General features: G+C 71.4%; 55 protein-coding genes (1 of these 55 only partly in view). 22 read left to right on the top strand and 33 right to left on the bottom strand.

Features of this window, described 5'->3' with window-relative positions; genetic code table 11:
• On the bottom strand, positions 1-521 hold the 5' portion of the coding sequence (locus CXR44_RS30320) for a MerR family transcriptional regulator (RefSeq protein WP_101789570.1). The gene continues 235 nt to the left of window position 1, outside the view; only the first 521 of its 756 coding nucleotides appear in the window; its start codon is at positions 519-521; the stop codon falls past the left edge of the window.
• Positions 522-599: 78 nt separating this feature from the next.
• Between CXR44_RS30320 and CXR44_RS41255 the strand changes: the two genes are divergently transcribed.
• Complete coding sequence (locus CXR44_RS41255; RefSeq protein ID WP_101789569.1) at positions 600-1571, top strand: MerR family transcriptional regulator; 972 nt, start codon at positions 600-602, stop codon at positions 1569-1571.
• An 82-nt stretch (positions 1572-1653) separates the two neighbouring features.
• On the opposite strand, the gene map is transcribed toward CXR44_RS41255, so the two are convergent.
• Positions 1654-2421 carry a type I methionyl aminopeptidase gene (map, locus tag CXR44_RS30310; RefSeq protein WP_101789568.1) on the bottom strand — a complete coding sequence of 256 codons (768 nt, stop codon included), beginning with the start codon at positions 2419-2421 and terminating at the stop codon, positions 1654-1656.
• A 47-nt stretch (positions 2422-2468) separates the two neighbouring features.
• Between map and CXR44_RS30305 the strand changes: the two genes are divergently transcribed.
• Positions 2469-2738, top strand: coding sequence for a helix-turn-helix domain-containing protein (locus CXR44_RS30305; RefSeq protein WP_101789567.1), 270 nt, complete (start codon positions 2469-2471; stop codon positions 2736-2738).
• Positions 2739-2786: 48 nt separating this feature from the next.
• Here the strand turns inward: CXR44_RS30305 and CXR44_RS30300 are convergent, their stop codons facing one another.
• Positions 2787-3530: an SDR family NAD(P)-dependent oxidoreductase gene (locus tag CXR44_RS30300; protein ID WP_101789566.1), complete on the bottom strand. Its 744-nt coding sequence runs from the start codon at positions 3528-3530 to the stop codon at positions 2787-2789.
• A 671-nt stretch (positions 3531-4201) separates the two neighbouring features.
• Positions 4202-4666, bottom strand: a complete 465-nt coding sequence (locus CXR44_RS30295; protein WP_180903774.1) for a MarR family winged helix-turn-helix transcriptional regulator — start codon at positions 4664-4666, stop codon at positions 4202-4204.
• Positions 4667-4719: 53 nt separating this feature from the next.
• Here CXR44_RS30295 and CXR44_RS30290 point away from each other — a divergent pair, with 53 nt between their 5' ends.
• Positions 4720-5595: an alpha/beta fold hydrolase gene (locus tag CXR44_RS30290; RefSeq protein ID WP_101789564.1), complete on the top strand. Its 876-nt coding sequence runs from the start codon at positions 4720-4722 to the stop codon at positions 5593-5595.
• Between the two features lie 430 nt (positions 5596-6025).
• Here CXR44_RS30290 and CXR44_RS30285 read toward each other — a convergent pair whose 3' ends face one another.
• Positions 6026-7258: an MFS transporter gene (locus CXR44_RS30285; RefSeq protein WP_101789563.1), complete on the bottom strand. Its 1233-nt coding sequence runs from the start codon at positions 7256-7258 to the stop codon at positions 6026-6028.
• Between the two features lie 64 nt (positions 7259-7322).
• Here CXR44_RS30285 and CXR44_RS30280 point away from each other — a divergent pair, with 64 nt between their 5' ends.
• On the top strand, positions 7323-7886 hold the full coding sequence (locus tag CXR44_RS30280) for a CGNR zinc finger domain-containing protein (RefSeq protein ID WP_101789562.1): 564 nt from the start codon (positions 7323-7325) through the stop codon (positions 7884-7886).
• Here CXR44_RS30280 and CXR44_RS30275 read toward each other — a convergent pair whose 3' ends face one another.
• Together CXR44_RS30275 and CXR44_RS30270 are read right to left on the bottom strand one after the other, a co-directional pair.
• The gene (locus tag CXR44_RS30275; RefSeq protein WP_101789561.1) at positions 7887-8354 is read right to left on the bottom strand and encodes an SAM-dependent methyltransferase; all 468 of its coding nucleotides are present in this window, start codon (positions 8352-8354) and stop codon (positions 7887-7889) included.
• Entirely contained in the window at positions 8354-8998 is a 645-nt protein-coding gene (locus CXR44_RS30270; RefSeq protein ID WP_101789560.1) for a TetR/AcrR family transcriptional regulator, read from the bottom strand. Before CXR44_RS30270 ends, CXR44_RS30275 begins: the two co-directional genes overlap by 1 nt.
• 60 nt (positions 8999-9058) lie before the next feature.
• Between CXR44_RS30270 and CXR44_RS30265 the strand changes: the two genes are divergently transcribed.
• From CXR44_RS30265 to CXR44_RS30250, 4 genes are read left to right on the top strand one after another with little or no spacing between them, the layout of a single operon-like run.
• Entirely contained in the window at positions 9059-9349 is a 291-nt protein-coding gene (locus CXR44_RS30265; protein WP_101789559.1) for an antibiotic biosynthesis monooxygenase, read from the top strand.
• Between the two features lie 53 nt (positions 9350-9402).
• Entirely contained in the window at positions 9403-10317 is a 915-nt protein-coding gene (locus CXR44_RS30260) for an ABC transporter ATP-binding protein (protein ID WP_101789558.1), read from the top strand.
• Positions 10310-11077, top strand: coding sequence for an ABC transporter permease (locus tag CXR44_RS30255; RefSeq protein ID WP_101789557.1), 768 nt, complete (start codon positions 10310-10312; stop codon positions 11075-11077). Before CXR44_RS30260 ends, CXR44_RS30255 begins: the two co-directional genes overlap by 8 nt.
• Entirely contained in the window at positions 11074-11871 is a 798-nt protein-coding gene (locus CXR44_RS30250) for an ABC transporter permease (protein WP_101789556.1), read from the top strand. The genes CXR44_RS30255 and CXR44_RS30250 overlap by 4 nt, the downstream gene beginning before the upstream one ends.
• Here CXR44_RS30250 and CXR44_RS42260 read toward each other — a convergent pair.
• The 3 genes from CXR44_RS42260 to CXR44_RS30240 all read right to left on the bottom strand — a co-directional run bounded on the left by CXR44_RS42260 (position 11819) and on the right by CXR44_RS30240 (position 12989).
• Positions 11819-11980, bottom strand: coding sequence for a hypothetical protein (locus CXR44_RS42260; protein WP_425437457.1), 162 nt, complete (start codon positions 11978-11980; stop codon positions 11819-11821). The two genes, CXR44_RS30250 and CXR44_RS42260, sit on opposite strands and share 53 nt — an antisense overlap.
• 195 nt (positions 11981-12175) lie before the next feature.
• Complete coding sequence (locus tag CXR44_RS30245) at positions 12176-12601, bottom strand: SRPBCC family protein (protein ID WP_101789555.1); 426 nt, start codon at positions 12599-12601, stop codon at positions 12176-12178.
• A 52-nt stretch (positions 12602-12653) separates the two neighbouring features.
• Positions 12654-12989 carry a VOC family protein gene (locus CXR44_RS30240; protein WP_101789554.1) on the bottom strand — a complete coding sequence of 112 codons (336 nt, stop codon included), beginning with the start codon at positions 12987-12989 and terminating at the stop codon, positions 12654-12656.
• Positions 12990-13101: 112 nt separating this feature from the next.
• Here CXR44_RS30240 and CXR44_RS30235 point away from each other — a divergent pair, with 112 nt between their 5' ends.
• Positions 13102-13710, top strand: coding sequence for a CGNR zinc finger domain-containing protein (locus CXR44_RS30235; protein WP_245899575.1), 609 nt, complete (start codon positions 13102-13104; stop codon positions 13708-13710).
• Positions 13711-14301: 591 nt separating this feature from the next.
• Here CXR44_RS30235 and CXR44_RS30225 read toward each other — a convergent pair.
• The gene (locus CXR44_RS30225) at positions 14302-14700 is read right to left on the bottom strand and encodes an ACT domain-containing protein (RefSeq protein WP_101789685.1); all 399 of its coding nucleotides are present in this window, start codon (positions 14698-14700) and stop codon (positions 14302-14304) included.
• 130 nt (positions 14701-14830) lie between these two features.
• Positions 14831-17215, bottom strand: coding sequence for an AfsR/SARP family transcriptional regulator (locus CXR44_RS30215; RefSeq protein ID WP_245899573.1), 2385 nt, complete (start codon positions 17213-17215; stop codon positions 14831-14833).
• Between the two features lie 315 nt (positions 17216-17530).
• Between CXR44_RS30215 and CXR44_RS30210 the strand changes: the two genes are divergently transcribed.
• Entirely contained in the window at positions 17531-18409 is an 879-nt protein-coding gene (locus CXR44_RS30210; RefSeq protein WP_101789552.1) for an alpha/beta fold hydrolase, read from the top strand.
• A 40-nt stretch (positions 18410-18449) separates the two neighbouring features.
• Here the strand turns inward: CXR44_RS30210 and CXR44_RS30205 are convergent, their stop codons facing one another.
• The 3 genes from CXR44_RS30205 to CXR44_RS30195 form a co-directional block, all read right to left on the bottom strand.
• Positions 18450-19610 carry a tyrosine-type recombinase/integrase gene (locus tag CXR44_RS30205; RefSeq protein ID WP_101789551.1) on the bottom strand — a complete coding sequence of 387 codons (1161 nt, stop codon included), beginning with the start codon at positions 19608-19610 and terminating at the stop codon, positions 18450-18452.
• An 89-nt stretch (positions 19611-19699) separates the two neighbouring features.
• Positions 19700-21196, bottom strand: coding sequence for a UDP-N-acetylglucosamine 1-carboxyvinyltransferase (locus CXR44_RS30200; protein WP_245899571.1), 1497 nt, complete (start codon positions 21194-21196; stop codon positions 19700-19702).
• 49 nt (positions 21197-21245) lie between these two features.
• The gene (locus CXR44_RS30195) at positions 21246-22949 is read right to left on the bottom strand and encodes an enoyl-CoA hydratase-related protein (RefSeq protein ID WP_101789549.1); all 1704 of its coding nucleotides are present in this window, start codon (positions 22947-22949) and stop codon (positions 21246-21248) included.
• A gap of 630 nt (positions 22950-23579) precedes the next feature.
• Here CXR44_RS30195 and CXR44_RS30190 point away from each other — a divergent pair.
• Complete coding sequence (locus tag CXR44_RS30190; protein ID WP_219602039.1) at positions 23580-25016, top strand: anion permease; 1437 nt, start codon at positions 23580-23582, stop codon at positions 25014-25016.
• Between the two features lie 99 nt (positions 25017-25115).
• Here CXR44_RS30190 and CXR44_RS30185 read toward each other — a convergent pair whose 3' ends face one another.
• Positions 25116-25370: a hypothetical protein gene (locus CXR44_RS30185; protein ID WP_101789547.1), complete on the bottom strand. Its 255-nt coding sequence runs from the start codon at positions 25368-25370 to the stop codon at positions 25116-25118.
• 383 nt (positions 25371-25753) lie between these two features.
• On the opposite strand from CXR44_RS30185, the gene CXR44_RS30180 reads away from it, so the two are divergent.
• Positions 25754-26005, top strand: a complete 252-nt coding sequence (locus CXR44_RS30180; protein WP_101789546.1) for a hypothetical protein — start codon at positions 25754-25756, stop codon at positions 26003-26005.
• A gap of 60 nt (positions 26006-26065) precedes the next feature.
• Here CXR44_RS30180 and CXR44_RS30175 read toward each other — a convergent pair whose 3' ends face one another.
• The 5 genes from CXR44_RS30175 to CXR44_RS30155 form a co-directional block, all read right to left on the bottom strand.
• On the bottom strand, positions 26066-26443 hold the full coding sequence (locus tag CXR44_RS30175) for a nuclear transport factor 2 family protein (RefSeq protein WP_101789684.1): 378 nt from the start codon (positions 26441-26443) through the stop codon (positions 26066-26068).
• A 124-nt stretch (positions 26444-26567) separates the two neighbouring features.
• Positions 26568-26873: a DUF952 domain-containing protein gene (locus tag CXR44_RS30170; protein ID WP_101789545.1), complete on the bottom strand. Its 306-nt coding sequence runs from the start codon at positions 26871-26873 to the stop codon at positions 26568-26570.
• Positions 26870-27424, bottom strand: a complete 555-nt coding sequence (locus CXR44_RS30165; protein WP_101789544.1) for a GNAT family N-acetyltransferase — start codon at positions 27422-27424, stop codon at positions 26870-26872. Before CXR44_RS30165 ends, CXR44_RS30170 begins: the two co-directional genes overlap by 4 nt.
• A gap of 21 nt (positions 27425-27445) precedes the next feature.
• Positions 27446-28006, bottom strand: a complete 561-nt coding sequence (locus CXR44_RS41805) for a TetR/AcrR family transcriptional regulator (RefSeq protein WP_101789543.1) — start codon at positions 28004-28006, stop codon at positions 27446-27448.
• Positions 28003-28326 (bottom strand): DMT family transporter, encoded by a 324-nt coding sequence (locus tag CXR44_RS30155; RefSeq protein ID WP_101789542.1) that lies wholly within the window; start codon positions 28324-28326, stop codon positions 28003-28005. The genes CXR44_RS41805 and CXR44_RS30155 overlap by 4 nt, the downstream gene beginning before the upstream one ends.
• Before the next feature lie 85 nt (positions 28327-28411).
• Between CXR44_RS30155 and CXR44_RS30150 the strand changes: the two genes are divergently transcribed.
• From CXR44_RS30150 to CXR44_RS30135, 4 genes are all read left to right on the top strand, one after another.
• The gene (locus tag CXR44_RS30150; protein WP_245899569.1) at positions 28412-29386 is read left to right on the top strand and encodes a radical SAM protein; all 975 of its coding nucleotides are present in this window, start codon (positions 28412-28414) and stop codon (positions 29384-29386) included.
• A 54-nt stretch (positions 29387-29440) separates the two neighbouring features.
• The gene (locus tag CXR44_RS30145) at positions 29441-30169 is read left to right on the top strand and encodes a phytanoyl-CoA dioxygenase family protein (RefSeq protein ID WP_101789683.1); all 729 of its coding nucleotides are present in this window, start codon (positions 29441-29443) and stop codon (positions 30167-30169) included.
• Positions 30170-30276: 107 nt separating this feature from the next.
• Complete coding sequence (locus CXR44_RS30140) at positions 30277-31086, top strand: class I SAM-dependent methyltransferase (protein WP_101789540.1); 810 nt, start codon at positions 30277-30279, stop codon at positions 31084-31086.
• A 9-nt stretch (positions 31087-31095) separates the two neighbouring features.
• Positions 31096-31593, top strand: a complete 498-nt coding sequence (locus tag CXR44_RS30135; protein WP_101789539.1) for a GNAT family N-acetyltransferase — start codon at positions 31096-31098, stop codon at positions 31591-31593.
• Between the two features lie 65 nt (positions 31594-31658).
• On the opposite strand, the gene CXR44_RS30130 is transcribed toward CXR44_RS30135, so the two are convergent.
• Together CXR44_RS30130 and recD2 are read right to left on the bottom strand one after the other, a co-directional pair.
• Entirely contained in the window at positions 31659-32849 is a 1191-nt protein-coding gene (locus CXR44_RS30130) for a L,D-transpeptidase (protein ID WP_245899567.1), read from the bottom strand.
• Between the two features lie 177 nt (positions 32850-33026).
• Positions 33027-35222 (bottom strand): SF1B family DNA helicase RecD2, encoded by a 2196-nt coding sequence (gene recD2 / locus CXR44_RS30125; RefSeq protein ID WP_245899566.1) that lies wholly within the window; start codon positions 35220-35222, stop codon positions 33027-33029.
• A gap of 144 nt (positions 35223-35366) precedes the next feature.
• Here recD2 and CXR44_RS30120 point away from each other — a divergent pair, with 144 nt between their 5' ends.
• Positions 35367-36830, top strand: coding sequence for a serine hydrolase domain-containing protein (locus CXR44_RS30120; RefSeq protein WP_101789536.1), 1464 nt, complete (start codon positions 35367-35369; stop codon positions 36828-36830).
• 56 nt (positions 36831-36886) lie between these two features.
• Here the strand turns inward: CXR44_RS30120 and CXR44_RS30115 are convergent, their stop codons facing one another.
• Positions 36887-37783, bottom strand: a complete 897-nt coding sequence (locus CXR44_RS30115) for a LysR family transcriptional regulator (RefSeq protein ID WP_101789535.1) — start codon at positions 37781-37783, stop codon at positions 36887-36889.
• Between the two features lie 70 nt (positions 37784-37853).
• Here CXR44_RS30115 and CXR44_RS30110 point away from each other — a divergent pair, with 70 nt between their 5' ends.
• The gene (locus tag CXR44_RS30110) at positions 37854-38663 is read left to right on the top strand and encodes a CTP synthase C-terminal region-related (seleno)protein (protein WP_101789534.1); all 810 of its coding nucleotides are present in this window, start codon (positions 37854-37856) and stop codon (positions 38661-38663) included.
• On the opposite strand, the gene CXR44_RS30105 is transcribed toward CXR44_RS30110, so the two are convergent.
• The 6 genes from CXR44_RS30105 to kdpF are packed head-to-tail and all read right to left on the bottom strand — an operon-like array spanning position 38660 to position 46562.
• Positions 38660-39328 carry a response regulator gene (locus CXR44_RS30105; RefSeq protein ID WP_101789533.1) on the bottom strand — a complete coding sequence of 223 codons (669 nt, stop codon included), beginning with the start codon at positions 39326-39328 and terminating at the stop codon, positions 38660-38662. The genes CXR44_RS30110 and CXR44_RS30105 overlap by 4 nt on opposite strands.
• Positions 39329-39332: 4 nt before the next feature.
• Positions 39333-41861, bottom strand: a complete 2529-nt coding sequence (locus CXR44_RS30100; protein WP_101789532.1) for a sensor histidine kinase — start codon at positions 41859-41861, stop codon at positions 39333-39335.
• A gap of 1 nt (position 41862) precedes the next feature.
• Positions 41863-42681: a potassium-transporting ATPase subunit C gene (locus CXR44_RS30095; protein WP_101789531.1), complete on the bottom strand. Its 819-nt coding sequence runs from the start codon at positions 42679-42681 to the stop codon at positions 41863-41865.
• 1 nt (position 42682) lies between these two features.
• Positions 42683-44809, bottom strand: coding sequence for a potassium-transporting ATPase subunit KdpB (gene kdpB, locus CXR44_RS30090; RefSeq protein ID WP_101789530.1), 2127 nt, complete (start codon positions 44807-44809; stop codon positions 42683-42685).
• A gap of 2 nt (positions 44810-44811) precedes the next feature.
• Complete coding sequence (gene kdpA / locus CXR44_RS30085) at positions 44812-46473, bottom strand: potassium-transporting ATPase subunit KdpA (protein ID WP_101789529.1); 1662 nt, start codon at positions 46471-46473, stop codon at positions 44812-44814.
• Entirely contained in the window at positions 46473-46562 is a 90-nt protein-coding gene (gene kdpF, locus CXR44_RS30080) for a K(+)-transporting ATPase subunit F (protein ID WP_101789528.1), read from the bottom strand. The genes kdpA and kdpF overlap by 1 nt, the downstream gene beginning before the upstream one ends.
• Before the next feature lie 842 nt (positions 46563-47404).
• Here kdpF and CXR44_RS30070 point away from each other — a divergent pair.
• Positions 47405-48754 carry a TrkH family potassium uptake protein gene (locus CXR44_RS30070; protein WP_101789526.1) on the top strand — a complete coding sequence of 450 codons (1350 nt, stop codon included), beginning with the start codon at positions 47405-47407 and terminating at the stop codon, positions 48752-48754.
• 118 nt (positions 48755-48872) lie between these two features.
• Here CXR44_RS30070 and CXR44_RS30065 read toward each other — a convergent pair whose 3' ends face one another.
• Positions 48873-49898, bottom strand: coding sequence for a helix-turn-helix transcriptional regulator (locus CXR44_RS30065; RefSeq protein WP_101789525.1), 1026 nt, complete (start codon positions 49896-49898; stop codon positions 48873-48875).
• 127 nt (positions 49899-50025) lie between these two features.
• Between CXR44_RS30065 and CXR44_RS30060 the strand changes: the two genes are divergently transcribed.
• On the top strand, positions 50026-50760 hold the full coding sequence (locus CXR44_RS30060; RefSeq protein WP_101789682.1) for an SDR family oxidoreductase: 735 nt from the start codon (positions 50026-50028) through the stop codon (positions 50758-50760).
• A 169-nt stretch (positions 50761-50929) separates the two neighbouring features.
• Here the strand turns inward: CXR44_RS30060 and CXR44_RS30055 are convergent, their stop codons facing one another.
• Entirely contained in the window at positions 50930-51583 is a 654-nt protein-coding gene (locus CXR44_RS30055) for a TetR/AcrR family transcriptional regulator (RefSeq protein ID WP_101789524.1), read from the bottom strand.
• Between the two features lie 103 nt (positions 51584-51686).
• Between CXR44_RS30055 and CXR44_RS30050 the strand changes: the two genes are divergently transcribed.
• A complete protein-coding gene (locus tag CXR44_RS30050) occupies positions 51687-52712 on the top strand; it encodes a glycoside hydrolase family 113 protein (RefSeq protein ID WP_101789523.1) in 1026 nt (341 codons plus the stop codon).
• A gap of 177 nt (positions 52713-52889) precedes the next feature.
• Positions 52890-53534, top strand: coding sequence for a maleylpyruvate isomerase family mycothiol-dependent enzyme (locus tag CXR44_RS30045; RefSeq protein ID WP_180903783.1), 645 nt, complete (start codon positions 52890-52892; stop codon positions 53532-53534).
• 131 nt (positions 53535-53665) lie between these two features.
• Here CXR44_RS30045 and CXR44_RS30040 read toward each other — a convergent pair whose 3' ends face one another.
• Entirely contained in the window at positions 53666-54826 is a 1161-nt protein-coding gene (locus CXR44_RS30040; protein WP_101789522.1) for a TetR/AcrR family transcriptional regulator, read from the bottom strand.
• Between the last annotated feature and the right edge of the window lie 263 nt (positions 54827-55089).

The raw sequence follows: 55089 nt of genomic DNA, 5'->3' as shown, positions 1-55089 counted from the left end.
AGATCTTCCGTGATCGTCGCCGCTTCGGCCTTCAGATGGAGCCAGTCGGCCTTGGTGTAGGAGGCGACGCGGCGACGGCTCTCGGCGTACTGCCGGGTGTCGCCCCAGCGGCGTTCGACCTCGGCGTCGTGGTCCTCGGGGCGGAAGTCGCCGAACACCTCGAAGCGTTCTTCGGGGGTCAGCCTGATGTTCATGGCGCGGGCCTCCATGGCGCGTTCGACGGCGGCGATCATCTCGCGGATCCGTTCGGACTTGATGCGGAGCAGTTCGTGCTGGCGGCGCAGGTGGGTCAGCTCGTCGCTGTGCGGCTCGTCGAGGATGACGGCGATCTCCTCCAGCGGGAAGCCGAGCTCGCGGTAGAGCAGCACCTGCTGCAGCCGCAGCAGGTCGTCGTCGGTGTAGCGGCGGTAGCCGGCACGGGTGCGCTCGCTGGGGGTGAGCAGGCCGATCTCGTCGTAGTGGTGCAGGGTGCGGACGGTGACGCCGGCCAGGCGGGACACCTGTCCCACGGAGAAGCTCATCCCATCAGCGTGCACCCTCACGTCGCGTGAGGGTCAACGGCTGGACTTTCCCCTGGGGGGAGACCCCATGCTGGACGCGTGGAGGAAGATCTGCTGCCGATCGGGCAGTTCGCGCGTCTGAGCCGGTTGAGCGTCAAGCAGTTGCGGCACTACGACGAGCTGGGGTTGCTGGTGCCGGCCCACGTGGACGCCGATACGGGCTATCGCTACTACCGGCCTTCCCAGGCCCGGGCCGCGTTGTCGATCGGGTTGCTGCGTTCGCTCGACGTGCCGCTGGCCGTGGTCGGTGAGGTGTTGTCGGGTTCGGCGGGTGCGCTCGCGTCGGTGCGTGACGATCTGGAGGCCGAGCTGGCCAGGAGACGCCGCACGCTGGCGTCGCTGGAGTGGGTGATGTCGCAGGGGCTCCCGTCGGCGGCGGTGCGGCTGGTGACGGAGCCGGCGCGCCGGGTGCTCGTGGTGCGGGAGCGGGCGGCTGGTCCCGCCGACCTCGGCCGGGCGACCTCGGCGGGGGTGGCCCGGTTGACGGCTCTGGCGTTCGGGGGCGGCGACGGGCTCGCCGCGCGGCCCGGCGGGTCGTCCGCTGGGCCGTCCGCTGGGTCGGCCGGGGCTGTGGGCGGGCCGGCGGGCGGTGCGGGCGGCGGCGGTCATGGCGGCGGTGATGGTGGGGCCGCGGACGGGGCGGCCGGTGGGGCGAAGGCCTGGGTTGCCGCGCCTGGTCAGGGTTCGCCGGTGCAGCTCGTGGGGTTGTTTCCCGCTGACCTGGACGACCCGATGGAGTTGGCGGTCGCGCTGGTGCTCGCCCCGGGCCTGGTGGGTGCGGTGCCCGGGGGTGCGTCGGTCGAGGTGCTGCCGGGTGGCGTGTTCGCGTCGGCGACGCATGTCGGCCCGTACGACCAGATCTCCCTGACCGCGCACGCGGTGCTGGCGTGGTGTGCCGAGCGACGTCACGAGCCGCGTGGGCCGATCCGCGAGGTGTATGTGTCGAATCCGGCTGTCACTCCGCCTGATCAGCTTGTCACGCATCTCATGATCTGTCTGGAGGAGCGTTGACTCCTCGGCTGGCCTTGCATGGCCGGGTGATCTGCTCCCTTGCTGGGGCGGGTTCAGGGGTGGGTCAGGCCTCTGGGTGGGGTCAGGGGAGGGTGAGGATGCGGGGGCCGTCGTCGGTGATGGCGATGGTGTGCTCGGCGTGGGCGGCGCGGCTGCCGTCGATGCTGTGCAGGGTCCAGCCGTCTGTGGCGGTGCGGTAGCGGCCGTCGCCGCCGGCGATGAACATGGGCTCGATGGCCAGGGTGAGGCCGGGTCTGAGGATGAGGCCTCGGCCGGGGCGGCCGGTGTTGGCGACGTGGGGGTCTTCGTGCATGCGGCGGCCGATGCCGTGTCCGCCGAAGTCGTCGAGCAGGCCGTAGCCGGCGGCGGTGGCGGTGGCGGCGATGGCGTGGCCGATGTCGCCCAGGCGGTTGCCGGGGGCGGCGGCGGCGATGCCTGCTTGCAGGGCGGCTCGGGTGGTGTCGATGAGGGCGGTGTCGGCGGGGTTCGGGTGGCCGACGGTGAGGCTGACGGCGGAGTCTGCGGCCCAGCCGTCGAAGGAGACGCCGAAGTCGACGCTGAGCAGGTCGCCGTCGCGTAGCCGGTGGTGGCTGGGGATGCCGTGGACGACGGCGTCGTTGACGGAGGTGCAGATGACGGCGGGATAGGGGGTGGGGGCGAAGGGTGGCTGGTAGTGGAGGAATGCGGAGGTGGCGCCGGCTTCGTGGATGACGGTGGTGGCGATGTCGTCGAGTTCGGTGAGGCGGGTGCCGGGGGTGGCGTGCTGGGTGACGGCGTGCAGGGCTTGGGCGACGATGCGGCCCGCTTCGCGCATGGCGTCGATTTCGCCGGGTGTCTTGAGTTCGACCATGGCGATAACTATACCGGTATTTCTATCGTGGCTATAGACTGGATCGCATGGTACGACCCCCGCTGACCCTCGAAGAGCGCCTGCGCGGCGAGCAGCTCGGCCGGCTCCTGCGCGAGGCCCGGGGCGGGCGCAGCATCGTCGAGGTCGCCGCGGCCGCGGGCATGTCCGCCGAGACCCTCCGCAAGATCGAGACCGGCCGCATCGCGACGCCCGCCTTCTTCACCATCGCCGCCCTGGCCGACGTGCTCGACGTCTCCCTCGACCGTCTCGCCGTCCACTCCGCCCCGGCTGCCTCCGCCCCCGCCATACCCACCTGATCTCTCACCCAGCCGGGTCGGTGTCGGGCCGGGCGGCGCGCCTGCGTGTCACCAGGCGACGGGGCCGAGGCGATCGATGAAGATCCCGGTCGGTCCGTCGGCGTCGATCGTCGCGAGTCTCACGATCGAGTCGGTGCCCTCGGTGACCGTCAGCCGGCCGGTGTGCCGGTTCATGTCGGTGGCGGCGAAGGCGTGGTTGACGACTTCTCCCGGTGTGGCGAGGTTGAATTTGATCTTCGGGAGTGCCTGGGCGTACCGGACGGTGATCATGTTCAGCGCCGCCTTCGACGAGGTGTAGGCGAGTTCGGGCATCTTCGAGACGGGCTGGTCCGGATCGGTCACGACCGCGAAGGAACCGCCGGCGCTGGAGACCATCACCACCCGCGGATGGTCGGCTGCCTGCAGCAGGGGCAGGAACGCGTGCGTGACCCTGATCGGTCCGTACACGTTGGTGTCGTAGACGGAATGCACCTCCTCGGCCGTCACCTGCGCAGGATGGACGGCCCGTCCCGGCGTGCCGGCGTTGTTGATCAGCACATCCAGTCGATCGGTGTGCTCGCGGACGAGCCGTACGGCGTCGGTCACCGACTCGTCCGAGGTCACGTCCAGCGGGATCATGATCGCTTTCGTGCCGCCGTCGGCCAGCTTGCCGGCCGCTGCCCGTCCTCGCCCCGTGTCGCGGGAGCCGAGGAACACCGTCCAGCCCCGCTCCCCGAGCCGCCTGGCCGCCTCGAAGCCGAGCCCCTTGTTGCCTCCGGTGATCAACACCGTGGTCTGTTCCGCGTTCGTCATGTCCTCTGAGACGAGATGTGCCGATGGGTTGTGACACGGTGTGAGCGGCCTCACATGCGCGGGCTCGTGGCTGGTATCGGCGGCACCTGTGTCCTGCCGGTCGGCCGGCCACGGGCGCCGGGCAGGTCCAGGCGCTGGGCGAGATGCTTGCGGCGCTCGTGGTGCAGACCCACAGCGTGCAGGCCGTGCGGGCGGCGGTGGAGCAGGCCGGCGGGTTCGCCGCGCAACGGTGGGCGTGGTTCGGGGGTGAGGCTCGGCCGCGCCGCCCAGCCCAGCGCGGCGCAGGCCGCCGCCCGCGCCGCGGTCAGCGGGCCGGGGACCAGCGGGCCAGGGGATGATCCTGCGCGACTTGCCGCCGGCCGACTGCTTCGGCGGCTTCTCGGCGCGTTCCAGTGCAACGTGCTCGGCCCTGTGCTCGGCCAGCAGGCGCGAGATCTCCACGCGCACGGTCCGTCACACGTGATCGGGGCCGGCGCCGTGGACATCTGCGGGAACCGCGCCAAAGCCCGCGCCTTTCACCAACACATGGCCACTCACCAAGACATGGCCACGACGCGTCCTTGGTCGCGGGCCGGCCACACGCGCGGATCAGCGTAGGTGCCCGGTGGCGTTCCAGTGACTGTCACGTACGCATCAACGCGCGCTGCGCTGTGCCGCGAGGAGGGGAAGGGTCAGCCAGGTTGTGGGTCGGCGGCGGGGACGTGGGAGTCGTAGAGCCGCTGGAGCAGATGGTTGAGCCGCTTGCGTTCGGTGTCGCTGAGAGTATGGAGGAAATGGTCCTGCTCGGCGGCCGCCGCGTCGGCGACGATGGCCAGGAGGTCGTTCCCCTGTTCGGTGAGGGTGATGATGCGGCGGCGGCGGTCGGTGTTGTCGGGGCGCCGTTCGATGAGGCTCGCGGCTGCCAGCGAGTCCAGGACGAGCACAACGTTGCGTGCGTCCATCGCGACCAGCTCGGCTAGGCGCCGCTGGGAGGCCGGTCCGTGCTGTTTGAGTGCGACCAGGAGGGTGTATTGGCCCTGGGTCAGCTGGTGCTCGTTCAGGAATGCCGTCCAGGAGCGTGCCGTGAGCGAGCCCAGGCGCGCCAACAAGAAGCCGGTGCCGCGTTCGTAGACGGGCCGTGTGCTGCGGTCCTTCATGGACGCAAGACTACCCGTTAGACATGTCACATGTCTTTTGATAGACATGCGACATGTCTATCAAGGTGCGACACTCCACGGTGTCGATCAGCGATCTGTCGCTGCACGTCGTCGAGTCCGGGCCGGCCGAGGGGCGCCCTTTCCTGTTCTTGTACGGCTGGCCGGAGTCGTGGCGGACATGGCTGGGCGTGATGGAGGCCGCAGACGCCGCGCAGACCGGCGTGCGGATCATCGCCATCGACCTGCCCGGCATCGGCGAGTCCACCGGCACAGCCGGCGGCGGCTCGAAACTCCGGTTGGCCGAGACGGTACACGCTCTCGTACGGCACCTTGGCCTCACTGACATGACCCTGGTCGGCCACGACGCCGGCGGGATGGCCGCCTATGCCTACCTGCGGCGGTTCGACGATGTCGAACGGGTCGTCATCATGAACACGATCATCCCCGGCGTCGACCCGTGGAACGAGGTGCTGCGCAACCCCTACATCTGGCATTTCGGCCTGCACGCCGTCCCCCACCTGCCGGAGACCCTCGTCCAGGGACACCAGGCGGAGTACTTCGACTATTTCTACGACGTGCTGTCGGCCGACCCCGGCCGGATCTCCGCCGACACGCGGGCGGCCCACGCCGCCGCGTACGGCGATGATGCGGCGCTCACCGCCGGATTCGACCTTTACCGGGCCTTCCCGCAGGACGCCGTGGACAACGCCGCGTTCGCCGAAGCTGGTGCCGTCGACACGCCGCTGCTGTACGTGCGAGGCGACCGTGAGAGCGGCGACATCGACGCCTACGCACGGGGCTTCCGCGACGCCGGGGTGAGGACACTGGTCACCGCGATGGTGACCGACGCCGGCCACTTCGCGCAGGAGGAGCAATCCGCCGATGTCTGGCGGATCATCCGCGACTTCGCTCACCGCACCGCGAACTGACTGGTACATCGCGTCGACGGGAAGCGTCAACGTAAGTGCCTGTTTTCGATCCCTTGGCCGACGTCGGCCCAGGTCAGGAGTCGCCGATCGGTGGCCTCTTACGTTGGCCGGCCCGCCTGGTAGATCGCCAGCACCTGCTCGGCATCGCCATCGCGCATCGGCCCCCGAGGGGGCGGTGCGGGCCCGCACTGGGCCGCACCCTCGGTCCCGGCCGAGGCCGAACGCCCGCAGCCGATCCACCAGCCATAGGGCGCCACAACGCGAACACGAAACCAGCGACCGAGGTCGCGACATCGGCTCCTGAGCACGCTCTCGGTCTCGACGCAGAACTCGCACCAGCAGTGGATCACCAAGTGGCGGCGGCCAGGCCGGCCGCGCCCACCACCTGCTCGCGGAAGCGGCCGCCCGGCTCCGCGGCCCCTGTCTCGTCTCAGTTGTCAGCTACGTGATCAGATGCACGGGAAGGGCCTTCGGCCGGCACCGCGGCGGGCGCCGGCAGGGGCGAGTCGATCCGGCTGACGACGATTGCCAGGATCGCACCTGCCACGGCTGCGGCGGCGGCGGCGCCGAAGGCGGTGGCGCCGGTGTCGTGGGGGCCGGTGAGCCGGCCGGCGGCGGCGGTGCCCAGGCCGTAGCCGCCCCACATGAAGGTGTTGAGCCAGGCGAAGATCTCGGTGCGGTAGCGAGCGGGGGCATGGTCGGCGAGGAGGGCCGGCACGATGGCGTCGCGCGGCCCGGTCATCAGCCCGACAAGACTGATCAGTATGGCGAGGGTCACGAAGCCGGGCGCCCAGCCCCCGCCGAGCAGGACGGCCGCCTCGGCGAGTGAGAGCACGACGAGCAGGCGCCCGCCGGTGATGGGCCAGGCCCGCGCCCCGTACCCAAGGGTGCCGAGGAGGGCGCCGGCCGACAGCAGGCCCATCAGCACGCCGGCGGAGGCGGCGGAGCCGAAGGTGGTTGCCGAGGCGACCGTGGCGATGCGCAAGCAGCCGAAGGTGAAGGTGCCCAGGGCGGCGATGGTCAGCAGCAGGAGGGTACGCCGGTGGGTGAGCGGCCCGGCCAGGCGGAGCCTGCCCGGTGGGGTGGGTGCTGCTTGCCGTACCGCGGCGGACACCAGGAGGAGCGCGGTGCCGAGCAGGATGGCGGCGCCGGCGGCGGTCACCACGCCGTGGGCCGGAACGGCCAGGGTCAGGACCGGCACGAGCAGGGGGCCGGCGATGAACGTCAGCTCGTTGACGGCGTTGTCGATCGCGTAGGCGGCGGGCAGGGAGGCGGCGGGGACGAGGCGTGGCCAGGAGCTTCTGATGACTGATCCGGCGGGCGGGGTGGTGGCGCCGAGCAGTACTGCGGCGCCGATCATCAGGGCGGGTGGGGCGAGGAGGAGGAGCGTGTAGGCGAGGGCGTGGGTGGCCAGGTAGCCGGTCAGGGCCGGGCGGGGGCCGTACCGGTCGGCGATGCGCCCGCCGAGAGGCGCGCACAGGGCCAGGGCCAGTGCGTGTCCGGTGAGTACGAGGCCGGCGGTGGCGTAGGAGCCGAGCCTGTCGACGGCGTCCAGCAGCAAGGCGAGGCTGAGCACGGGCGTGCCCAGCTTGACAATGAGCCCGATGACGAGCAGGTGAGGGACGCCTGGTTGGGCGAGCAGGCGGCGATAGGGCGCGAACATGGCGACTCCGTTACCATCTAGCTGGATTACGCCTATGACATAACAGAGAGGTGTTACCAGTCAAATGGAGATAGCCTGTAACGTGACGCGGCAGGCGCCGCTGATCGCCGAGCTGGTCAACCTGGCCACGGCGCACTGGCGGGGCGGCGCCTCGGTGCGGCCGCTGGCAGGTGAGGACCTGACGACGACGTTCGCCGCCCAGCTCGGCGAGCGCACGGGTGCGGCCCTGCGTGCGGTCCCGGACGCGGGGCGGCACCTGGCCGAGCTGGCCACCGAGCTGCGTCAGGCGCTCCTGGCCGAGCGGCCGGCGGACCAGGCCGCCCGCATCAACGCCATGATCGGCAGGTACGGGGCGCAGCCGTACCTGGTGGAGGATGTCGGCCAGCCGTTCCACCTTCATTTCCATGGGTCGGGCGGCACTCAGGTGGAGGCCCTGGGCGGCGAGTTCGCTACGGCGCTGGCCCTCATCGTGGACGGCTACGGCCCAGATCGCTTCGGGGTGTGCGAGGCGCATCAGTGCGAGGCTGTCTACATCGACCTGACCCGCAACGCCTCGCGCCGCTACTGCAGCGCGGCATGTACGGCTCGCGCCAAGACCGCCGCCTACCGCAGCCGCCGCCACGCCTGATCAAGCCTTGTAGTACTCGCGCATGAGACGGGATGCCCAGGCCGGTTGCCGTACCGGGTCGGCGGGCGCGAATTCGACCAGGTACGGCTTGATGTCCAGCACGGGGGTGCCGTCCAGAGCGTCCAGGTCGGCCACATACAGGTCGCGACCGTCGACGGCCATCAGCCGGCACACCGAGACGCCGAGCCGGTTGGGCCTGTACGGCCCGCGGTGCGCGAACACGCCGACGAGCGGGCCGTCGGGATTCTTGCGCGGCGGCCGGGGCCGGCCCTGCGCGTCCGCCTCGTCGATCCGGTCGAACTGGAAGACGATCTCCAGGTGAGAGAACTCCTGCAGGCCCTGCAGGGCTGATGCCTCGAGGTGGTCGTCGAGTCGAATGACGGCCTTGGTGTTGTACCAGTTGTCCTCGAACATCTCGGACCGTCCGCCAAGGACGCGGGCAACGGGACTCAGGATGACGCCGTCCATCACGAGTCTTCCCCTGTGGAGCAGAGTTGAGCGCGAAGGGTCTCGCCGACCCACCGCTCCCAGCGCTCGCGCGTCCACCCGCGCCCGCGAACGAGCAGCAGGTACAGCTCGGGGCTGAGCAGGCCGTACAGCAGGTCGGCGGCCTCCGCCACCGGGACCTCCGTCCGCGCGCCGGGCTTGCCGACGAGGGCCTCGGCCGCTTTCTCCTGGACCACATACCGCGGATCGACGTCGTGGGGCCACAGCGCGGCCACCTCGGGATCGCTCGCGCACGCTTCGTCCAGCACCTTGCCGATCGGCGCGACGCGCTCCAGGACCGAGGTCGTCCCCGCGACGTAGGCGTGCAGCATGTCGCGGGCGGTGCCGGCCGCGAGGGCCTCGACGTACCACGGCCGGTCCATCGTCGCCACCGGCTCATCGTCGCCTGCGATCGTCACGTCGACCAGTTCCTTCAGCAGGGTGCGCTTGTTGCCGAAGACGAAGTAGATCGTCTGCACGGCGACCCCGGCTTTCGTGGCGACGTCCTGCAGATTCGTCGCGCCGTAGCCGTTCAACACGAACAGCTCCAGTGCCGCTTCGAGGATGCGCCTGCGCGTCTCCTGCGCCTTCTGGGCCCGTTTGCCGGCCCGCTTGACATCGCTCATGGCTAGAGTCTATCTCTAGTTTCATTCACTAGAAACCAACTCTAGAGAGCAGGTCCAGTCATGCCGGTCATCACCGTCACCCGTTTCAAGGCCGACCCCGCGGACGCCGAGCAGGTTCAGGCCCGGCACGCCGCCCTGGTCGCCGCCATCAGAGCCACTCAGTCCGGCCTCACCGAGGCGCGCCTCGGCCGGCTGAACGACGAGACGTGGGTCGGCGTCTGGCGCTGGGACTCAGCGGCCAGCCTGCGGGCGGCCCGCCAGGCCGTACCCGGCGACGCCGCGGCCACCCAGGCGTTCGCCCTGACGCGCGAGGCCGCCGTCGACGACATCGACGTCCTGGACGAGCACTGATGCCCGCCCCGGCCCCGCGAAGGGGCCGGGACCACCCCGATCGAGGAGATGACATGATCGAGATAGAGGCGCTGACCAAGGTCTACGGCACGGCGCGGGTCCGGGCGGTCGACGAGGTGTCCCTGCGCGTCGGCGCCGGATCGGTGTTCGGCTTCCTGGGCCCCAACGGCGCCGGCAAGACCACCACCATCAAGATGCTGGCCGGGTTGCTGATCCCCACCTCGGGCCGGGTGAGACTGGCCGGTTTCGACGTGGCCCGGCAGCGTTCGGCGGCGATGGCACAGCTCGGCGCGGTGCTGGAAGGTTCGCGCAACGTCTACTGGAGCCTGTCGGCCTGGCAGAACCTGATGTACTTCGGCCGCCTCAAGGGCCTGCGCAAGGCGCGGGTCGCCGAGCGCGCCGAGGATCTGCTGACCGATCTCGGCCTGTGGAAGCGGCGCAATGACAAGGTGGGTGGATTCTCCCGGGGCATGCAGCAGAAGGTCGCGATCGCCGTGGCGCTGATCTCCGAACCACCGATCGTGCTGCTGGACGAACCGACACTCGGCCTGGATGTCGAGGCCACCCGCACCGTCAAGCAGTGGATCACCGAGCAGGCCCGCGAGCTCGGCACCACCGTCCTGCTCACCACCCACCAGCTGGATGTCGCCCAGGAGCTGTGCGACCGGGTGGCCGTCATGCGCCAGGGGCGGCTCGTGGCGGACCTGCCCACGCGTGAGCTGCTTGCGGGCTTCCGCGAACGTGACCGGTACGAGATCCGCGTCGAGGGAGCGGCGCCGCCCGGCTTCGACGCCGTCACCCGCGAGGGCGTCACCACGATGAGCGTGCGGGTGCGCGATCCACGTGAGGTGTACGACGTGGTCGAGCGGCTCCGCGCGCAGGGAGCCGTCCTGGAGTCGCTGACCCAGGTGCAGCCCGATCTGGAGGACGTATTCCTGACCCTGGTGAACGAGCCGACCGATGCATGAGGTCCTGCGCGCGGAGATCGGCAAGGGCCTGCGGGTTCAGCTCGCCCACCCGGTCGGACATGTGATCACGTTGCTGATCAGCACGATGATGTACCTGGGACTGCAGTTCGTCCTGGGACAGGGCGAACTCCGCCAGGATGTGCTGCCTCAGACCCTCGTCGCGATCGGCGGCTACTGGTTCCTGCAGTACGCCGGCCTGGTGATGGTGGCCGACCTCATCGAGGAGAGACGGGCCGGCACCTTCGCCCAGGCGCAGATGACCACGGCGCCGCCGTGGCTGCCGATGCTCGGCCGGCTGATCACTTCCTCGGTGTTCGGGCTGGCCGTGGCCGGCGTCGCCGCCGTCGTGCCGATGCTGGTGGCGGGGATCACGGTTCCCCTGCGTTGGGCGGCGCTCCTGCCCGCGGTGCTGCTGGGGATCAACGCGCTGGCCTTCACGTTCCTGATGGCCGCCCTCGCCCTGGTCTCCCCGATGGTCGGCGCCCTGCAGTCGCTGTTCACCTCGCTGGTCCTGTTGCTCAACGGCTCGTTCCTGCCGCTGGCGCTGTATCCGGACTGGCTGGCAGTGGCGGCCAGAGTCCTGCCCACCACGCTGGGCGTCGAGGCGCTCGCCCAGGCCCTCTTCGAGGGCCGGAGCCTGGCCCGGCTCTGGAGCGGCGGCACCCTGCCCTGGCTCCTCGCCCACACCCTCGCGCTCACCGTCGTCGCCGGCCTCCTCTTCGTCCGTAACCACCGCCGAGCCCTGCAGGAGGCGTCATGACCTTCGCCCGCGGCTTCGCCGCCGAAGTCCGCAAGGGCCTGCTCAACCTGCTCGCCGGCTGGCGCCAGGTCCTCGTCCAGATGATCACGTTTCCGCTGTTCTACCTGCTTATCGTGCTGTTCATGGGACGCGGGCAGCTGCGCGCTGACCTGCTACTGCCGGTGCTCCTCGGCATGGTGGCGCTGACCTTCATCCACGAGCAGGTCAACCGGGTGTTCTGGAGCTACCTGGGCGACATCCAGTCCGGCGTGCTCGAACAGACCTACCTGACCCCGCTGCCCTCTGCCGCGAGCATCCTCGGCCGTCAGGTCGCCGCCGTGATCTCCGCCGTACCCACCGCGCTGGCCGTCCTGGTCACCGGTGCCGTCGCCATCACCGTCCAGGGCGGGCCACTGCCCTTCGACGCGCAGATGATCGTACCGTTGGCCGCCATCGTGCTGGGCACCTGCGGACTCGCGCTCATCCTGTGCGGGCTGACCCTGGTGTTCAAACGCATCGAGATCATTACCCAGCTGTCCGTGGCCCTCTACGCCATCGCCGGCGGCACCCTGGTCCCTCTGGCCGCCCTGCCCGACCCGATCGCCTTCCTCAGCCGACTCCTGGTCCCCATCGCGCCCGGCATCGAGGCGATGCGCGACATCCTGCTCGGCGGGCACTCTCTGACGACTCTCCCCACTGGCTGGGGTCTCGGCTGGCTGCTGGCCCAACCGCTACTCATCACGACCGCCGGGGTCGTCCTGTTCAACCGGCTCGAAAACCTCGCCCGGCACCGTGGCACCCTCGCCCGCTACTAGTGGTGGGCGACAGGTCGCGGTCCAGCACCGGCTGCACGAGCGGACGCAGCGCGAGCGCGTCGGCCGTGCCGATGAGGTGGATCGTCGAGCGCATGAGGGCGATCCGCACCACCCGGCTCCGGAAGCCGTCGCGAGACCGACCACGAGATTGACCACGAGATTGACCACGGGATTGACGGGGTGGCCGGCCGCCGGAGCAGGCAAGAGCCGCCTGCCGCCGAATGGCGGGGCAGCCCCGCCCGAGTCACGCAGCTGGTCACAGTCCTCACGGGGGAGGACCGCGACCAGCAATGACGCGGCTGACCTAGCCGGGGTGCTCGCTGGAGGACTCCACCGTCTGCTTGAAGATGCTCAGGCCGTGGTCCATTCCGGCGCCCATCGGGATGGCGAGGTCGTCCGGTCGCACGTCGTGGATCCAGACGAACCGGCTGCCGCCGTCACCATGCGGGACGACCTGCATCGAGGCGTTGTCGTGTTCCGGCTGCATGGTGCCGCCGATGACCGAGAAGACGAGCCGGCGCGGCTCATCGTCGAGCGCGATGAGCCGCTCCCGCAGCACCATTCCGTCAGCGAACGTGACGACCCTGACGTCCGGTTCGTCCTCGTCGAGCCGGCTGTCGGTGACGAAGCCCGGCGCCATCCGGACGGGCCCGTCGGTGAAGTCACTGATGATCGCCCACACGGCCGTGGGGTCGGCATCGATGATGATCTCTTTGTGCACGGAGGCCATATCTGTCTCTTCTGTAGTGGTGGGAACTGGTGTCGCGCGGTGGTGGGTGCGTCTATGCGGCGACGACGCAGAACTGGTTGCCCTCGGGGTCGGCCAGCACGACCCAGCCGTCGAAGCGCCGCACTTCACTCGCGCCAAGGGCCCGAATTCGGCCGACCTCGCCTGCCAGGTCATCAGTGGACAGGTCCAGGTGCAGCCGGTTCTTGCCTTCCCGGCCCTCGGGCACGGCCTGCAGCGACAGGCCCACGCCCCTCTTGTTCGCGTCCTCCAGGTAGATGGCGCCTTCGTCCGAGGACGCGACCTGGTATCCGGTGACGGCCTGCCAGAAGGCGGTGCTGCCGGCCAAGTCGTTCGTGTCGATGCAGATGTTGCCGATGCTGATGCTCACCAGCGATTCCTTTTCATCTAACTGACGTACCAATTACGTCGGTTAAGTAACCTACCATCGCCGATGGCCGGGTAGGCTGCGAGACGTGATGGATGAGCGTGCTGCCGAGCCCGTGCCGGACAACCTCGAAGCGGGGACGGCGCCGATGCCGCTGCGCGTGATCGAGGAGTTCATCAACACCCGCCGCCGGGACGGCGACGAGATCGCAACCCCGCAACAGCTGGCGATGTGGTTGCACGCCCGCGGCCTGATATCGGCTGGCACGGTGGTGAACGCCGAACAGCGCGACCGTGCCGAACGGATCCGCGAGGGACTACGCGCGCTGATCGCCGAGAACAACACCGAGCCGGTCTCCAGCCCGCGCCCGGACGGCCTCAACCCCGCCGCCCGTGCCGAACTCGCCGACCTCACTCGCGACTTCCCGCTGGTGCTCGACGTGACCGCCTCCCCGCCCCGGTTGGTCGCCCATGCCCAGGTGCCGGTGGAGGCGGCGCTGGCCAGGCTGCTCGCCGTCGTGGCCGAGGCCGTGGCCGAAGGCACGTGGACACGGCTGAAAGCCTGCCGGGAGCCGAGCTGCCGATGGGCCTACTATGACCACTCCCGCAATCGGCGCCGGACCTGGTGCTCCATGGACATCTGCGGGAACCGCGCCAAAGCCCGCGCCTCTCACCACCGCAAGTCCGCCGCGCCCTCGACCACAAGCCGGCCGACAAACCGATAACCCGCGCCGTTGGCCGTGCGCCGGCCGAGACCGCGCTTGACAGCCCAGAACTCCTCTAGCTCCAGCGAGCCGCCCCTCAGCTTGGTCAGTGGGTACGGCGGCGGGGTGCCAGGACCTCGGTGATCTTGACGATGGCTTCGGCGCCGGGTACATGGGACCGGTGGCGGACGCCTGGGCCGTCGACCGCGAACTGAGACAGGCACGCCCACCCACGGAACAGCCGAGGAGATCCTCACCCTGAACCCCGGTCGACGGGCCACCACCGGGTCAGCGGCCTGCCCGGTTCCTGCCGTCGCCGGGCTTCGTCAAGCCTGGCGACGCTCGCGGCGCCGGCGAGGCCGCGCACCGTGGCGAGCTCGCCGGCGTACCGGCCGCTGGGCTCCGCCGCCGACGCCGCCGAGGACGCCGACGCCGAGGACGCCGTGCGGGACGCGTTCCTGCACCGGCAGGCCGCCGACCATGTCTCGAGGCCGGTCAACCCCGTCGCCGACGACCAGCATGCGCCCGCCTCCACCCTGCCCGCTGCCCGCCCTCGCGGCGCTGCCGGCCTCGGTCCGGAGCGCCCGCCCACGCCGCGGCGGCACACACCGGTCAGGCGGATCTCCGGGCGAGGTCCTCCAGTACGGCGACCGCCCGCGCCGCGCTCTCGTACGGCACGAAGAGGTGGTCGTGGCGCAGGCCGGCGACCACGTTGCAGCTCAGCCCGGCGTCGGCGAGTTCCCGGGCGAAGGCGGCGGTGAGGCCCACCGCCTCCAGCGCCGAGTGGACGCGCAACGTGATCCAGCCCGCCACATAGTCGTACGCCAGTCCGGCAGCGTCAGCCTCGTCCTGCCGTATCACCAGGGTGAGGCCCTCCTCCTCGGCGACCGTGACGACGGGGGTGACGCCGGTCGGCACCTCCGCGCCCGCCGTGGTGAACACGTACCGGCCCGGGTTCAGCCGCGGACTCATGCCGCCGAGGAGCTTGCGCAGGTCGCTCTCGCCCGTCATGAGCAGCACCCTACGCGCGCTCCAGGGCCGGGCGCGTGGCAGGCGGAGCGTCTGGCAGCACATGCCCGGGGTCATCGGGCAGGGCCGGAGTCAGCAGCGCATGCTGAGGGTCGCGGGCAAAGGGCCGGGGTCAGCCGTCCCGTGCTCTGGACCGGTGCTGCCCGGCCTGCCGGGTGCGGCCCAGGGCCGTGGCCAGGTCCGCCAGGTGGTGCGCCACCGGGCCGAGCGTCAGCACGCCACTGCCCGCCCCGGCCAGCTCCCCTTCGGCGGGAAGCAGTTCGGCGTGGACGCGTTCCATCGTCCGGCGGTCGCCGAGAGCCAGCGCCGCCCGGCCGGTGAGACACCACAGGGCCTCCATCAGCAGGTCGCGGGGTGGCTCCGGCGTCTCGCGCAGTGTGCTGGCGGCCTCGCGCCGGCGGCCCTGTGACAGGAGCACCAGTGGGCGGATCCAGGGCTCGTACGGGCCCCAGTCGGCCTGCGTGCTGTCGCTCCACGCGCTCAGCTCCCTGGTCCACGCGAAAGCCGACACCTCCGGCCCCCCGCCACCACCCTCTCCGCCGTCCTGGAAGGCGGGCAGGCCGGTCTGTACGGGCAGACCAGTGTCGAGGCTGTCGAGGGCGCCGTCGCGGTCCGTGGGCAGCACGGCGGGCGGGCCGGTGGGGAGGCCGGTGGAACTCGGGTGGGGCCGCCGGCCGCCGTGGACGTGGGCCGGACCCCGCATCCCGTACCGCAGGCGTGCGCACAGGAGGGCCAGCGGCAGCAGGCCGTCTTCCAGGCCCGGCATCCCGGAGCCGTCCAGCAGCTCGGCGGCCTGCCGGTAAGCCGCCTCCACCCGTCCGAACGGCGCCCGCCCCGTCTCGGCCAGGCGCGTGGCCCGGTACCAGCGGGTGAACACGCCCGCCAGTGGAAGTTCGTGCCGTCCCGCGAGCCCGTCCACGGCCGCCGCGTGGCCGTCGGCGCCGGTGAGGTCACCGAGCCCGGCGCGGGCCTGCATCCGGACCAGGTGGCCCAGCACCTCGTAGGTGACCAGGCCGTGCCGGGCCGACAGCGCGACCAGCTCGGCGCCGAGGCCGTCACGGCGGCCCGCCAGACCGGTCCGGTCGAAACTCTGCATGAACACGCCGTTCAGGGCGAAGGCCAGCAGCCCCGGGTCCTGCAGGCTGCGAGAGATGTCCTCCGCCTGCCGGGCGGCAGAGGGGCCGCGCGTCAGGCGGCTGCCGCGTGACTCCAGGGCGATCGTGGCCAACAGCCGCGCCCGGGCCGCCTCGCATCCGCTGGCCGGAAGCGCGCCCAGGGCGCGTTCGGCGGCTGCGATCACGTGCGCCGCCTGGCGGGGGTCATCGGAGCGGGTCCAGATGGCCGGGACGTCGTAGGCGCCGATCACCCGGGCGGTCAGTTCGGCGTCGCCCAGCTCTTCGGCGGCGGCGATGGCGGCGACGCGGTGCTCGCGTGCCGCCCGCAGGCCGCCCCCGCCGGTCACCGCGAGGTTGCGCAGCAGAGCGACCGTGGACTCCAGGCGGGCGCGGGCCCCTGGGGCGACGGCGCGGTCGTAGAGGGCGGCGGCCCGGGCCCACACGCGGTCCGCCGTCTCCGCGGAGCCAGGATCGGGATCGGTGCCAGGAAGGGGGCGAGGGATGGCACCGAGAAGGCCATGAGTGGTGCCGAGGACGGGGCCAGCAGCGGCGCCAGGGGTGACAGCGGGGGTGACAGCGGAGGTGACAGCGGAGGTGAGGGCAGCGGTGGTGTCGAGGCCGGCGGGGTGCAGGTGATCGGCCTGGTGGAGGATGTCGGTCTCCAGCCGGCGCAACGCGGGGCCGGGGTCCACGCCGAGCTGTTCGACGAGAAGCGTGCGGGCACGGCGGAGCACGGCCAGCGCCTCACCCTGCCGGCCGGTGCGGTACAGCGCCAGCCCCAGCAGCCGCCACCCTTCCTCACGCCACGGGTGCTCGGCCACGTGAGCATCGAGGTCCGGAACCGTTTCGGCGGCCAGACCGAGGCTCAGGCGGGCGTCGGCGAGCCGTTCGACGGCGTGCAGCCGCAGCTCGGCGAGGCGGGAGCGTTCGGCGCGAGCCCAGTCCTGGTCGGCGAAGTCGGCGTAGGCGGGGCCGCGCCACCACCCGAGCGCCTCCCGCAGCCGGCTTGCGGCGCGGTCCGGTGGCAGGGCCGTCGTGGTGGTGACCGCGTGTTCGAAGCGCCAGGCGTCCACGTCCCGCGCCGCCGCGCGCAACGCGTACCCGGGGCCTTCGGTGACCAGCAGCGTGGCGGGGGCGCGGGGTGGCCGTGCGGGTTCCAGGGCGCGGCGCAGGGCCGCGACGAACGTCCGTACGGCGCTGATCGCACCCTGGGGAGGGTCGTCCCACAGGTCGTCGACGAGGTGGGTGACGGGGACGACGCGGCGGCGGGCGACGATGAGGCGGGCCAGGACGGCGCGGTGGCGTGGCCCTCTCAGGGCGACGGGGTCCTCGGCGGCGTCCCAGGCCGTCACCGGTCCGAGAACCCCGAACGTGACCCCCACCTCGCCGTCCTCCCACTCGCCGCTCGCCGCGCCCCCTGTTGAGCCATTCCGCCCGGCCATCCTCACGAGCCGTCGCTCGCCGGGGCGGCCACGCCCGCCTGTCCACCCGGCGCATACACCCGGCTGACCGCCCGCACGACCACGACCGCCCGACCGCCTGCACAATGTACGACCCCCACCGCCCACCCGCACGGCCGTGCATCGTGCGGTGCTGGTCGACGCTTCTCTCGTCACGGTAGCGCGCTGACCGGATGCTCATTCACGCCCGCCAGGCTGGGGGGCGACCACTCAACCCGAGGAGAGAGGCGTCCCGCCATGCCGCACACCATCAACGGCTTCGACTACCGGCGCGTCCCTGTCGCCGACGGGCTGTCCCTGAACGTGGCCGTCGCCGGTTCGGGCAGTCCCGTCATGCTGTTGCACGGCTTCCCACAGACCCACCTGATGTGGCGGCACGTCGCCGCGGACCTGGCCGCTGATCACACCGTCATCTGTCCCGACCTGCGCGGGTACGGGGCCAGCGACAAGCCCGCCGTCACCGGCCCCGGCACCTATGCCAAACGGGCGATGGCGGCCGACGTCGTCGCCCTGGCGCGCGCTCTGGGACATGAACGGTTCGCGCTGGCCGGTCACGACCGGGGAGCGCTGGTGGCCTTCCGCGCCGGGCTCGACCATCCGGCGGCGATCAGTCATCTCGCCTGCCTGGACGTGCTGCCGACGCTCGACATGTGGGAGGTGATGCACGGCCTGGGCGCGGCGGTGGGCTTCCACCTGTATCTGATGGCCCAGCCGCCGGGCCTGCCCGAGCAGATGATCGCCGCGAGCGCGGACGCCTTCTTCGGGTATTTCCTCGACATCTGGACGAGTGATCCCGCGGCGATCCCGGCCGACGTCCGTGCCGCGTACCTGCGGGCCTGCCGTGAGGCGGTGCCGTCGATCGTGGCCGACTACCGCGCCTCGGCGGGTGTGGACGTCGAGCATGACCGGGTGGACCGGGAGGCGGGCAACCGGCTGCGCATGCCGGTCGCTGTGCTCCAGCAGGACTGGGGTGCGGCGCTGGGGTTCGACGCCGCCGCGTTGTGGGGTGCGTGGGCGCCGGATCTGCGGCACACGACCGTCACCTGCGGCCACTTCATGGCCGAGGAGGCGCCGGCCGACGTCGCCGAGGCCCTGCGGGACCTGCTCACCCGCTGACCGGCCGGGCCCCCGCCCGGCCGGGGCTCCGGCGTGGCGGTCAGGCGGACGGATCGGCGTCGGCCGCCGCGCCCGGGGGAGAGGCGGCCGGGGGAGAGCCAGCCGGGGATGCGGCCGGGGATGCCGCCGGGGGAGAGGCGGCGCGCAGCAGCGGGTGGACGCGCATCGCGACCTCCAGCTCGCCCGGCAACTCGTCGCGGTAGCGGCCCAGGGTGGAAAGGTCACTGTGGCCGAGCACCCGCCGCACGGCGTCCATGTCGACCGCGTCGGCCAGCAGGTGGGTGGCCGTGGTGTGCCGTAACCCGTGAGGGGTGACCGTGCGGCGCTGCGCGGGGTCGACACGGGCCTGGACCCGGTCGATCACCCCTTGGACGTCGCCCCGGGCCAGCCGCCGGCCCCGCCACGACAGCAGCAGGGCCTTGTCGCTCACCGCGGCGCGGCCCCGCTCCAGGTAGGCGTCGAGCGACTCGGCCACGACGGCGGGCAGGGGGACGTCACGGGTGCGGCCGCCCTTGCCGAAGATGCGCCAGTAGCGGACCCCGTCATTGGTGAAGAAGTCCTCGACGTTGGCGCGGACCAGCTCTGACACGCGGGGCCCGACGGTGGCCAGCAGGAGCACGATCAGCGCGTCACGCAGCTCCATCCGCTGGTCACGGCGGCCTTCGCGGGGGGAACGCTCCAGGGCGCGGGCGGCGCCGACGAGGCCCTGGGCCTGCTCGCGGGTCAGCGCGCGGCGTTCGGGGCGCAGCCCGCCGCGTTGCCTGGCGGTGACGGTGGAGGCCGCCATGGGATCCACCTGGACCCAGCCGGCCAGGACGGCGTGTTTGAACAGGGTCGAGATGGAGCGGCGGAAGCGGGCCTGGGACGACGGCGACTGCGTGGAACGGGACGGCGATCCACCCGCCGGCCCTCCCACCGGGCTTCCCGCCGAACCTCCCGTGGTGGTGGCGGGCGGGCCGGCGGGACGGCGGCCGTCAGGTTTGCGGGCGAAGGCCAGCAGCACCGCGTCGACGTCTTCGCCTGTCAGGTCGTCGAGCACCCGCTCGGCCCCCGCCAGGGACACGAACGTCGCCACGTCACGCGCGTAGACCTCTGCCGTGGCCGGCGACAGCGCTCCGGTGAGCGTCTTGGCGCGCACCAGCTCCACATAGCGGTCAGCCGCCTCAGCCACGCTCACCCGGTCGAGCTCCGCAGGCCGCACCGTCCCCCCTCGTCTCGTGGACAGCGATCCGTACAAGATCCGGTGAAGACGGTAGCGGCCGGCACCGACAGAAACGCCGAGGCGCCCGGTCAGATGTCGCGGAAGGTCTCGATCCTGGCTCCGAGGGCGTTGAGGCGCTCCGCCAGGTCCTCGTAGCCGCGGTTGATCACGTACACGTTGCGCAGGACGGACGTGCCCTCGGCGGCCATCATGGCCAGCAGGACCACCACGGCGGGGCGCAGGGCGGGCGGGCACATCATCTCGGCGCTGCGCCAGCGGGTGGGTCCCTCGACGAGCACCCGGTGCGGGTCGAGGAGTTTCACCGACGCGCCGAGCCGGGTCAGCTCGGTCAGGTAGATGGCCCGGTTGTCATAGACCCAGTCGTGGATGAGGGTCGAGCCCTGCGCCGCTGCGGCGATGGCCGCGAAGAACGGCACGTTGTCGATGTTCAGCCCCGGGAACGGCATGGGGTGGATCTTGTCGATGGGGGAGACGAGCTTCGACGGGCGCACGGTCAGGTCGACGAGCCGGGTGCGGCCGTTGGCCGCCGCGTACTCGCCGCCCCGGTCGTGGTCGAGGCCCATCTCCTCCAGGACGGCCAGCTCGATCTCCAGGAACTCGACCGGCACGCGGCAGATCGTCAGCTCCGAGGAGGTGACGACGGCGGCGGCCAGCAGGCTCATCGCCTCGACGGGGTCCTCGGAGGGGGAGTAGTCGACGTCGCACTCGATGTCGGGGACGCCGTGGACGGTCAGCGTGGTGGTGCCGATGCCTTCCACCTTCACGCCGAGCTGCTCCAGGAAGAAGCACAGGTCCTGGACCATGTAGTTGGAGGAGGCGTTGCGGATGACGGTGACACCGTCGTGGCGGGCGGCGGCCAGCAGGGCGTTCTCGGTCACGGTGTCGCCGCGTTCGGTCAGCACGATGGCGCGTGACGGTGACACGGTCGGGTCGACGCGGGCGTGGTAGAAGCCGCCGGTGGCGGTGATGTCGAGGCCGAAGTGGCGCAGGGCCGACATGTGCGGCTGGACGGTGCGGGTGCCCAGGTCGCAGCCGCCCGCGTACGGGATGTTGAACTGGTCGGTGCGGTGCATCAGCGGGCCGAGGAACATGATGACGCTGCGGGTGCGGCGGGCGGCGTCGGTGTCCATCGCCTCGAGTTCGAGGCGGGCCGGGGGGATGATCTCCAGGTCGTTGCCCTCGTTGATCCAGCGGGCCCGCACCCCGATGGAGGCGAGCACCTCGAGGATGCGGTAGACCTCCTCGATGCGGGCCACCTTGCGCAGGATCGTCCGGCCGGAGTTGAGCAGCGACGCGCACAGCAGGGCGACGCAGGCGTTCTTGGACGTCTTGACGTCGATGCTGCCCGACAGGCGCCGGCCGCCGACCACGCGCAGGTGCATCGGGCCGGCGTAGCCGAGGGAGACGATCTCGCTGTCGAGGGCCTCACCGATGCGGGCGATCATCTCAAGACTGATGTTCTGGTTGCCGCGCTCGATGCGGTTGACCGCGCTCTGGCTGGTGGCGAGGGCGTCGGCCAGCTGAAGCTGTGTCCACCCGCGATGCTGGCGGGCGTCCCGGATCAACCGGCCGATCCTCACAAGGTAATCATCCGTCACAAGACCCGACCATATCTCACATATGAGATGCGACTGTGGCCGGTGCCCCCGACCCGCCGACGAGATCGCGGTGAGCGGCCAGATGCTCCGGCGTGGCCTCGGGCTTGTGCTTGAGCACGAACGCCTGACGCGCCGCGCGGAAGCCGTGCCGGTCGTCGAACATGTCACGGCTCATCTCGGCCAGCTCCTCCACCCGGTAGGCGTCCAGCGGCTTGCGCAGCTCGTCCTGCTCACGCGCCTCCCGCTTGGCGGCCAGCATCGCCTCGTAGCCCGGGTCCTGCGCCAGCCGTTCGGCCTCGGCCAGCACCGCCCGCTCGAAGTCGAGCCGCGGGCCGGGCAGCACCACGTCGGCCAGGCCCGTCGCGAGCGCCTCCGGCGCGCCGATGGGCAGCGCGTCGCGGGTCAGCCGCCGCGCCGTCGCCGCGCCCACCCGCCGCGGCAGCACGTACGTCCAGTACTCCGAGCCGAACAGCCCCATCGTGCGGTAGTGCGGGTTGAGCACCACCCCCTCGCGGACCAGCACCCGGTCGGCCCCCAGCCCCATCATCACGCCGCCCGCGCCCGCGTTGCCGCCCAGGGAGGTGACCACCAGCTGCCCGGTGCACTCGATGATCTGGCGGCAGACCTGGTTGATGGCGTTGATGTTCATCCACGCCTCCATCTCCGGGTGCCGCGCGGCCTCGATCACGTTGAGGTGGATGCCGTTGGAGAACACCTCACCGCCGCGGACCACCAGCACGCGGGTGTCCTGCGCGGCGGCGTAACGCAGGGCGGAGGCCAGGCGCCGGCACTGGTCGGTGGACATGGCGCCGTTGTAGAAGTCGAAGCTGAGCACGCCGACGTGTTCGCCCCGGTCGTAGGTGATCTCGCTGTAGCCGCTCACCTCGCCGGCGGTGGCGAGGTGCTCGCCGAGCACGGTGGCGGCGGGCAGCTTGACGGCGCCGGGTTCGTCGCGGCGCAGGTGGCCCACCCACACGGTGCCGTCGCCGGTGTGCACGAGCACCGCGCCCTCGCGTCGCCCCGCCACCGTGCCGGGCGGCCCGGACAGGGCCGGGCCGCGGTAGACGTCGAACACCCGCACCGGCAGGTCGCACAGCAGGGCCCGGCCGCCGGGCGCGCCGTCGGCGGCACGGACCCGCCGCAGCACCGCGTCGGTCGGCTCGTTCCAGGAGAACTGCCGGTCGGCGTGGCGCATGCCCGGCCGGAGCCGGCCGCGGACCTCGGGCCGGCCGTAGTCGAGGGGAGTGGGCAGGAAGGACGGGTCGGCCGCCTTGGCGGCCACCTCCAGGACGAGTTCGACGGCGGCGTCGGCGACGGGCCCGTTGTAGAGGGCGGACTTGCGGGGCGGTTCGGCCGGCATGGGGAAGGTGCGGTAGCCCCAGATGGGGCCGGCGTCCATCTCCTCGACGGCCTGCAGGGCGGTGACGCCCCATTCGGGTTCGGCGTCGAGGATGGCCCAGTCGAGGGAGGAGGGGCCGCGGTCGCCGGGCGGGCCGGGATGGATGATGATCGTCCGCTGGGTGCGCCACAGCCGGGAGGGGACCTTCTCCTTCAGGAACGGGCAGATCACCAGGTCGGGCTTGGCCAGCTGGGCGGCCTCCAGCATCACCTGCTCCGACAGTGCCAGCTCGACGCTGACGTCGTGTCCGGCCCGGCGCAGTTCCAGCCAGGCGCGCTGGGTGAGGCCGTTGAACGAGGAGCAGAGCAGCAAGATACGCAAGGGGGAGCTTCCTTCGGACGATCGGTCGAGCGGGGCGGGGGAGGGCCGCCGTGCGGGCCGGGCGGGGTCAGCCGGGCGTGCGCGGCGGGGGTTCGTCCCACCGGTCCCGCCACTTTCCGACCGTCCCATAAGACCCGTACATGTCTTGATGCTGACATGTACGGGCAAGCGGTGCTGACAGATCACCGCAAAAAGTGGCCCACTACGATGGCACTTGTCCGGTTTTGGGCGGATCTTGGGGGGGAAAATCGCGCCCCCACCGCCCGCGCGCGCCGCGCCTCACGAGACCGAAACCCGCCACCGACCGTACGGACCCGCCCCCTCAGCGCGACGGCACCGACGCGGCACGCCACCCCGCGACGGCCCGCCGCCCACCGCGACGCCCGCGACGCCCGCCGCCGGCGTCACCGGACGGACCTGACGCCGGCGAGGCGGCCGGGGCGCGGCGGGCGGGAACGCCAGCCGCACCCCCCGTGACATGGGCATTCAGAAGGCCCAAAGACCCTGCTCAGAGTGACTTCCGCTGCAAGCGCTCCCGGCGCCCGGATGCCCACACTGGTCCTACAGCCCGAAAAACCCATGGGCAATGATGGGAAGGGCGTCATGCCACAGCCTCAGCCGAAGAACACCTTGAGCCCGAAACCAGCCCGGCAAGGCCGACGGTGGTGGACAGCCGCGCGCTGGGCCACCCCCATCGCCATCGGACTCGCCCTCTACCTGCTGCCGCGGCCCGCGGCCGTCGAACCGGGCGGCTGGGCCGTGCTGGCCGTCTTCGTCGCCACCGTGCTCGGACTCATCGCACAGCCGATGCCGCTCGCCGCCGTCGCGCTGACCGGCCTCACCTTCACCATGATCACCGGCGTCCTGGAACCGGCGGTCGCGCTGAGCGGGTTCGCCGAACCCACCATCTGGCTCATCGTGGCCGCCTTCTTCATCTCCATCGCCGTCACCAAGACAGGACTCGGACGACGGGTCGCCCTGTGGTTCGTGGCCATGCTCGGCAGACGCAGCCTCGGCCTCGGCTACGGCCTGGCCCTGACGGACCTCATCCTGGCCCCGGCCACCCCCAGCAACACCGCCCGCTCCGGCGGAGTCATCTACCCGATCATCGCCTCGCTGAGCGAACAGGCCGGCTCGCGACCGAACGGCGAGACCCGCCGCCGGCTCGGCGCCTACCTGACGGCGACCGCGATGGGCGTCAACGTCATCACCAGCGCCATGTTCGCCACCGCCATGGCCGCCAACCCGCTGGTGCAGGAGTTCGCGGGAGCGCAGGGCGTCGAGATCAGCTGGCTGACCTGGACGGTAGCCGCGATCGTCCCCGGAATCGTCGCCCTCGTCGTGATCCCGGCCCTGCTGTACAAGGTGTACCCGCCCGAACTGCGCGACACCCCCGAGGCGCCCCGGGCTGCCCGCGCCCAGCTCGCGGAACTCGGCCCGATGACCCGACCCGAATGGATCATGGCGGGCGTCTTCGTGACCCTGCTGACCCTGTGGTCACTCGGCAGCCAGGTGTGGGGCCTGTCGGCCACCGCCAGCGCGTTCGTCGGCGTGGCGACTCTGCTCATCACCCGGGTGCTCACCTGGAACGACCTCGCCGGCGACAAGTCCGCGTGGACCACGCTGACCTGGTTCGCCGTCCTGGTGATGATGGCGGGGCAACTGCAGAAACTCGGCGTCATCGGCTGGTTCAGCACCACGATCACCGGTGTCGCGGGAGGCCTGTCGTGGCAGGTCGCGTTCGTCCTGCTCACCCTGGTCTACTTCGCCTCCCACTACGCCTTCGCCAGCAACACCGCGCACGTGGCCGCGATGTACGGCGCGTTCCTGGCCGCCGCCCTGGCCACCGGGGCCCCGCCGATGATGGCCGCGCTGGTGCTGGGCTTCATCAGCTCCCTGTACGGCGGGCTCACCCACTACTCCTCGGGCCCCGCGCCTGTCCTGTTCGGCAGCGGCTACGTCACGCTGGCCGAGTGGTGGCGCAACGGCGTGATCGTCGCCGCGGTCAACATCGTCGTGTGGATGGGCGTCGGCGCGCTCTGGTTCAAGATCCTCGGCTACTGGTGACGGCGCACGCTCGGGCGCATGAGGCCGCCGAATCAGTCAAACCAAACAGAATCCACCTTCTGTCCGGTATCGCGCTGTTTCGGGGGATCGAGGGTGGTTTCAGAGGCGGTTGACGAAGCGGGTGGCGGCGCGATGGCTCATGCCGGTCTCGCCGCGGACGAGGAAGACGGCCTCCTGGAGCTGGCCCATCGCCTTGAGCTCGCGGGCCTGGTCGACCAGGTCGGCACTGGGGGCGGGGCGGTTGCGGGGGCGCTGGGTGAGGCGGACGGCCACGATGATCAGGTAGATGATCGCGGCGGTCACGACCGCGGTGAGCGCGATCAGGCCCGGGGTGGAGATCGCCAGGCTGTGCATGCATTGATCGTAGCCTTGCCTTGACGTGAATGTCAGAGGGTGTTGACGGCATCCTGTGTCCGGGACGCTCCGCACCGGGTGGCGCCGAGGTGTCGGAGGTGTCTGCCGGGTCCTGTGAGCATGGGGTGACGAGAATCACGCTGTCGGTGATCGCCGGCGAGGCGGGTGGTGGTGCGCGGTGCGTGGAGCCGTCGATCGGGGCGTTCGCCCTTGCCAGGGCCACTGTTCGTAATTGCTCGATAATGAACATTATGTCAAGTAGGCTGGATTGTGACGCTGCGTGAGCATGACGGTTCGCTTGACCTTGAGTTGATTCGCTGTCCCCCGGCTCGGTCGCGGTTTAGTGTGGGAATCTGCTATCCGCGCCGCGAGAGGAGCAGCACGTGGGGACTCAGTCGGTCTTGTGCTCGGTGTGTCAGGGAGTTCTGCCCGCCACGGGCCGTGAGTCGTACACGGCGCTGCGGGGGCGGCTGATCGTGACCAACGGTTACTGCGCCGGCGGGTGCGCCGAGCGGCTGGCCGAGGCGGAGCGGGCGCGTGAGATGGCTCGGCCCGCGGCTCCGGCTCCGCAGCTGCCCCAGGCGCCGCACGCGCAGGGTCCGGCGCCGGTGCGGATGGCTCCCGTCCGCCTCTGACCTCTAGGTGAAGCCGGGGCCGCCGTGAGGTCGGGGCCGCTCCCCCGCGCCCGGGCAAGATCACAGGTGGCCCTCGGCGGTGTGCCAGTAGTCGCGGGTGCGTACGGCGAGGCCGTGGGCGTCGAAGCGGGCGAACACGCACCCGGCGAGCGTGACGGGGGTCCCGCGGTCGTCGTAGGCGTGCACCCGCCACTCGATGGCGGCCTGGTCGCCGTCCACGAGCGGCGGCGCGAACGTGACCCGCTCGATGGTCTCCCCCTCGAACGACCGGCGGATGTAGTCGGCGATGGCGGCCCTGCCCCGGTGCGGCGGGCGGAACGGCATCGAGACGTGTTCGGCGTCGGCCGCGTACAGAGTGGTGATGGCGTCGGCGTCGTGGTGGGTCCAGCCGCGCTGCCAGGTGTCGGCGAAGCGTCGTGCCGCCGTGACGGGATCCATGGTGATCATTATGGTGGCCCCTCCCCTCCCCCGGCGTACCCCGGCTGAGCATGGCTGAGCATGGCTGAGCCCGGCGATCCTCGGCGCCGAGGCTCCGGGGATCGCGGGTGTCAGAGGGACGGGGTCAGCGGGTGGTGGGCTCGTAGGGGTGGACGGCGGTGACCGCCTGCAGCGGGATGGGGCCGTAGACGTGCGGGAAGCCGCCTTCGACGCGCACGTCGAGGCCGGTGGGGTCGATCTCCAGGACGACCAGGGGCGCGGTCACGTGGCCGTAGTAGCTGGCCTGGACGCCGCGTAGCTGGTCGTGGTCGTGGCTGCAGTGGATGAAGCCCTCCTGGTCGAGGGTGCGGCCGAGGGTGGAGACGCGGTAGTCGCCGGTGGTGCGGGCGGCGTCCCAGTCGGTGGCCAGGGCCAAGTGCAGGATGGTCATGGTTTCCACTCGGTCTCGAGCATGGCGTAGATGACCTCGTCGGTCCATTCGCCCTTGACGCGTTCGTTCTGGACGAGGTGGGCCTCGCGGCGCATGCCGAGTTTGGCGAGGACGCGGGCGGAGGCGGTGTTGCGGCCGTCGAGGCGGCCGACGATGCGGTGCAGGCCGAGTCCGTCGAAGCCGAGGCCGAGCAGGGCGCGGCCGGTTTCGGTGGCGTAGCCGTGGCCGTGGTGGTCGGGGTGGAGGACGTAGCCGATCTCGCCTTGGCGGTGTTCTTTGCTGGTCCAGATGAGCAGGCCGTTGCCGATGACCTGGCCGCTGTCGCGCAGGGTGATGGCCAGGTCGAGGGCGTCGCCTTCGTTCTGCAGGGCGGTGCGGGTCGCCTTCTTCTGCAGGAAGGTGCGTACGGCGTCGAGGTCGCGGGGCTCCCAGTAGAGGTAGCGGGCGACGTCGGGGCGGGACTCGTAGGCGTGGACGGCGGGCAGGTCGTCGAGGGTGAGGGGGCGCAGCAGCAGCCGGTCGGTGTGGATCGGGTAGTCGGGTTTCAGCACGGGGGCAGTGTAGGGAACGGGTCATCGGGTGGGCGAGACGTTTTGCAGGGCGAGGAGGAGCAGGGTGCGGGCTTCGTCGGTGGGGCGGCGTTCGACGACGAGTTCGAGCCACAGGGCGGAGACGGTGGTGTAGAGCAGGCGGGTGCGGGGGTCGGTGGCGGGCAGGTCGAGGGTTTCGGCGAGGACGGTGAGGCAGCCGTCGCTCCAGCGGCGGGCGATGCGGCGCAGGGCGGGGTCGCGGCCGGCGTGGACGTACAGCTCCCACAGGCCGAGTTGGCGGGTGGGGTCGGCGGTGGCGACGAGGTCGGGCAGGGCGGTGAGGCCGTGGGTGGTGGTCCAGGTGCGCAGGGTGGCGAGTTCGGTGTCGACGAGCTGGTTGAAGGCTTCGGCGAGGAGCTGGTCACGTGAGGTGAAGTAGTAGGTGGTGGCGGCGAGGGGCAGGCCGGCGCGGGTGGCGACGGCGCGGTGGGTGACGGCGGCGAAGCCGCCTTCGGTGAGGAGTTCGACGGCGGCGTCGAGGAGCGTGGCGCGGCGTCGGCGGCCGCGTTCCTGGGTGGGGCGGGGTGGTGGGTGGGTGGTCAAGGGGTGCCTGCCAGGTTGAGGGCGATGACGCCGCCGATGATGAGGAGAATGCCGCCGATCTTGAGTGGGGTGAGGGTTTCGCCCATGAAGGCGGCGCCGATGAGGGCGATGGCGGCGGTGCCGGCTCCGGCCCAGACGGCGTAGGCGGTGCCCATGTCGAGGTGGAGTTTGAGTGCCTGGGCGAGGAGGGTGAAGGAGGTGATGTAGCCGAGGGCGACGGTGGCGGTCCAGCCGAGGTGGGTGAAGCCGTTGCTGAGTTTGAGTGCTGTGGTGGCGAGGACTTCGGCGGTGATGGCGAGGGCGAGCAGGAGCCAGGCCATGGTGGCCTCCTTGCGCGGAGTGGTACGTGCGTACCAGTTTATGGGGGTGGTGGGAGGCGGGGGGAAGCGCTTGAAAGGGAGTCGAATGCGTGTTCCACTGGAGGGTGTGGGTTGGGACGCGCTTTCGCTGGTGGACGCATCCGACGATCGTCCGCTGATCGAGCGGCGGGCGGTGTGGCGCGACGGTTTCTACGAGACGCAGGCCCGCACGATGATCGAGCGGGTGCCGCTGGCGGCGGGCGTCGCGCAGCGGTGGGCGGTCTCCCCCTACCGGGGGTGCGCTCATGCCTGCCTGGGCTGTGGCGCCCGGGCGGGGCACGCGAAGCTGGGGTTGGACACGGGCCGTGATTTCGACACCCGGGTGGTGGTCAAGCCCAACGCGGTGGAGCGGTTGCGGGCGGAGCTGGGGCGCTGGGCGGGTGAGCCGCTGGCGGTCGGCGTGACGGGTGACTGCTACCAGCCGGCCGAGGAGGTCTACCGGTTGATGCCGGGGGTCATCGGGGCGCTGGGTGAGGCGGCGGTGCCGTTCACCGTCTACACCAAGAGCCCGCTGGTGTTGCGTGACGCGGCGGTGCTGGCGGAGGCGGGGGCGCAGGTGGCGGTGTCGATCGCGTTCGTCGACGAGCGGATCCGGCGTGCGGTGGAGCCGGGCGCGGTGGGTGCGCAGGCGCGGCTGGAGCTGGTGTCGGCGCTGGTGGAGGCGGGGGTGGCGTGCCGGGTGCTGATGTCGCCGGTGCTGCCGCTGCTCAGTGACGCGGCCGACCAGCTGGCGGCGACGGTGCGGCGGATCGCGGCGACGGGTGCGGGTGCGGTGGAGCCGGTGGTGCTGCGGTTGCCGCCGGCGACGCGGGCCTGGTTCGTGGCGTGGCTGGGTGAGGCGCATCCGCGTCTGGTGGGTCGTTACGAGGAGCTGTACGACCGGGCGGGGTTGCCGTCGGCCGATTACGAGGGGCGCATCACGGGGCAGATCGAGCAGTTGTGCCGGCTGTACGGGTTGCGGTGCGGGGCGCCGGAGCCGGTGGTGCGGGGGCCGCGGTTCCCGCAGTTGTCGCTGGTCTGATCCGGGGCGTGCGGGCCGGGAAAACCGGTGGACGGCGCTGTTAGCGTGTCGGGCATGCAGATCATCGATGTGGATCGGTTCGTGGCCGACGGTTTCGTGAAGCTGGAGTCGGTGGTGCCGCGTGAGGTGGCTGATGAGGGGCGGGCGTTGTTGTGGCGGCGCATCGGCCTGTCCCCTGACGACCCGTCGGGGTGGCGGGAGCCGGTGGTGTGGACGGCGGATCTGACGGGTGAGGGGCCGTTCGGGTCGATGGTGCGGAGTGCGCGGCTGAGTGGTGCGCTGGATCTGCTGGCCGGTGCGGGCGGTTGGGTGCCGCGTGGGGCGATCGGCAACATTCCGGTGCGGTTTCCGCGGTTGCCGCCGGCTGGTGACTGCGGCTGGCACATCGACGCCAACACCGCTCTGCCTGACGGGGCGTGGGGGGTGAGCGGGCGGCCGGAGACGATGCTGGTGTTGTTGTTGCTGTCGGAGGTGGGGGCGGACGACGCGCCGACGCGGATCCGGGTGGGTTCGCAGCGGGATGTGGCGGGGGTGCTGCCGGTCGGTGAGGTGCTGGATCCGTTCGTGGCGGGTCCGTTGGTGGACGAGGCGAGCCAGGGGCGGCCGTTGGCGTTCGCGACGGGGGTGCCGGGTGATGCGTATCTGGTGCATCCGTTCACGGTGCACGCGGCGCAGGCTCATGCGGGTACGCGGCCGAGGTTCATGGCGCAGTTCCCGGTGCCGTTGACGGCTCCGCTGGATGCGGGGGCGGGGACGCCGCTGGCGCGGGCGGTGTGCGGCTGAGGGTGCGTTTCTGTGTCGCCGCAGGTGGGAAGGGCGCTGCTTGGGTGGCGCTCCCCCGTGCGGTGAGCGGTCCGGCTCGCCGGGGGGCGCCGGGAGGAGCCGGGGGCATGGGGTTCGAGGAGCTGAAGAAGCGGCAGAGCGTGGTGTGGGGTGCGGGTCCGTACGAGCGGCTGCCCGAGCATTACCGGCCGTTGCTGGATCATGTGGCGGCGGTGGCGGGGGTGCGGCCCGGGGAGCGGGTGCTGGACGTGGCCACGGGCACGGGGGCGTTGGCGGTGCGGCTGGCGCGGGCGGGTGCGGAGGTGACGGGGGTCGATCTGGCGCCGGCGCTGGTGGAGACGGCGCGGCGGCTGGCGGCTGAGGAGGGGCTGTCGATCCGGTACGAGGTGGGTGACGCGGAGGCGTTGCCGTACGGGGATGCCGCTTTCGACGTGGTGGTGTCGAGTGTGGGGTCGATCTTCGCGCCGGATCATGGGGCGGTGGCGCGTGAGCTGGCGCGGGTGTGCCGGCCGGGTGGCCGGTTGGTGCTGGGTCATTGGAGTGCGGAGCGGGGGGTGGTGGACATGTTCCGGGTGATGGCGGCGTTCATGCCGGAGCCGCCGCCGGGTGTGGGGTCTCCGTTCCGGTGGGGTGATCGTGCGTATGTGGAGGAGCGTCTCGGGGAGGCGTTCGCGTTGCGGTTCGAGGAGGGGGACGCGCCGCAGGTGTCGGGGTCGGGTGAGGAGGTGTGGGAGCTGTTCTCGACGGTGTACGGGCCGACGCGGGTGCTGGCGGAGGGGTTGGGGCCGGAGCGGCGGGAGGAGTTGCGGCGGGCTTTCGTGGGTTTCTACGAGGGTTTCCGGGTGGGTGACGGGGTGCGGCAGCCTCGTCCGTACCTGGTGGTGGTGGGAACCCGGCGGGGTGCGGGGGTGGTCTAGCCTGAGCGGATGATGATCCGTGAGGGTGGCGTGGGTGATGTCGGCGCGGTGCTGTCGATGTTCGACGGTGCGGTCGAGTTCCTGGTGGGTCGTGGCCGGGAGGGCCAGTGGGGCAGCCGGCCGTTCACCGGTGATGAGCGGCGGACCGAGCAGGTGCGGGGCTGGGCCGAGGGTGGCGGGATGCGCATCGCCGAGGTGGAGGGTGCGCCGGCGGGGTGTGTGGTGGTGGGGGCGGCGCACGGGTATGTGCCGGCGGCGGTGGAGCCTGAGTTGTATGTGCAGGCCTTGGTGATCGACCGGCGGTTCGCGGGCCGTGGGGTGGGGCGTGCGCTGCTGGAGTGGTCGGCCGATGAGGCGGTGCGGCGCGGGGTGGGGTTGCTGCGGGTGGACTGCTATGCCGGTGGTGATGGGCGGCTGGTGCGTTACTACGAGGAGTGCGGGTTTGCGCGGGTGGCGCCGTTCTCGGTCGGTGAGTGGCCGGGGATGGTGCTGGAGCGGCGGTTGTAGGGCTGGGCGCGGGGTTGGTGTCCTGGCGGCCGGTGCGGCGGTGCGGCCGCCAGGGTGGGGCCGGGTCACGGCTCCTTGATGGCGCTGCCCTTCTTCCACTGGTTGAAGGACATCTGCCAGAAGCCCCAGCCGTTGTTCCATTCGAGGGCGCGGTCGGTGCCGGTGATGTCGACGACGTCGCCGCGCTGCATGGTGTCGTGGAACCATTTGGCCTGGTCGGGGCGGGCGTTGACGCAGCCGTGGCTGACGTTGCGTACGCCTTGGGCCCAGACGTTGTCCTTGGCGTGGACGTATTCGCCGGAGTTGGAGATGCGGACGGCGTGGTTGATCATGACGTCGTAGTAGCCGGGGTCGCCCTTCTTGCGGCCCGGGGAGATCATGCGGACGGGGTTGGCGCGCTCCATGGTGAGGTGGACGCCGGAGGTGGTGGTGTATTCGCGGGTGGTGCCCATGCCGGCGCTGATGCGCATGGTCTTGACGCGTTTGCCGTCCTTGTAGACCCACATCATCTTCTTGTCGACGTCGACCTTGCTGATGACCTTGGCGCCGATGGTGAGGGTGGTGTCGTAGTCCTCGACGCCGTAGGTGTCTTTGCCGGCTTTGACGCCGGACAGGTCGGCGGTGAAGGTGACTTTCTGGTGGGCGGGCCAGTAGGTGGCGGTGCGGTAGATGACGACGGTGTCGTTGATCCATCGCCAGGCGCCCTTGACGGGTTTTTCGGCTTCGACCTGGAGGGCGCGTTCGACGGCGGCCTTCTCGGTGACGGGCTGGTTGAAGGTGACGATGATGGGGGCGCCGACGCCGATCTTCTCGCCCTTGCGGTTGGGGGTGACGTCGGCGACCTTGAGTTCGCGTTCGGGCTTGAGGGTGGTGAACTGGCCGGCGGTGGTGGTGGTGCCGGCTTTGGCGGTGACCTTGTAGGAGGTGGCGGGCTGGAGGGTGCCCTTGCTGATCCAGCGGGTCTTGTCGGCGTTGTACGCGCCGGTGACCTGGTCGTCGCCGCCTTCGATGGTGACCTCGTCGAGCGTCCCCCCGGCCGCGGTGACGACGATCTTCTTGTCGGGGCTGACCTTCTTGCTGCCTTCGGCGGGTGTGATGGTGATGGTGGGTGCCTGGGGGGTGGCGGAGGTGGTGGCGTCGGGCGCGCCGGAGCCGCCCGTGACGGGGTTGCCGCCCGAGCATGAAGCCGTCAGGGCGGCTGCGGCCAGCAGTGCGATGCCGGCTGTGGGCTTGCTCCAGCGTGGCGCGATGTTCAAGACAGTCCTCTCCCCCATGGCAGCAAAGTGCTCCCAAAAAACCTTAATGCTCGTACATGTATGACGCGGAATCATTTGGGAGAGTTCGGTCACGTTTCCATCACTTGTTGAGGTCATTCGCAGGTCAGGCGACGTCAACAAGTGGTAAGGGGGCCGGTTGTGGCGGCGGGCGTGCGGTCAGCGCGGGGCGGGGCGGTCGGCGAGCCGGTGGGTGAGGCCGGTGTGCCTGCGGCCGGCGCCCTTGGTGCGGATGGCCTGGGCCAGGGCACGGCGGGAGCCGACGATGACGACGAGGCGCTTGGCGCGGGTGATGGCGGTGTAGAGGAGGTTGCGCTGGAGCATCATCCAGGCGCTGGTGGCCAGGGGGATGACGACGGCGGGGTATTCGCTGCCCTGGGAGCGGTGGATGGAGACGGCGTAGGCGTGGGCGAGTTCGTCGAGCTCGTCGAAGGCGTAGTCGACGTTCTCGTCCTCGTCGGTCAGGACGGTGAGTTTGTGTTCGTCGGGGCGGATGTCGGCGACGATGCCGACGGTGCCGTTGAAGACGCCGGCGGCGCCCTTGTCGTAGTTGTTGCGTAGTTGGGTGACCTTGTCGCCGATGCGGAAGACGCGGCCGCCGTAGCGGCGTTCGGGCATGCCGTCGCGGGCGGGGGTGAGGGCTTCCTGCAGGGCGGTGTTGAGGGCGGCGGCGCCGGCGGCGCCGCGGTGCATGGGGGCCAGGACCTGGATGTCGCGGCGGGCGTCGAGGCCGAACTTGCGGGGGATGCGGCGGGCGACCACGTCGACGGTCATCCGGGCGATGTCGTCGGGTTCCTCGCAGGGGAAGAGGAAGAAGTCCTTCATGCCTTCCAGGACGGGGTGGCGGCCGGTGTTGACGCGGTGGGCGTTGACGACGACGCCGGATTCCTGGGCCTGGCGGAAGATCTGGGTGAGGCGTACGCGGGGGATGTCGTCGGCGGCGAGCAGGTCCTTGAGGACCTCGCCGGCGCCGACGGAGGGGAGCTGGTCGACGTCGCCGACGAAGAGCAGGTGGGTGCCGGGTGCGACGGCTTTGACGAGTTTGTTGGCCAGGAGCAGGTCGAGCATGGAGGCTTCGTCGACGACGACGAGGTCGGCGTCGAGGGGGTTGTCGCGGTCGAAGGTGGCCTCGCCGCCGGGGCGTAGTTGCAGGAGGCGGTGCACGGTGGTGGCGTCGTGGCCGGTGAGTTCGGCCAGCCGTTTGGCGGCGCGGCCGGTGGGTGCGGCGAGGATGACGCGGGCGCGTTTGGCGCGGGCGAGGGTGACGATGGAGCGGACGGTGAAGCTCTTGCCGCAGCCCGGCCCGCCGGTGAGGACGGCGACCTTCTCGGTGAGGGCGAGGCGGACGGCCTGGCGTTGTTCGGGGGCGAGGTCGGCGCCGGTGCGTTGGCGTAGCCAGCTCTCGGCGCGTTCCCAGTCGACGTCGGTGAAGGTCTTGAGCCGGTCGTGGCCGCTGCGCAGCAGGGTGAGCAGGCCGGTGGCGAGGGACACTTCGGCGCGGTGGAAGGGCAGGAGGTAGACGGCGGGGACGGTGTTGTCGCCGGCGGGGACGGCCTCGCGGATGACGCCTTCGTCGGCGACGAGTTCGTCGAGGCAGGTGGTGACGAGGTCGGCGGGCACGTCGAGGATCTTGACGGCGTCGGCGACGAGGTTGGGGGCGGGCAGGTAGCAGTGGCCGTCGTCGGCGGCCTGGGACAGGGTGTAGCGCAGGCCGGCTTTGACGCGTTCGGGGCTGTCGTGCGGGATGCCGACGGCCTGGGCGATGGTGTCGGCGGTCTTGAAGCCGATTCCCCAGACGTCGTCGGCGAGTTTGTAGGGGGTGGTGCGGACGACGGTGACGGAGGTCTCGCCGTACTGCTTGAAGATGCGCACGGCGATGGAGGTGGAGACGCCGACGCCCTGCAGGAAGATCATTACCTCTTTGATGATCTTCTGTTCGTCCCAGGCGGCGGCGATCATCTTGGTGCGTTTGGGGCCGAGGCCGGGCACTTCGACGAGGCGTTCGGGGCTCTGCTCGATGACGTCGAGGGTGTCGGTGCCGAAGTGGTCGACGATCCGTTCGGCCATCTTCGGCCCGATGCCCTTGATGAGGCCCGAGCCGAGGTAGCGGCGGATGCCCTGCACGGTGGCGGGCAGCACGGTGGTGTAGGACCACACCTCGAACTGGCGGCCATAGCGGGGGTGTGAGGTCCAGCGTCCGGTCAGCCGCAGGGATTCGCCGACCTGGGCGCCGAGCAGCGGGCCGACGACGGTGAGCAGCTCGGAGCCGGAGCGTTCGGTCGCCACCCGGGCGATCGTGTAGCCGGTCTCCTCGTTGGCGTAGGTGATGCGCTCGAGTACGGCGTCCAGTGCCACGCCTGGGGGGTGGTCCGCGCCTGCCTTCACCGCAACCTCTCCGTCCGCCTCTCCCGGGCCAGCGTAGAGCACCTGCCGGCGCTCGGGGCGGCGTGGGGACGATCATCGTGGGTGGCGGGTGGGCCGGCGCTAGGCTGTGCGGCCATGGACGCAGGGCGCGGAGCGAGCGAGAACGGGACGGGCCACTCCCCCGAGGGCACGGCGAACGGCACAGCGGACGGCACGGCAGGTGGCGTGGTGGGGGCCGGTCCGCGGGAGGGTGGCGTGGGCTGGGTGGGGGCGGCGACCGGGCGGGCGCTGCTGCGGCGGCTGGCCGTCGAACAGGCGCAGAACCGGGTGCCGTCGATCGTCGCGGCGGTCGTGCGTGACGGCCGCGTCGCCTGGTTCGGGGCGCGGGGGCTGGTGGAGGGTGAGCGGCCGACCTGGCGTACCCAGTACCGGCTGGGGTCGATCACCAAGTCGCTGGTCGCGGTGGTGGTGATGCGGCTGCGTGACGAGGGCCGGCTCGACCTGCTCGACCCGGTCGGCCGGCATCTGCCCGAGACGCTGATGGGTGAGGTGACGGTGGCGCAGTTGCTGTCGCACACCGGCGGGCTGACCGCCGAGCCGCCGACCGGGTGGTGGGAGCGCACGCCCGGCGTCGCGGTGCCCGAGCTGATGGCGCGGCTGGACGGCGGGCACGTCAGGCATCGGCCGGGCCGCCGCTACCACTACAGCAACGTGGGGTACGCGCTGCTGGGCGAGCTGGTCGCCCGGCTGCGGGGGGTGCCGTGGCTGGAGGCGGTGCGCGAGGAGGTGCTGGAGCCGCTGGGGATGCGGGCCACGACCGAGCGGCCCCGGGTTCCGCACGCGACCGGTTATGCCGTCCATCCGTACGCCGACGTGCTGCTACCGGAGCCGGAGCATGACGCGGCGGCGATGGCGCCGGCCGGGCAGTTGTGGTCGAGTGCCGCGGACCTGGCGCGGTGGGCGGCGTTCTGCGCGGGTGAGACGGGGGGTGTGCTGGCGGCGGAGACGCTGGCGGAGATGCGGGAGCCGGCCACGGTGGACGACGGTGACGCCTGGACCGGCGGGTACGGGCTCGGCCTGCAGCTGACCCGGCATGCCGGTCGCCGGCTGGCGGGGCACACGGGGTCGATGCCGGGGTTCCTGGCGACGGTGTGGGCGGATCCGGCCGACGGGGTGGGGGTGCTGTATCTGGCCAACACGACGTCGGGGGTGAGCCGTTCGCTGACGGTGGATCTGCTGGACATCCTGGAGGAGTACGAGCCGCGGCTGCCTGAGGAGTGGGCGCCGTCGGCGGTCGATCCGGGGTTGCTGGCGTTGACGGGGTTGTGGCACTGGGGGCCGACCCCGTACACGTTGCGGCTGCTGCCGGGCGGGTGGCTGTCGCTGGCGCCGGTCGGCGGGGGTGGCCGGGCGTCGAGGTTCGTGCCGCGCGCGGACGGGACGTGGGTGGGGTTGGACGGCTACTACGCGGGTGAGACGCTGCGGGCGGCGGCTGATCACCTGGATGTCAACACGTTCGTGTTCACCCGGGCTCCGTACGACGGGGACGCGCCCGTGCCGGGCGGGGTGGCGGGGTGGCGGACCTCCGGCGAGGGCTGAGGTCGCGTCCGGGGCGGGCCGCGTCCGGGGCGGTCCGCGTCGGGGTTCCTGCGTCGTCATGACAGGTCGGCTGCCAGGCGGGCGGCGGGGCCGGCGGGCAGGGTGGCGTGCAGCAGTTCCACCCGGTGGACCAGCCGGGGCGCCGACAGCGGCACGCCCCGGCCGGCGGGCGTGGCCAGTACGGAGGTGGCCGGGGCGGGCGTGGCCAGTACGGAGGCGGGGAGCAGGGTGAGCCCGTGGCCGGCGGCGACGAGGTTGAGCACGGTGTGCACGTCGTCGCCGGTGTAGTCGAGCGCCACGGGGAAGCCGTCGCCCGCCAGGTGGCGCAGCCGTTGCACGGGGCACAGCGTGGTCTGCAGCCAGCGGGCGTCGACGAGGTCGGCCAGGCGCAGCCCCGGCCGGTCGGCCAGCGGGTGGTCGGCGGGCAGGGCGACGACGAGGCTCTCCTCCGACACGCCGACGATGGTGATCGGGCCCGCGTCGGGCGGCGGCAGGGGGTCGCTGGGGGCGGCGATGCCGTCGGTCAGCCCCATCGCTGCCTCCCCGCCGGTCACCTGCCGGGCCACCTCCTCGCGCGCGCAGGTGCGTACGGTGATCTCCAGTCGTGGCTGGGCGGCGCGGGCGCGGGCGAGCCGTACGGCGAGGCGGGCGTTGAGCGCCAGCGGTGTGGCGGCGAGGGTGAGCCGGTGGGCGGGCGTCGCGGCGGTGCGCAGCACGTCGGCGCGGGCGGCGCGCAGGCGCAGCAGCAGGGGTTCGGCGTGGTCGAGCAGCCGGGCGCCGGCTTCGGTGGGGGTGACGGGGCGGCGGTGCAGCAGGGGCAGGCCGAGGTCGCTTTCGAGGGCGGCGATCTGCTGGGAGACCGCTGACTGGGTGTAGCCGAGCTGTGCGGCCGCGGCGGAGAAGGAGCCGGTGCGGGCGACGGTGACGAAGGTGCGCAGCAGATGAGGGTCCATCAGTGTCCCTTATAGCAGGTCCGGGAATCATCGTTGGCGGTGAAGCGGGGGTGGGCGTGAGGATGGGGGCATGAGAATCGCTCTGGTCGGTGACCGCTCCCCCGGTGTCCGTTCGCACGTCCGCGTCCCGTCGCTGCTGGAGGCGTTGCGCCGGCGTGACGGTGTCGTGCTGGACGCGTACTGGGTTCCCACGGCCGACGCCGCGTCCGATGCCGGCGGGCTGGAGCGTTTCGACGGGATCTGGATGCTGCCCGGCAGCCCGTACCTCAGCGAGGAGGGGGCGGTGGCGGCGGCGCGCACGGCGAGGGAGTGCGGCATCCCGTTCCTGGGGACGTGCGGGGGGTTCCATCACATGCTGCTGGAGTACGCGCGGAACGTGTGCGGGCTGGACGTGGCGCATGCGGAGAACGAGCCGGGGGCGCGGGAGTTCCTGCTGACGCCGCTGGAGTGCTCGCTGGCCGGGCACGAGGGGCTGGTGCGGCTGTCGCCCGGTTCGCTGATCGAGCGGATCATGGGGGCGGGTACGACCGTGGAGGTCTACAACTGCTCCTATGGGCTGAACCCGCTCTACGAGCGTGTGCTGGAGGAGCATGGGCTGGAGTTCTCCGGGCACGCCGGGGACGGGGCGGTGCGGGTGGCCGAGCTGCCGTCGCATCCGTTCTTCCTGGCCACGTTGTTCCAGCCGGAGTTGTCCGGTGACGGCGGCCGGGCGCATCCGGTGATCGCGGCGTTCGCGGCGGCGGTGGCGGCGCGTGCCGGGCGGGCGGCGCGGGTCGGGCCGGTCAGCGCGCTGGACACGCCGGCCGGCGCGCGACGCCCGGCCGCCGAGCTCGGCGTGACCACCACGGAAGGCCCTGGCCTGGCCGGGGCGGGCTGCTAGGGATTGAAGCGGTACCCCATGCCCGGTTCGGTGATCAGGTGGACCGGGCGGGAGGGGTCACGTTCGAGTTTCTTGCGGAGCTGGGCCATGTATTGGCGCAGGTAATGGGTCTCCGTGACGTAGTTGCCGCCCCATACCTCGCTGAGCAGGTAGCGCTGCGGGATGAGCTTGCCGGGGTTGCGCAGGAGGATCTCCAGGATGTGCCATTCCGTGGGAGTGAGCCGGATGCCGTGGGAGATGCTCTTGCTGGTCAGGTCGACGGTGTGGTCGCCGACCTGGATGTGGGCGAGTTCGGTGTCGTGGGCCGTGGTGCGCCGGGAGACGGCCCGGATGCGGGCCAGCAGTTCCCCGACGCTGAACGGTTTGGTGACGTAGTCGTCGGCTCCGGCGTCCAGGGCGTCGATCTTGTCTTGGCTTCCTGCTCGGCCTGACAGGACGACGATGGGGATCTCGGTCCAGCCGCGCAGGCCGTGAATGACCTCCACACCGTCGATGTCGGGAAGGCCGAGGTCGAGGACGATCAGGTCGGGGTGCCAGTCGGCGGCCTGGCGCAGTGCCTGGCCGCCGTCGGCGGCGACCGCGACCTCGTAGTGGCGGGCGGTCAGGTTGATGCGGAGCGTGCGCAGGATCTGGGGTTCGTCGTCGACGACGAGGATTTTGGTCATGCCGTCACCGCGCCGGCTGGATCGGCATTCGGATGATCATGGTGAGTCCTCCGCCTGGTGTTTCCTCGGGAACGAGGGTGCCGCCCATGGCCTCGGTGAGCCCGCGGGACAGGGCGAGCCCGAGGCCGACGCCGGAGTGATTGTCGCGGTCGCCGAGCCGCTGGAAGGGCAGGAAGATCCGATCATGATCCTCGGCGGGGATGCCGGGCCCGCGGTCGACGACCCTGATCTCCACGTGGTCACCGTGCCGGCTGGCACCGAGGAGGACGTGTTCCTGCGATGAGTTGTAGCGGACGGCGTTGGCCATCAGGTTGACCAGCACCCGTTCCAGGAGCGCCGGGTCCGCGGAGATCTCGGGCAGGTCGGCGGAGATGTCGCTGTGGATGCGGTCGGCGAGCGGGCCGAGGTCGCCGATGGCGCGAGGGGCGACCTCGTCCAGGGCGATGGGCTGCAGGGACAGGCCGAGTGCTCCGGCTTGCAGGCGGCTCATGTCCAGCAGGTTCTCCACCAGCCGGTCCAGCCGCTCCAGCGACTCGTCAGCGGTGGCCAGCAGCTCTTCGCGATCGTGCGGGGACCAGTCGATGTCGGTGCTGCGCAGACTCTCGACGGCGGCTTTGGCGGAAGCGAGCGGGGTGCGCAGGTCGTGGCTGACGGCGGCCAGCAGGGCGGTGCGCATCTTGTCGGCCTCGGCCAGCGGTTTGGCGCGTTCCGCCTCGGCGCGCAGCCGCTCCTGCCGCAGGGCGATGGCGGCCTCGGCGGCGAACGCCTCCAGCACCCGCCGGTCGCTGGCGTCGAGCAGCCGGCCGCGCAGCGCCAGGACGAGGTCCTCGTCGATGGTGACGTCGCTGTCGGCGGCGGCGGGGAAGGCGCACGGGGGGCCGCCGGCGGTGGCGACGATCTGCCAGGCGTCCGGCTCGTTCTGCTTCTCGCCGCCGGCGGGCAGGCGGCGTTCCAGCAGGGTGACCGAGGTCAGGGCGAAGGTTTCGCGGAGCCTGGCCAGCAGCGAGGCCAGCGCGTGCTCGCCGCGCAGCACGTGCCCAGCCAGGGTGGACAGCACTTCGGCGTCCGCGCTCGCGCGCGCCGCCTCTCGGGTACGGCGGGCCGCCAGGTCGACGATGGCGCTGACCGCGACGGCCACCACGACGAAGACGACGAGGGCGAGCAGCACCTCGGGGTCGTAGATGATCAGGGTGCGGTAGGGGTTGGTGAAGAAGAAGTTGAGCAGCAGGAACCCGCCGACGGCCGCCGTGATGGCCGGCCACAGGCCGCCCAGCAGGGCCACCCCGATGACGGCGACCAGGAAGGCCAGGATCTGGCTGGGCAGGGACAGCACGTCGCCGATCGCGTTCAGGACGGCGGTGAGGGCGGGCAGGCCCAGGAGTGCCGCGGTCCAACCGGCAAGGCGGCGCTTGCGGGTCAGGACGGCTTGTGAGCGTGCGGGTCGTGAGCGTCCCTTCTTGATCTCCTCGTGGGTGACGAGGTGGACGTCGATGGAGCCGGACAGGGCGGTGGTCTCCACCCCCACCCCGCGCGACAGCAGCTGGGCGAAGCGGCCGCGCCTGGATGCGCCGAGGACCAGTTGGGTGGCGTTGACGCCGCGGGCGAAGTCGAGCAGCGCGCGCGGGATGTCGTCGCCGACGACCTGGTGGTAGGTGCCGCCCATGCTTTCCACCAGGGCGCGCTGGCGGGCCAGGCTGGCCGGGTCGCCGCCGGCCAGCCCGTCGGCGCGGGTGACGTGCACGGCGAGCAGGTCGGCGCCCTTGGTGCGGGTGGCGATGCGGGCGGCCCGCCGTACCAGGGTGTCGCCTTCCGAGCCGCCGGTCAGCGCGACCACCACCCGTTCGCGCGCCTCCCAGGTGCCGGCGATGCCGTGTTCGGCGCGGTAGCGGTCGAGCTGCTCGTCCACCTTGCCCGCCACCCACAGCAGGGCCAGCTCGCGCAGCGCGGTGAGGTTGCCGACGCGGAAGTAGTTCGACAGCGCGGCATCGACTTTTTCGGGCGCGTAGACGTTGCCGTGCGCCATGCGGCGGCGCAGCGCCTCGGGGGACATGTCGACCAGCTCGATCTGGTCGGCCCGCCGTACCACCTCGTCGGGGACGGTCTCGCGCTGGGGGATGCCGGTGATCTGTCGCACGACGTCGTTCACGGATTCCAGGTGCTGGATGTTGACCGTGGAGATGACGTGGATGCCGGCGTTCAGGATCTCGTCGATGTCCTGCCAGCGCTTGGCGTTCTTCGAGCCGGGCACGTTGGTGTGGGCCAGCTCGTCGATCAGCGCGACTTTCGGCCGGCGCGCGATGACCGCGTCCACGTCGAGTTCGGTGAACGTGGCGCCCCGGTAGGCGATCGTCTTGCGGGGGATGATCTCCATTCCGTCCAGCAGGGCAGCGGTGCGGGCGCGGCCGTGGGTCTCGACGAAGCCGACGACCACGTCCCGGCCGCGCTCCAGGCCGCGCCAGCCTTCGCCGAGCATCGCGTACGTCTTGCCCACCCCGGGGGCCGCCCCGAGGTAGACCCGCAGCCGCCCCCGCATCTCAGGCCCCGTCGAGGGCGAGGTTGAGCTTGAGCACGTGCACCACCGGCTCGCCCATGAAGCCCAGCGCACGGCCCGTGGTGTGCTCGTCGATCAGTGCCTTCACCTGCTCGAGCGGCAGGCCACGCTCCCGGGCCACGCGCGGTGCCTGCAGCTGGGCGTAGACGAGGGAGATGTGTGGGTCGAGCCCGGAGGCGCTGGCCGTGACGGCGTCGGCGGGGACGGCGACCGTGGTCACGTTCCCGCGCACGGGCACGGTCCTGCCTGCCGCATAGTTCTCGCCGGGCCGGGCGCACTCCACCTTCAGCCCCTGGTGGGCGGCGATGAACGGGGTGGCGGGGCAGAGCTGGTTGACGCTGACGGCGCGGTCGGGGAAGACCTTCAGCACCGCGCCGACCCCGTCGGGGGTGCAGTAGGGGCGGGCGCCACTGACGCCCTCCAGTTGCCCGGCCGCTTTCGACCGCGCGCACACGTCGGTGAGCAGCGACGTGCGGTCCGGCAGGTCGATGACGTCCTCGGGGCCGAGGTTGCCGGCGCTGGTGGAGGTGGGGTCGTAGCCGTCACCGGCCGCCGACGGGCGGGACTGGAAGTATGTCCTGATCGCCTTGCCGTCGGCGTCGGTGAAGGACTGGCCGATCAGCGCGCTGCCGACGGTCCTGCCGTCCTTCTCCACCAGTGAGCCGTTGGCCTGGCCGTTGAACAGCGCCTGCGCCACCCCGGTGGCGAGGAGCGGGTAGATGACGCCGGTGGCCACCGTGAGCACGAGCAGCGCCCGCAGGGCGGCGACGTGCTGGCGGACCCAGCTGGGCATGCGGTCCATTTTATGACATCCCCGGGAGGAACTGGATCAGCAGATCGATGAGCTTGATGCCGATGAACGGGACCACGATCCCGCCCAGGCCGTAGACGTACAGGTTGCGTGAGAGCAGCTTCGAGGCGCTGGAGGGCCGGTAGCGCACGCCGCGCAGGGCGAGCGGGATGAGCGCGATGATGACCAGGGCGTTGAAGATCACCGCGGCGAGGATGGCCGACTGGGGGCCGGCCAGGCGCATGATGTTGAGCGCGTCCAGGCCCGGGTGGACCGCCGCGAACATCGCCGGGATGATCGCGAAGTACTTGGCGATGTCGTTGGCGATCGAGAAGGTCGTCAGGGCGCCGCGGGTGATCAGCATCTGCTTGCCGATCTGGACGATCTCGATGAGCTTGGTCGGGTTGGAGTCCAGGTCCACCATGTTCCCGGCCTCCTTGGCGGCGCTGGTGCCGGTGTTCATGGCCACGCCGACGTCGGACTGGGCCAGGGCGGGGGCGTCGTTGGTGCCGTCGCCGGTCATGGCGACCAGGCGGCCGCCCTTCTGTTCCTTTCTGATCAGCGCCAGCTTGTCCTCGGGGGTGGCCTCGGCCAGGAAGTCGTCCACTCCGGCCTCGTCGGCGATGGCCTTGGCGGTCAGGGGGTTGTCGCCGGTGATCATGATGGTGCGGATGCCCATCCGGCGCATCTCGTCGAACCGCTCCCGCATGCCTTCCTTGACCACGTCCTTGAGGTGCACCACCCCCAGCACGCGGCCCTTCTCCGCCACCACCAGCGGTGTGCCGCCGGAGGCGGAGATGCCGTCCACCAGGTGCCCGACCTCGTCGGTCGGGTGGCCGCCGGTGTCGCGGACCCACTTCATGACCGCGGTGGCGGCGCCCTTGCGTATCTCGCGGCCGTCCAGGTCGACCCCGGACATGCGGGTCTGCGCGGTGAACGGCACCCATGCGGCGTGGGCCAGTTCGCCCGGCCGGCGTTCGCGCAGCCCGTAGGCCTGTTTGGCGTGGACCACGATCGAGCGGCCCTCGGGCGTCTCGTCGGCCAGGCTCGACAGCTGTGCCGCCTCGGCGAGTTCTCTCTCGGTGATGCCGTTCACCGGGACGAACTCCGACGCCTGCCGGTTGCCGAGCGTGATCGTACCGGTCTTGTCCAGCAGCAGCGTGGACACATCACCGGCGGCCTCGACCGCGCGGCCGGACATGGCCAGCACGTTGCGCTGCACCAGGCGGTCCATGCCGGCGATGCCGATGGCCGACAGCAGCGCGCCGATCGTCGTCGGGATCAGGCAGACGACCAGCGACACCAGGACGATTCCGGTCACGCCGTCATCTGTCAGGGCCAGGGAGTCGGGTACGCCCGGGTTGACCGCCTTGGAGAAGATGGCCAGGGGCTGCATGGTCGCGGTGGCGACCAGGAAGATGATCGTCAGGGCGGCGAGCAGGATGTTGAGGGCGATCTCGTTCGGGGTTTTCTGCCGGTTCGCGCCCTCCACGAGGGCGATCATGCGGTCCACGAAGCTCTCACCGGGTTTCTGGGTGATCCGCACGATGATCTGGTCGGACAGCACCTTGGTGCCGCCGGTCACGGCCGAGCGGTCGCCGCCGGACTCTCGGATGACGGGGGCGGACTCGCCGGTGATGGCCGACTCGTCCACGCTGGCGATGCCGTCGATGACGTCGCCGTCACCGGGGACGGTCTCCCCGGCCTCGACGATCACGTGGTCGCCCTGCTGGAGCTCGGACGCGCCGATCAGGTCCCACCGGGTGCGGTCGTCGCGGCTCCTGAGCCGGCGGGCGGTCGTGTCGCGCTTGGCCGCGCGCAACGTGGCGGCCTGCGCCTTGCCGCGGCCCTCGGCGACCGCCTCGGCCAGATTGGCGAAGATGACGGTCAGCCACAGCCACACCACGATCGCCCAGGCGAACCACGATGGGTCGGCGATGGCCAGGGCGGTCGTGAAGACGGCGCCGATCTCGACGGTGAACATCACCGGGTTGCGCCACATGGTGACCGGGTTGAGCTTCGCCAGCGCGTCCGGCAGCGATCGGATCATCTGTTCGGGGTCGAGCAGGCCGCCGCCGACCCGGCGGTCCTTCCTGGGTGCCGGCGCCTTACCCGGCGATGGGAGCACGTGCGTCGACATGTCTAGTGGATTCCTTCCGCGAGCGGCCCGAGCGCCAGCGCCGGGAGGAACGTGAGCGCCACCAGGATGATCGTCACGCCGACCACCATGCCGACGAACTGCGGCCGATGGGTCGGCAGCGTGCCGGCCGAGGCCGGAACCGGCGCCTGCCGAGCCAGCGAGCCCGCCAGCGCCAGGGCCGGCACGATCGGCACGAACCGGCCGAAGGCCATGCACAGGCCCAGCGTGGTGTTGTGGAAGGTGGTGTTGACGCTGACTCCGGCGAAGGCCGAGCCGTTGTTGTTGGACGCGCTGGTGTAGGCGTACAGGAGTTCCGACAGCCCGTGCGGGCCGGAGTTCAGCATCGCCGAGCGGCCGGCCTCGGTGGCCATCGCCGCGGCCGTGCCGAGCAGCACCAGCGTCGGGGTGATGAGGAAGTACAGCGAGGCGAGTTTGATCTCCCGGGCGCCGATCTTCTTCCCGAGGTATTCGGGGGTCCGGCCGACCATCAGGCCCGCGACGAACACCGTGATCACGGCCAGGATCAGGATGCCGTACAGGCCGGCACCGGCCCCGCCGGGGGCCACCTCGCCGAGCAGCATGTTGAAGATCAGCATGCCGCCGCCCAGCGCGGTGTAGGAGTCGTGGAAGGAGTCCACCGAACCCGTGCTGGTCAGCGTCGTCGCCGAGGCGAACATGGCCGAGTTGGACGTGCCGAAGCGCGCCTCGCGGCCCTCCAGCGCCGCGCCGATCGCTTGCGGGACGGTGCCGCCCGCGCTCAGCTCCGCCCAGTTCGTCAGGCCGATGCTGATCACCGCGATGGAGCCCATGACGGCGACGATCGCGTAGCCCTGCCGGTGGTCGCCGACCATGCGGCCGAACGTGCGCGGCAGGCTGAACGCGATCACCAGCAGCAGGAAGATCTCCAGCCAGTTCGTCCACGACGTGGGGTTCTCGAACGGGTGGGCCGAGTTGACGTTGAAGATGCCACCGCCGTTCGTGCCCAGGTCCTTGATCGCCTCCTGCGAGGCGACCGCGCCCGGGGTGAACGTCTGGTGGCCGCCCGCCAGGGTGGTCCACGTGCTGTGATCGGCGAAGGTCTGGATCGCCCCTCCCGCGGTGAGCACCAGCGCGGCGACGAACGAGATCGGCAGCAGGATGCGGATCGTGCCGCGGACCAGATCCACCCAGAAGTTGCCGAGCATGTCGGTCTTCGTGCGGGCGAAGCCGCGCACCACGGTGATCGCCACCGCCATGCCGACGGCCGCGGAGACGAAGTTCTGCACGGCCAGGCCCGCGGTCTGCACCAGGTGGCCCATGGTCGACTCGCCGGAGTAGGCCTGCCAGTTGGTGTTCGTGACGAAACTGACCGCGGTGTTCCAGGCCAGTGCGGGCTCCACCGGCTGCATCCCGAGAGACAGGTACAGATGGTTCTGCAGGCGCTGCAGGGCGTACAGGAACAGGATCGAGATCAGCGAGAAGGCGAGCACGCTGCGGGCGTAGACGCCCCAGCGCTGCTCGCCGTCGGGCTGGACACCGACGAGCCGGTAGATCACCCGCTCCACGGCGTTGTGCTTGGCGCCGGTGTAGACGCGGTACATGTAGTCGCCCAGAGGCTTGTGGCAGAGCGCGAGAGCGAGGAGCAGGGACGCGATGAACAGGATCCCCGCCAGGGTCGGCGGCATCAGAAACGCTCCGGGAACAGCAGGGCCACGACCATGAAGATCACCAGACTGGTGACCACGACGAGACCGGCGGCGTTGACGGCGCTCACAGCCGCTCCACCGCCTTGACGACCAGCCCCAGGACCACGAACACCGCGATCGTCAGGGCAACGAAGATGACGTCGGCCATCCCCACTCCTCCATCTGGACATGTTTCTTCGGGTCGCGCCTGGCCGGGCGACCGCGGCCCAAGCCAACCCCGAGATTTGAGGGGTTTTGCCGCTCATGACGGATTCCATACGGCTGCGAGCCGAATATTGATGCCCTGGCTACGCCCCGGCTCGTCGACATCACGTCATCGGTCGCCTGCCACCCGCATGGACGCCGTCAAGATCGGGACCGGCAGCGCGGGGTGGGAAACAGGGGCGAGCCCACCTGCGGAGGACTCGTGGACGGACGCGATCTCCCGATGTCCGTGTCGCGGTCTTCCTCTTCGGCGGTCGCCACGTGGCCGGCGTCGTGGCGGACCCTCCCGCCGGGCCCCTGACCGGTGGGCAGAAGAGCGGTCAGAGAAACCGGGCGAACGGTGGCGTCACCACGCCCCCAACGGATGGCCCCTTCCCGCCCGTGCCGGCCGGTCTGCGATTCATACGTTTTCTTGACGCCCTAACCTGGTCCGCCGCCCGTGCGGCCTGGGTAGGGTGCGATGCGTCTTTGCGGGATCTTGGTGAAGGGTGACCTGTATGGTGCGGGCGGAACGGTCGGCCGGAGGAGGCGCCGTTCGAAGCCGGTGGGTTCACGATCGAGGCCGCGTGCCAGACAGGTTCTCGATCAGTGTCGCACTGCCCTCGCCAACATCTCCGGTCCGTGCCCTGTCCGCCCGCGGCCAGGGCGCTGGCGGACAGGGCGCGGCGGCGTGCTTTGGTGGGCTCCGTGTACGTGAGCGTGCGGCATGAGACGGCGGACCGGGATCCTTGATCGGTTTCAGCATCCGGCCCAGGTGATCGTCACCGGGTTCGGGGTGGCGGTTCTGATCGGTACTGCCCTGCTCACCCTGCCGATCGCCACCGAGTCGGGGCAGTCGGCGGGCTGGCTGACCGCCCTGTTCACCTCGACATCAGCGGTGTGCGTCACCGGTCTGGTGGTCGTGGACACCGAGACCCACTGGTCTGCTTTCGGCGAGGTGGTGATCGCCGGGCTGATCCAGATCGGCGGGCTCGGGATCATGACGCTGGCGACGCTGTTCACCGTTCTGGTCTCCGGCCAACTCGGCCTGCGGGTACGTATGTTCGCACAGGCCGAGACGAAGGCGCTGAGCCTGAGCGACGTGCGGCGGCTGGTGCGTAACGTGGTCCTGTTCAGCCTCGCCTGTGAGGCGATCACCGCAGTGGTGCTCACCGGGCGTTTTCTGCTCGGTTATGGGGAGCCGTTCGGCAGGGCCGTCTACCTCGGGGTGTTCCACGCGGTGTCGGCGTTCAACAACGCCGGATTCGGGTTGTGGCCCGACAACCTGATGCGGTTCGTCACCGACCCGTGGATCTGCCTGACCATCGCCGGCGCGGTGATCGTGGGCGGACTCGGCTTCCCGGTGATATTCGAGCTGTCCCGCGCCTGGCGGCGCCCGAGCCGCTGGTCGGTGCTGACCCGGATCACCGTAGGCGTCACGGTGATCCTGCTCGCGGCCGGCACGCTGGCGTTCCTGATCACCGAGTGGCGCAACCCCAGGACGCTGGGGGAACTGGACGGAGGAGGCAAGCTGCTGGCGGCGTTCTTCACCGCCGTCATGCCGCGCACCGCCGGCTTCAACAGCCTGGACATCGCCGGCATGTACCCCTCCAGCTGGCTGGTGACCGACCTGCTGATGTTCATCGGAGGCGGCAGCGCCGGCACGGCCGGCGGCATCAAGGTGACCACGTTCGGGCTGCTGGCGTTCGTCATCTGGGCGGAGATGCGCGGCGAGCCGGACGTGAACATCGGCCACCGCCGCCTGCCGCAGGCCGCGCAGCGCCAGGCCATCTCGATCAGCCTGGTCGGTGTGGCCCTGGTCGCCGTCTCCACCTACCTGCTGCTCGTCCTCACCCCGCATAACCTGGACCGGGTGCTGTTCGAGGTGGTGTCGGCGTTCGCGACGGTCGGGCTGTCCACCGGCATCACCGCCGACACCGGCCCGGCCGGTCAGGTGCTGCTGGTGCTGCTCATGTTCGTCGGCAGGACCGGCCCGCTGACGCTGGGCTCGGCGCTGGCGTTGCAGAATCGGACGCGCCGCTATCAGCTGCCGGAGGAAAGGGTCATCGTCGGCTGACAGGAACAGCGGCCCGGTCGTGGTGAACTCGGCATCGGGCGCCGCCGCGCTGGCCGCGCTGTGGAGGGTGAGCCCGCCGTTGACCCGCTGATCTCTACACTCGGCCTCCTCGAAGGCCTCATGGGGTGGTGCCCCGGCCGGGCGGGAGGGCTGCGGTGGAGCGTGCGGCGACGTCCCTGAGCCGGTCCAGGAGTTCGGGTGGGCCTTCGACGGTGAAGTCGAGGCCGAGCGCGACCAGGTAGGCGGCGAGCAGCAGCGGCGTGTTCGCGCCGATGTGCAGCAGGCAGGTGCCGGCGTCGAGGTGTTCGACGCGGGCGACGGGCGGGATGCGTTCGGCGACGACCTCGGCGGGTGCCTGGACGGTCGCGATGGTGCGGCAGGGGCCAAGGACGGACGCGACGCCCTTGGTGACGTAGGAGATGGCGTCGCCGTCCGGGAGCGGCCGGGGGGTGAACGGCGGGCCGGGCGGGGTGCGGGGGGTGAGCCGGTCGACGCGGAAGGTGCGCCAGGCGTCGCGGCCGACGTCCCAGGCGAGGAGGTACCAGCGGCGCCCGGCGCATACCAGGCGGTGCGGCTCGGTGTCGCGGACGGTGGTGGTGTCGTTGTGGTCGCGGTAGTCGAAGCGCAGCCGTCGCCGGTCGCGGCAGGCTCCGGCCAGCGTGGCCAGCAGGTCGGCCTCGACGGCCGGTCCGCCGCCGGGGGGTGCGGGCAGCGTGTAGGCGGCCAGCGCGGCCAGGCGGGGGCGCAGCCGGGCCGGCAGGAGTTGTTCGAGTTTGGCCAGGGCGCGCAGCGAGGTCTCCTCGATGCCGGGCGCCGCTCCCCCGCCGAGCGGGGCGCCGGTGCTGATCGGGGTGGCGGTGCCGGCGGTGCGCAGGGCGAGCGCGACCGCGACGGCCTCGTCGTCGTCGAGGAGCAGGGGTGGCAGGCGGGCGCCAGGGCCGAGCCGGTAGCCGCCGGCGGTTCCGGTGGTGGCCGCGACGGGGTAGCCGAGGTCGCGCAGCCGGTCGATGTCGGCGCGGATCGTGCGGGTGCTGACGTGGAGGCGTTCGGCCAGTTCGGGGCCGGACCAGGCGGTGCGTGACTGCAGCAGGGCGAGCAGGCGGAGCAGCCGGGCCGCCGCGTCGCGGGTGGTTCGTGCGCTCATGGCGGCATCATCGCGCGCGTTGCGGAAGTCGGCTTTCCGCAACGGGTGCCAGGGTGTGCGTCGTACCGGACGGCGTCGTAGCCGGATGACGTCGTCGGATGACGTCCAGGGGAAGGGAGCCGTGGCGATGAGCATGGCGGTGGTGGTGACGGGTGGCTCGCGCGGGATCGGGCGGGCCGTGGTGGAGCGGTTGGCGCGGGACGGGGCGACGGTGGTGTTCAGTTACGTCGCCGATGAGCGGGCGGCGCGGGAGGTGGCCGCCGCTGCCGGTGGGCGGGCGACGGCCGTTCGGGCGGACGCGGCGGATCTGGCGCAGGTGGAGGGGTTGTTCGAGGCGGCCGACGAGGTGTTCGCCGCTGCGGGGGCCGGGCCGCTGCGGGCACTGGTGAACAACGCCGGTGTCATCGCGCATGCGCCGATCGAGGAGGTGACGCCGCAGGTGTACGACGGGGTGATGGCGGTCAACGCGCGTGGCGCGTACTTCACGTTGCGGGCGGCGGCGCGGCGGATGGCCGATGGGGGGCGGATCGTGAACATCTCCACCACGGGGACCGCCTGGCCCAGCCCGGGCGAGTCGGTGTACGCGGCGAGCAAGGCGGCGCTGGAGCAGGTGACCCGGGTCGCGTCGCGGGAGCTGGGCCGGCGGGGCATCACCGTCAACTGCGTCTCCCCCGGCGCGACGGACACGGATCTGCTGCGGGCGGGCGCGTCGGCGGAGGTGATGGCGACGGTCGCGCACATGACGGCGCTGGGCCGGGTGGGGACGCCGGCTGACATCGCGGCGGTGGTGGCGTTGCTGCTGGGGCCGGACGCCGGGTGGCTGACGGGTCTGAACCTGCGGGCGGACGGCGGGCTGGTGTAGACAGCCCGGTGCCGGTGCTGGTGCCGGTGCTGGTGCTGATGGTCTGTGCCGATGGTCTGTGCTGGTGTTGCGTGCCGGCGCTGGCGCGGCTCCGCGTCGTTCGTCTGGGCGGCGCCGGTGGTCCGGGCGGCGCCGCCGCGCCTGACGCCGCGATGTGCCGGGCCCGGGGTCACCGATGCGGGTGGCGGCGTGCTCGTTGCTCGGCGGCGTCGAGCGCGGGCGCGAGTGGTGCGAGCGTGGCGCGAAGGAGGTCCGGGAGTGAGCCGGAGGGCACGACGAGCCCGCCGGCGGTCGCGGACGCGGCGGTCGCGTGCAGCCATTGCTGGAGCGCGAGGCGGACCGCGGCGGCCACGCTCGTGGCGAGCACTCGTGCGGTGTGGGGGTCGGTGTCGCCGAGGCGTTCGGCTATCGCGTCGGTGAGGGGGTGTTCGATCGCGCTCGCGGCCTCGACGTAGGCGTCGCGGAGCGTGGGGCGGGTGGTGATGAGCAGCAGCGCGTCGCGTGCGGGTTCGTCCGGGGCGGTGTACTGATCCACGATCGCCTCGACGACGGCGTCGGCGAGGCCGACGCCGTCGGGCCGGTCTGCCACCGCGGCCGCGATCCGCGCTTCCCGTTCGCCGGTGACGGCGGCGACGATCGCGTGTTCGCGGCTGGGGAAGTAGTTGTTGTACGTCCTTGGTGAGACGCCGGCGGCTTCGGCGATGTCGTCGACGCGCACGTTGTCGGGTCCGCGTTCGAGGGCCAGTCGCAGGGCCGCCGTGCGCAACGCCTCGCGGGTGGCCTGCTTCTTCTGCTCGCGTAGTCCCGCTCGTCGTGCCGTCACCGTCTCAGCATCCCAGACTCTATGCGTGCACGCAAACTTGCGTGCACGCAATTTTTGGCTCTAGTCTGGCGTCCACGACCCCACCCCAGGAAGGACCAGAGCCATGAGGGCCAAAGGCATCAGCTACGACACCGGCTTCGTGCGCAACGGAAAGTCCTCCCGCGAGCGTTTCGACCCCGACGTGGTCAAGCGCGAGCTGGAGATCATCCGGGACGACCTGCACTGCACCGCGGTCCGCGTCATCGGCGGTGACCCCGAACGGCTGGAAGTGGCCGCGACCTACGCCGCCGACCTGGGCCTGGAGGTCTGGTTCTCGCCCTACCCCCTTGAGCTGACCACCGAGGAGACCCTGGCGTTGTTCGCCGACTGCGCCGAGCGGGCGGAACGGATCCGGCGACGCGGCGCCGAGGTCGTGTTCGTCACCGGCGCCGAGCTGAGCCTGATGAACAAGGGATTCCTGCCGGGCGAGACCCAGGAGGACCGGCTCGAACAGCTGCTCGCCCAGCGGGACCGCCTGGCCGAGCAGGTCGGTGAGCTCAGCGCACGGGTCAACGACTTCCTCGCCGACGCGGTGGCACGCGTCCGCGAACGATTCGGCGGCAGGCTGACCTACGCCGCGCTGCAGCTCGAACGCGTCGACTGGGCGCCCTTCGACATCGTGGGCGTGGATCTCTACCGGTCGGCCGAGGTCGCCGACCGGTTCGCCGAGGGCGTCCGTACGCTCGTGGCGCAGGGGAAGCCGGTCGCGATCACCGAGTTCGGGACCGCCGCCTACCGCGGCGCGGGCGACAGGGGCGGTCGCGTCCTGGAGGTCCTCGAACTCGATCGGGAGACCGGCGCGCCGGTCCGGTTGGACGGCGCGTACGTCCGTGACGAGCCCGGCCAGGCCGCATACCTGCGCGAGCTGCTGGAGATCTACGACGCCGCGGGCGTCGACAGCGCCTTCGTCTTCCTCTTCGCGCTCGACGACTTCCCGCACCGGCCCGACGGCGATCCCCGCGACGACCTCGACCTGGCCAGTCCCGGCATCGTCAAGGTCCTCGACAACCGTCTCGGGGACACCTACCCCGGCATGCGGTGGGAGCCCAAGGCCGCCTTCACCGCCCTGGCCGAGTACTACCGCGGCTGAGCGCGCCACGACGACAGCCGGCCGGCGGGGGCCGGCTGTGGTCGGCATATCCTCGGACCAGCGACGATTCCGCCTTCTGGCGGGAGTCCTCACTTCGACCGTCCTGACCGATCCGATGCGAGGACTCCTGTGACTGACGAGAAGCGGCCCTCTGACCTGACCGGCCCGGCGCCCAGCGTGCGGAGCGGCCGCGGCGGCGGCGTCTGGCCGCTGGTGCACGCCGAGCGGGCGGCCCTGGCGGACGACCTGGCGGGTCTGACCGGCGAGCAGTGGGCCACGCCGTCGCTGTGTGCCGGGCTGAGCGTGCGGGAGGTGCTGGCCCACCTCACCGCGGGCGCGAGCCTCAACGGCGTGCGCTGGCTGGCGGGGGTGATCCGCTGCCGGTTCGACTTCGACAAGCAGGTCGCCATGCGGCTGGCCGAGCAGCTGGGCGCGACCGCGTCCGAGACGCATGACAGGTTCCGCCACGTCATCACCAGCACGACGAAGCCGCCTCTCCCGGTCATCGCGATGCTGGGTGAGACGATCGTGCATGCCGAGGACATCCGGCGGCCGCTGGGCATCCGCCGCGACCACCCGATCGAGACCCTCACCCGGGTGGCCGAGTACTACCGCGGCTCCGACCTGGTCGTCGCCGCCAGGAGACGGATCGCCGGCCTGCGGCTCGTCGCCACCGACGGCCCTTTCGCCACGGGCTCCGGCCCGCTGGTGTCCGGCCCCACGCTGGCACTGGTGATGGCCACGACCGGACGCTCGGTGTACTGCGACGAACTCGACGGCGACGGCGTCGAGATTCTCCGCGATCGGCGCGACATGAGATGACCCCGGCGGCTCCCGGCCCGCCGGCCGTCGTCCTGCCGCTCATCCGATCCTGCGGGCCACGGCTCACCCTTGTGCGGCCCCGTCCCGCGGCGGCTGGCAAGCTGATCCCCGTGAGGCGGGCGCGCCGGTGGTCAGCCGGTGCGGGGCGGTCGGGGCTCCGGTGCGGCCGGCTGGTGGGCGGATCGGTGCGGGGAAGGGCGTGGCGTGACGGTCGCGGTGGGGGTCGCGGTGGCGGTGGCGGCGGCGTGGCAGGCGCCCAGGCCGTCGGCGCGGGCCACGATCCGGCCGCCTTCGACGCGGACGGCCGCCTCCGTGCCGTCGCTGACGGCGGCCAGCCCCGCCGCCGCGGCCAGCTCGCCGGAAGGATCGTGGACCACCTGCAGCCGGGGCCAGGCCGTGGCGGGAACGGCCTGGCGCAGGCAGCCGCTCAGGTCCGCGACGGCCAGCCGGGCCAGCGGCGCCAGCTCGTCCGCCGCGCCGGTGACCAGCACGGCCGTCACCCGGGCGCCGGGCGGTGCGGCGCGGACGGCGTCCTCGACGGCGGCGAGCCGGTGCAGCCCGAGCAGGGCCACCACGCCGTCGCCGCCGAGCGGGGCGGGCTCGCCGCGTGCCGCGTCGCGCGCGGGCGGCGGCGTCCACGCCTCGTCGGTGGGCAGTGCGGGGGTGGTGGTGGCGGGCGGGTGCCAGGCGTCGTCCAGGTGCAGGTCGGCGAGCCGGCCGCAGGCGGTGACGACGTCGAACGGTTCGACGAAGCCCGGCGCGGCGGCGGCCAGCCGGCTCGCGCCGTGCAGCAGGGTGAGGGCCGTGTGCGCGAGGCGCACCATCCGCGCGTGCGGGGCGAGGTTTTCCAGGGCGAGCGCGAGGAGCAGCGCGTTGAGCCGGACGAGCTGGGCGAACGGTCGCCGGGTCAGCTCGTCGGCGACGATGACGGGCATCAGGTCCCGGCCCAGCCGGGCGTCGTCGTAGCGGTCGTCGGTGGCCAGCGGCAGCCGTGCGACCCACGCGCGGGCGAACGCGGCGAGCACGCCGGGCACCGTGAGGTCCTCCCCCGCCCCCGCGCCGTCGGCAGGGCCGGGCCGGTCGGCTTCGGCGAGGTCGGCCAGGACGGCGAAGTAGAGGGCGCGCTTGCCGGGGAAGTTGGAGTAGACGGCGCCGCGGGTGAGCTCGGCGCGTTCGGCGATGCCGTCGATCCGGGCCGCGTCGTAGCCGTGCTCGGCGAACTCCTCGCGGGCGGCGGCCAGCACCCGGGCTCTGGTGCGTTCCTGCAGCTCCGCTCTGGTGAGCCGGCCCATCGTCCTCCTTCGGCGGCGTGTGCGGCGCCCGAGGCCCCAGGATACCGTGACAATCCAAATGATTGGATCATCTGAGGCGCGGGGCGGGCAATGCGCATGTGCTGCCTGTCACGCCATACCGCCCACCGCGCCGTAGGTTCAGGTGCGACAGCAACCCGCTGTTCCCAGGGGTCTGTCGAAGACGGTCCGGATCAAGCCTGGCACGCCGTCCACCGCCGGAAGCGTCCGGGATCATGGTGCGATGTTCACAAGGAGGCGGTTAC

This window comes from Nonomuraea indica, from assembly GCF_002850745.1.
Lineage (GTDB): Bacteria > Actinomycetota > Actinomycetes > Streptosporangiales > Streptosporangiaceae > Nonomuraea > Nonomuraea indica.
This window is presented reverse-complemented; position numbering and strand designations above follow the sequence as displayed.

Bases quoted from the DNA above. Each gene is read 5' to 3' on its own strand.
- CXR44_RS30145 (WP_101789683.1), top strand. From the start codon at position 29,441: ATGCAGATCATCGATGTGGATCGGTTCGTGGCCGACGGTTTCGTGAAG.
- kdpA (WP_101789529.1), bottom strand. From the start codon at position 46,473: ATGCCGCCGACCCTGGCGGGGATCCTGTTCATCGCGTCCCTGCTCCTC.
- CXR44_RS30135 (WP_101789539.1), top strand. From the start codon at position 31,096: ATGATGATCCGTGAGGGTGGCGTGGGTGATGTCGGCGCGGTGCTGTCG.
- CXR44_RS30095 (WP_101789531.1), bottom strand. From the start codon at position 42,681: ATGGACCGCATGCCCAGCTGGGTCCGCCAGCACGTCGCCGCCCTGCGG.
- CXR44_RS30105 (WP_101789533.1), bottom strand. From the start codon at position 39,328: ATGACCAAAATCCTCGTCGTCGACGACGAACCCCAGATCCTGCGCACG.
- CXR44_RS30265 (WP_101789559.1), top strand. From the start codon at position 9,059: ATGCCGGTCATCACCGTCACCCGTTTCAAGGCCGACCCCGCGGACGCC.
- CXR44_RS30140 (WP_101789540.1), top strand. From the start codon at position 30,277: ATGGGGTTCGAGGAGCTGAAGAAGCGGCAGAGCGTGGTGTGGGGTGCG.
- CXR44_RS30260 (WP_101789558.1), top strand. From the start codon at position 9,403: ATGATCGAGATAGAGGCGCTGACCAAGGTCTACGGCACGGCGCGGGTC.
- CXR44_RS30170 (WP_101789545.1), bottom strand. From the start codon at position 26,873: ATGACCATCCTGCACTTGGCCCTGGCCACCGACTGGGACGCCGCCCGC.
- CXR44_RS30295 (WP_180903774.1), bottom strand. From the start codon at position 4,666: ATGAAGGACCGCAGCACACGGCCCGTCTACGAACGCGGCACCGGCTTC.
- CXR44_RS30065 (WP_101789525.1), bottom strand. From the start codon at position 49,898: ATGAGCGCACGAACCACCCGCGACGCGGCGGCCCGGCTGCTCCGCCTG.
- CXR44_RS30290 (WP_101789564.1), top strand. From the start codon at position 4,720: ATGTCTATCAAGGTGCGACACTCCACGGTGTCGATCAGCGATCTGTCG.
- CXR44_RS30280 (WP_101789562.1), top strand. From the start codon at position 7,323: ATGGAGATAGCCTGTAACGTGACGCGGCAGGCGCCGCTGATCGCCGAG.
- CXR44_RS30175 (WP_101789684.1), bottom strand. From the start codon at position 26,443: ATGGATCCCGTCACGGCGGCACGACGCTTCGCCGACACCTGGCAGCGC.
- CXR44_RS30050 (WP_101789523.1), top strand. From the start codon at position 51,687: ATGAGGGCCAAAGGCATCAGCTACGACACCGGCTTCGTGCGCAACGGA.
- CXR44_RS30040 (WP_101789522.1), bottom strand. From the start codon at position 54,826: ATGGGCCGGCTCACCAGAGCGGAGCTGCAGGAACGCACCAGAGCCCGG.
- CXR44_RS30275 (WP_101789561.1), bottom strand. From the start codon at position 8,354: ATGGACGGCGTCATCCTGAGTCCCGTTGCCCGCGTCCTTGGCGGACGG.
- CXR44_RS30110 (WP_101789534.1), top strand. From the start codon at position 37,854: ATGAGAATCGCTCTGGTCGGTGACCGCTCCCCCGGTGTCCGTTCGCAC.
- CXR44_RS30270 (WP_101789560.1), bottom strand. From the start codon at position 8,998: ATGAGCGATGTCAAGCGGGCCGGCAAACGGGCCCAGAAGGCGCAGGAG.
- CXR44_RS30225 (WP_101789685.1), bottom strand. From the start codon at position 14,700: ATGACGGGCGAGAGCGACCTGCGCAAGCTCCTCGGCGGCATGAGTCCG.
- CXR44_RS30255 (WP_101789557.1), top strand. From the start codon at position 10,310: ATGCATGAGGTCCTGCGCGCGGAGATCGGCAAGGGCCTGCGGGTTCAG.
- CXR44_RS30300 (WP_101789566.1), bottom strand. From the start codon at position 3,530: ATGACGAACGCGGAACAGACCACGGTGTTGATCACCGGAGGCAACAAG.
- CXR44_RS30210 (WP_101789552.1), top strand. From the start codon at position 17,531: ATGCCGCACACCATCAACGGCTTCGACTACCGGCGCGTCCCTGTCGCC.
- CXR44_RS30150 (WP_245899569.1), top strand. From the start codon at position 28,412: ATGCGTGTTCCACTGGAGGGTGTGGGTTGGGACGCGCTTTCGCTGGTG.
- CXR44_RS30305 (WP_101789567.1), top strand. From the start codon at position 2,469: ATGGTACGACCCCCGCTGACCCTCGAAGAGCGCCTGCGCGGCGAGCAG.
- CXR44_RS30250 (WP_101789556.1), top strand. From the start codon at position 11,074: ATGACCTTCGCCCGCGGCTTCGCCGCCGAAGTCCGCAAGGGCCTGCTC.
- CXR44_RS30060 (WP_101789682.1), top strand. From the start codon at position 50,026: ATGAGCATGGCGGTGGTGGTGACGGGTGGCTCGCGCGGGATCGGGCGG.
- CXR44_RS30120 (WP_101789536.1), top strand. From the start codon at position 35,367: ATGGACGCAGGGCGCGGAGCGAGCGAGAACGGGACGGGCCACTCCCCC.
- kdpB (WP_101789530.1), bottom strand. From the start codon at position 44,809: ATGTCGACGCACGTGCTCCCATCGCCGGGTAAGGCGCCGGCACCCAGG.
- CXR44_RS30285 (WP_101789563.1), bottom strand. From the start codon at position 7,258: ATGTTCGCGCCCTATCGCCGCCTGCTCGCCCAACCAGGCGTCCCTCAC.
- CXR44_RS30070 (WP_101789526.1), top strand. From the start codon at position 47,405: ATGAGACGGCGGACCGGGATCCTTGATCGGTTTCAGCATCCGGCCCAG.
- CXR44_RS30155 (WP_101789542.1), bottom strand. From the start codon at position 28,326: ATGGCCTGGCTCCTGCTCGCCCTCGCCATCACCGCCGAAGTCCTCGCC.
- CXR44_RS30185 (WP_101789547.1), bottom strand. From the start codon at position 25,370: ATGCACAGCCTGGCGATCTCCACCCCGGGCCTGATCGCGCTCACCGCG.
- CXR44_RS30245 (WP_101789555.1), bottom strand. From the start codon at position 12,601: ATGGCCTCCGTGCACAAAGAGATCATCATCGATGCCGACCCCACGGCC.
- CXR44_RS30115 (WP_101789535.1), bottom strand. From the start codon at position 37,783: ATGGACCCTCATCTGCTGCGCACCTTCGTCACCGTCGCCCGCACCGGC.
- map (WP_101789568.1), bottom strand. From the start codon at position 2,421: ATGGTCGAACTCAAGACACCCGGCGAAATCGACGCCATGCGCGAAGCG.
- CXR44_RS30100 (WP_101789532.1), bottom strand. From the start codon at position 41,861: ATGCGGGGGCGGCTGCGGGTCTACCTCGGGGCGGCCCCCGGGGTGGGC.